The sequence below is a fragment of the Pseudomonas sp. No.21 genome (genome assembly GCF_054558415.1).
Window position 1 is genome coordinate 226,375 of sequence record NZ_BAAJNO010000008.1, and the last position, 54,707, is coordinate 281,081.

At 65.8% G+C, this 54,707-nt stretch carries 56 protein-coding genes (2 of these 56 only partly in view); 21 read left to right on the top strand and 35 right to left on the bottom strand.

The features are described 5' to 3' along the window. Positions 1-10 carry the 5' portion of an RNA polymerase sigma factor gene (locus ACYJSS_RS18415; protein ID WP_111261821.1) on the bottom strand. It extends 536 nt beyond the left edge of the window, so only the first 10 of its 546 coding nucleotides appear in the window; it begins with the start codon at positions 8-10; its stop codon lies off the left edge, out of view. Continuing rightward, positions 7-726 (bottom strand): STN domain-containing protein, encoded by a 720-nt coding sequence (locus tag ACYJSS_RS18420; RefSeq protein ID WP_236204856.1) that lies wholly within the window; start codon positions 724-726, stop codon positions 7-9. Before ACYJSS_RS18420 ends, ACYJSS_RS18415 begins: the two co-directional genes overlap by 4 nt. Before the next feature lie 173 nt (positions 727-899). Here ACYJSS_RS18420 and ACYJSS_RS18425 point away from each other — a divergent pair, with 173 nt between their 5' ends. The 12 genes from ACYJSS_RS18425 to ACYJSS_RS18480 all read left to right on the top strand — a co-directional run bounded on the left by ACYJSS_RS18425 (position 900) and on the right by ACYJSS_RS18480 (position 10,075). Beyond that, on the top strand, positions 900-1,217 hold the full coding sequence (locus ACYJSS_RS18425; RefSeq protein WP_111261822.1) for a hypothetical protein: 318 nt from the start codon (positions 900-902) through the stop codon (positions 1,215-1,217). A 252-nt stretch (positions 1,218-1,469) separates the two neighbouring features. After that, positions 1,470-2,282 carry an ABC transporter substrate-binding protein gene (locus tag ACYJSS_RS18430; RefSeq protein WP_111261823.1) on the top strand — a complete coding sequence of 271 codons (813 nt, stop codon included), beginning with the start codon at positions 1,470-1,472 and terminating at the stop codon, positions 2,280-2,282. A 135-nt stretch (positions 2,283-2,417) separates the two neighbouring features. Further along, on the top strand, positions 2,418-3,143 hold the full coding sequence (locus ACYJSS_RS18435) for an amino acid ABC transporter permease (protein ID WP_111261824.1): 726 nt from the start codon (positions 2,418-2,420) through the stop codon (positions 3,141-3,143). 1 nt (position 3,144) lies between these two features. Continuing rightward, positions 3,145-3,837: an amino acid ABC transporter permease gene (locus ACYJSS_RS18440; RefSeq protein ID WP_111261825.1), complete on the top strand. Its 693-nt coding sequence runs from the start codon at positions 3,145-3,147 to the stop codon at positions 3,835-3,837. A gap of 126 nt (positions 3,838-3,963) precedes the next feature. Further along, positions 3,964-4,620, top strand: a complete 657-nt coding sequence (locus tag ACYJSS_RS18445) for a YjfI family protein (RefSeq protein ID WP_111261859.1) — start codon at positions 3,964-3,966, stop codon at positions 4,618-4,620. A 26-nt stretch (positions 4,621-4,646) separates the two neighbouring features. Beyond that, positions 4,647-5,351 (top strand): PspA/IM30 family protein, encoded by a 705-nt coding sequence (locus tag ACYJSS_RS18450; RefSeq protein ID WP_111261826.1) that lies wholly within the window; start codon positions 4,647-4,649, stop codon positions 5,349-5,351. Between the two features lie 73 nt (positions 5,352-5,424). Then, entirely contained in the window at positions 5,425-5,982 is a 558-nt protein-coding gene (locus tag ACYJSS_RS18455; RefSeq protein ID WP_111261827.1) for a rhomboid family intramembrane serine protease, read from the top strand. A gap of 43 nt (positions 5,983-6,025) precedes the next feature. Then, positions 6,026-7,051, top strand: a complete 1,026-nt coding sequence (locus ACYJSS_RS18460; protein WP_111261828.1) for an ion channel — start codon at positions 6,026-6,028, stop codon at positions 7,049-7,051. Further along, positions 7,048-7,710 (top strand): DUF2491 family protein, encoded by a 663-nt coding sequence (locus tag ACYJSS_RS18465; RefSeq protein WP_236204855.1) that lies wholly within the window; start codon positions 7,048-7,050, stop codon positions 7,708-7,710. Before ACYJSS_RS18460 ends, ACYJSS_RS18465 begins: the two co-directional genes overlap by 4 nt. A 16-nt stretch (positions 7,711-7,726) precedes the next feature. Next, entirely contained in the window at positions 7,727-8,152 is a 426-nt protein-coding gene (locus ACYJSS_RS18470; protein WP_111261830.1) for a DUF350 domain-containing protein, read from the top strand. A gap of 25 nt (positions 8,153-8,177) precedes the next feature. Then, positions 8,178-8,909, top strand: a complete 732-nt coding sequence (locus tag ACYJSS_RS18475; protein ID WP_111261831.1) for a DUF1190 domain-containing protein — start codon at positions 8,178-8,180, stop codon at positions 8,907-8,909. Between the two features lie 8 nt (positions 8,910-8,917). Continuing rightward, positions 8,918-10,075, top strand: a complete 1,158-nt coding sequence (locus ACYJSS_RS18480; RefSeq protein ID WP_236204854.1) for a glutathionylspermidine synthase family protein — start codon at positions 8,918-8,920, stop codon at positions 10,073-10,075. Positions 10,076-10,323: 248 nt separating this feature from the next. Here ACYJSS_RS18480 and ACYJSS_RS18485 read toward each other — a convergent pair whose 3' ends face one another. The 11 genes from ACYJSS_RS18485 to ACYJSS_RS18535 all read right to left on the bottom strand — a co-directional run bounded on the left by ACYJSS_RS18485 (position 10,324) and on the right by ACYJSS_RS18535 (position 22,778). Then, on the bottom strand, positions 10,324-11,052 hold the full coding sequence (locus tag ACYJSS_RS18485) for a BPL-N domain-containing protein (RefSeq protein WP_236204853.1): 729 nt from the start codon (positions 11,050-11,052) through the stop codon (positions 10,324-10,326). 108 nt (positions 11,053-11,160) lie between these two features. Beyond that, the gene (locus tag ACYJSS_RS18490) at positions 11,161-11,931 is read right to left on the bottom strand and encodes a hypothetical protein (RefSeq protein WP_236204852.1); all 771 of its coding nucleotides are present in this window, start codon (positions 11,929-11,931) and stop codon (positions 11,161-11,163) included. 6 nt (positions 11,932-11,937) lie between these two features. Further along, positions 11,938-12,060, bottom strand: coding sequence for a hypothetical protein (locus ACYJSS_RS18495; RefSeq protein ID WP_275672216.1), 123 nt, complete (start codon positions 12,058-12,060; stop codon positions 11,938-11,940). Positions 12,061-12,171: 111 nt separating this feature from the next. Next, entirely contained in the window at positions 12,172-13,509 is a 1,338-nt protein-coding gene (locus tag ACYJSS_RS18500) for an LLM class flavin-dependent oxidoreductase (protein ID WP_236204851.1), read from the bottom strand. Beyond that, positions 13,496-15,052 carry a DHA2 family efflux MFS transporter permease subunit gene (locus ACYJSS_RS18505; protein WP_236204850.1) on the bottom strand — a complete coding sequence of 519 codons (1,557 nt, stop codon included), beginning with the start codon at positions 15,050-15,052 and terminating at the stop codon, positions 13,496-13,498. The genes ACYJSS_RS18500 and ACYJSS_RS18505 overlap by 14 nt, the downstream gene beginning before the upstream one ends. 281 nt (positions 15,053-15,333) lie before the next feature. Further along, positions 15,334-16,083 (bottom strand): tRNA-dependent cyclodipeptide synthase, encoded by a 750-nt coding sequence (locus ACYJSS_RS18510; protein WP_111261837.1) that lies wholly within the window; start codon positions 16,081-16,083, stop codon positions 15,334-15,336. A 4-nt stretch (positions 16,084-16,087) separates the two neighbouring features. Further along, the gene (locus ACYJSS_RS18515; RefSeq protein ID WP_236204849.1) at positions 16,088-16,864 is read right to left on the bottom strand and encodes a 2OG-Fe(II)-dependent halogenase WelO5 family protein; all 777 of its coding nucleotides are present in this window, start codon (positions 16,862-16,864) and stop codon (positions 16,088-16,090) included. A 279-nt stretch (positions 16,865-17,143) separates the two neighbouring features. Then, positions 17,144-18,079 (bottom strand): aliphatic sulfonate ABC transporter substrate-binding protein, encoded by a 936-nt coding sequence (locus ACYJSS_RS18520; protein WP_236204848.1) that lies wholly within the window; start codon positions 18,077-18,079, stop codon positions 17,144-17,146. A gap of 2 nt (positions 18,080-18,081) precedes the next feature. Further along, complete coding sequence (locus ACYJSS_RS18525) at positions 18,082-20,544, bottom strand: TonB-dependent receptor plug domain-containing protein (RefSeq protein ID WP_111261840.1); 2,463 nt, start codon at positions 20,542-20,544, stop codon at positions 18,082-18,084. 63 nt (positions 20,545-20,607) lie between these two features. After that, positions 20,608-21,102, bottom strand: a complete 495-nt coding sequence (locus ACYJSS_RS18530; protein WP_111261841.1) for a RidA family protein — start codon at positions 21,100-21,102, stop codon at positions 20,608-20,610. Positions 21,103-21,191: 89 nt separating this feature from the next. Further along, positions 21,192-22,778 (bottom strand): flavin monoamine oxidase family protein, encoded by a 1,587-nt coding sequence (locus tag ACYJSS_RS18535; RefSeq protein ID WP_111261842.1) that lies wholly within the window; start codon positions 22,776-22,778, stop codon positions 21,192-21,194. A gap of 603 nt (positions 22,779-23,381) precedes the next feature. Here ACYJSS_RS18535 and ACYJSS_RS18540 point away from each other — a divergent pair. Further along, on the top strand, positions 23,382-23,897 hold the full coding sequence (locus ACYJSS_RS18540; RefSeq protein WP_178082958.1) for a DUF7336 domain-containing protein: 516 nt from the start codon (positions 23,382-23,384) through the stop codon (positions 23,895-23,897). A gap of 464 nt (positions 23,898-24,361) precedes the next feature. Here ACYJSS_RS18540 and ACYJSS_RS18545 read toward each other — a convergent pair whose 3' ends face one another. The 8 genes from ACYJSS_RS18545 to ACYJSS_RS18580 all read right to left on the bottom strand — a co-directional run bounded on the left by ACYJSS_RS18545 (position 24,362) and on the right by ACYJSS_RS18580 (position 32,400). Beyond that, positions 24,362-25,570 (bottom strand): dipeptidase, encoded by a 1,209-nt coding sequence (locus ACYJSS_RS18545; RefSeq protein ID WP_111261843.1) that lies wholly within the window; start codon positions 25,568-25,570, stop codon positions 24,362-24,364. Positions 25,571-25,724: 154 nt separating this feature from the next. Continuing rightward, positions 25,725-26,678, bottom strand: coding sequence for an ABC transporter substrate-binding protein (locus ACYJSS_RS18550; RefSeq protein ID WP_111261844.1), 954 nt, complete (start codon positions 26,676-26,678; stop codon positions 25,725-25,727). A 15-nt stretch (positions 26,679-26,693) separates the two neighbouring features. Next, positions 26,694-27,527 (bottom strand): class II aldolase/adducin family protein, encoded by an 834-nt coding sequence (locus tag ACYJSS_RS18555; RefSeq protein ID WP_074971354.1) that lies wholly within the window; start codon positions 27,525-27,527, stop codon positions 26,694-26,696. A gap of 28 nt (positions 27,528-27,555) precedes the next feature. Next, the gene (locus ACYJSS_RS18560) at positions 27,556-28,500 is read right to left on the bottom strand and encodes a D-isomer specific 2-hydroxyacid dehydrogenase family protein (RefSeq protein WP_111261845.1); all 945 of its coding nucleotides are present in this window, start codon (positions 28,498-28,500) and stop codon (positions 27,556-27,558) included. Next, positions 28,497-29,696 (bottom strand): acyl-CoA dehydrogenase family protein, encoded by a 1,200-nt coding sequence (locus ACYJSS_RS18565; RefSeq protein ID WP_111261846.1) that lies wholly within the window; start codon positions 29,694-29,696, stop codon positions 28,497-28,499. Before ACYJSS_RS18565 ends, ACYJSS_RS18560 begins: the two co-directional genes overlap by 4 nt. Continuing rightward, a complete protein-coding gene (locus ACYJSS_RS18570; protein ID WP_373875102.1) occupies positions 29,693-30,454 on the bottom strand; it encodes an ABC transporter ATP-binding protein in 762 nt (253 codons plus the stop codon). Before ACYJSS_RS18570 ends, ACYJSS_RS18565 begins: the two co-directional genes overlap by 4 nt. A 2-nt stretch (positions 30,455-30,456) precedes the next feature. Further along, positions 30,457-31,293 (bottom strand): ABC transporter permease, encoded by an 837-nt coding sequence (locus tag ACYJSS_RS18575; protein WP_309296182.1) that lies wholly within the window; start codon positions 31,291-31,293, stop codon positions 30,457-30,459. 186 nt (positions 31,294-31,479) lie between these two features. Then, positions 31,480-32,400, bottom strand: coding sequence for a LysR family transcriptional regulator (locus ACYJSS_RS18580; protein WP_021221877.1), 921 nt, complete (start codon positions 32,398-32,400; stop codon positions 31,480-31,482). 107 nt (positions 32,401-32,507) lie between these two features. Here ACYJSS_RS18580 and ACYJSS_RS18585 point away from each other — a divergent pair, with 107 nt between their 5' ends. Together ACYJSS_RS18585 and ACYJSS_RS18590 are read left to right on the top strand one after the other, a co-directional pair. Beyond that, positions 32,508-33,116 carry a cysteine dioxygenase family protein gene (locus ACYJSS_RS18585; RefSeq protein WP_044402870.1) on the top strand — a complete coding sequence of 203 codons (609 nt, stop codon included), beginning with the start codon at positions 32,508-32,510 and terminating at the stop codon, positions 33,114-33,116. Next, a complete protein-coding gene (locus ACYJSS_RS18590) occupies positions 33,113-34,696 on the top strand; it encodes a rhodanese-related sulfurtransferase (RefSeq protein WP_236204847.1) in 1,584 nt (527 codons plus the stop codon). Before ACYJSS_RS18585 ends, ACYJSS_RS18590 begins: the two co-directional genes overlap by 4 nt. 113 nt (positions 34,697-34,809) lie before the next feature. On the opposite strand, the gene ACYJSS_RS18595 is transcribed toward ACYJSS_RS18590, so the two are convergent. From ACYJSS_RS18595 to ACYJSS_RS18620, 6 genes are all read right to left on the bottom strand, one after another. After that, a complete protein-coding gene (locus ACYJSS_RS18595) occupies positions 34,810-35,154 on the bottom strand; it encodes a hypothetical protein (protein ID WP_236204846.1) in 345 nt (114 codons plus the stop codon). Between the two features lie 465 nt (positions 35,155-35,619). Next, positions 35,620-36,576, bottom strand: a complete 957-nt coding sequence (locus ACYJSS_RS18600) for an acyl-CoA desaturase (protein ID WP_236204845.1) — start codon at positions 36,574-36,576, stop codon at positions 35,620-35,622. Further along, positions 36,576-37,139, bottom strand: a complete 564-nt coding sequence (locus ACYJSS_RS18605) for a hypothetical protein (RefSeq protein WP_236204844.1) — start codon at positions 37,137-37,139, stop codon at positions 36,576-36,578. Before ACYJSS_RS18605 ends, ACYJSS_RS18600 begins: the two co-directional genes overlap by 1 nt. A 246-nt stretch (positions 37,140-37,385) precedes the next feature. Next, positions 37,386-38,147: a hypothetical protein gene (locus tag ACYJSS_RS18610; RefSeq protein ID WP_236204843.1), complete on the bottom strand. Its 762-nt coding sequence runs from the start codon at positions 38,145-38,147 to the stop codon at positions 37,386-37,388. Between the two features lie 192 nt (positions 38,148-38,339). Beyond that, on the bottom strand, positions 38,340-39,020 hold the full coding sequence (locus ACYJSS_RS18615) for a putative signal transducing protein (RefSeq protein ID WP_236204842.1): 681 nt from the start codon (positions 39,018-39,020) through the stop codon (positions 38,340-38,342). A 442-nt stretch (positions 39,021-39,462) separates the two neighbouring features. Continuing rightward, a complete protein-coding gene (locus ACYJSS_RS18620) occupies positions 39,463-39,756 on the bottom strand; it encodes a hypothetical protein (RefSeq protein ID WP_236204841.1) in 294 nt (97 codons plus the stop codon). A 577-nt stretch (positions 39,757-40,333) separates the two neighbouring features. On the opposite strand from ACYJSS_RS18620, the gene ACYJSS_RS18625 reads away from it, so the two are divergent. Beyond that, positions 40,334-40,831 carry a BRO-N domain-containing protein gene (locus ACYJSS_RS18625; protein ID WP_236204840.1) on the top strand — a complete coding sequence of 166 codons (498 nt, stop codon included), beginning with the start codon at positions 40,334-40,336 and terminating at the stop codon, positions 40,829-40,831. A 262-nt stretch (positions 40,832-41,093) separates the two neighbouring features. Here ACYJSS_RS18625 and ACYJSS_RS18630 read toward each other — a convergent pair whose 3' ends face one another. The 6 genes from ACYJSS_RS18630 to ACYJSS_RS18655 all read right to left on the bottom strand — a co-directional run bounded on the left by ACYJSS_RS18630 (position 41,094) and on the right by ACYJSS_RS18655 (position 47,334). After that, the gene (locus ACYJSS_RS18630) at positions 41,094-41,981 is read right to left on the bottom strand and encodes a fumarylacetoacetate hydrolase (protein WP_236204839.1); all 888 of its coding nucleotides are present in this window, start codon (positions 41,979-41,981) and stop codon (positions 41,094-41,096) included. A 5-nt stretch (positions 41,982-41,986) separates the two neighbouring features. After that, positions 41,987-43,249 carry an MFS transporter gene (locus tag ACYJSS_RS18635; RefSeq protein WP_236204838.1) on the bottom strand — a complete coding sequence of 421 codons (1,263 nt, stop codon included), beginning with the start codon at positions 43,247-43,249 and terminating at the stop codon, positions 41,987-41,989. A gap of 72 nt (positions 43,250-43,321) precedes the next feature. Continuing rightward, entirely contained in the window at positions 43,322-44,371 is a 1,050-nt protein-coding gene (locus tag ACYJSS_RS18640) for a type III polyketide synthase (RefSeq protein ID WP_236204837.1), read from the bottom strand. A 204-nt stretch (positions 44,372-44,575) separates the two neighbouring features. Next, positions 44,576-45,016: a Zn-ribbon domain-containing OB-fold protein gene (locus tag ACYJSS_RS18645; protein ID WP_044402896.1), complete on the bottom strand. Its 441-nt coding sequence runs from the start codon at positions 45,014-45,016 to the stop codon at positions 44,576-44,578. A gap of 12 nt (positions 45,017-45,028) precedes the next feature. Beyond that, on the bottom strand, positions 45,029-46,225 hold the full coding sequence (locus ACYJSS_RS18650) for a thiolase family protein (protein ID WP_044402899.1): 1,197 nt from the start codon (positions 46,223-46,225) through the stop codon (positions 45,029-45,031). Positions 46,226-46,251: 26 nt separating this feature from the next. After that, a complete protein-coding gene (locus ACYJSS_RS18655) occupies positions 46,252-47,334 on the bottom strand; it encodes a hydroxymethylglutaryl-CoA synthase (protein ID WP_236204836.1) in 1,083 nt (360 codons plus the stop codon). A gap of 527 nt (positions 47,335-47,861) precedes the next feature. Between ACYJSS_RS18655 and ACYJSS_RS18660 the strand changes: the two genes are divergently transcribed. Continuing rightward, positions 47,862-48,464, top strand: a complete 603-nt coding sequence (locus ACYJSS_RS18660; RefSeq protein ID WP_111263608.1) for a TetR/AcrR family transcriptional regulator — start codon at positions 47,862-47,864, stop codon at positions 48,462-48,464. Positions 48,465-48,505: 41 nt separating this feature from the next. On the opposite strand, the gene phlG is transcribed toward ACYJSS_RS18660, so the two are convergent. Next, complete coding sequence (gene phlG / locus ACYJSS_RS18665) at positions 48,506-49,390, bottom strand: 2,4-diacetylphloroglucinol hydrolase (RefSeq protein WP_236204835.1); 885 nt, start codon at positions 49,388-49,390, stop codon at positions 48,506-48,508. 153 nt (positions 49,391-49,543) lie between these two features. Between phlG and ACYJSS_RS18670 the strand changes: the two genes are divergently transcribed. Next, entirely contained in the window at positions 49,544-50,212 is a 669-nt protein-coding gene (locus ACYJSS_RS18670) for a TetR/AcrR family transcriptional regulator (RefSeq protein ID WP_111263607.1), read from the top strand. Positions 50,213-50,297: 85 nt separating this feature from the next. Here ACYJSS_RS18670 and ACYJSS_RS18675 read toward each other — a convergent pair whose 3' ends face one another. After that, positions 50,298-50,735 (bottom strand): phosphotransferase system, HPr-related protein, encoded by a 438-nt coding sequence (locus tag ACYJSS_RS18675; RefSeq protein WP_111263606.1) that lies wholly within the window; start codon positions 50,733-50,735, stop codon positions 50,298-50,300. A 581-nt stretch (positions 50,736-51,316) separates the two neighbouring features. On the opposite strand from ACYJSS_RS18675, the gene egtB reads away from it, so the two are divergent. The 3 genes from egtB to ACYJSS_RS18690 all read left to right on the top strand — a co-directional run. Continuing rightward, the gene (egtB, locus tag ACYJSS_RS18680) at positions 51,317-53,431 is read left to right on the top strand and encodes an ergothioneine biosynthesis protein EgtB (protein WP_236204834.1); all 2,115 of its coding nucleotides are present in this window, start codon (positions 51,317-51,319) and stop codon (positions 53,429-53,431) included. Positions 53,432-53,835: 404 nt separating this feature from the next. Further along, positions 53,836-54,294, top strand: a complete 459-nt coding sequence (locus ACYJSS_RS18685; protein WP_236204833.1) for a hypothetical protein — start codon at positions 53,836-53,838, stop codon at positions 54,292-54,294. After that, positions 54,291-54,707, top strand: the beginning of a protein-coding gene (locus ACYJSS_RS18690) for a hypothetical protein (RefSeq protein WP_236204832.1). It continues 573 nt past the right edge of the window; 417 of the gene's 990 nt are visible here — the first part of the coding sequence; the start codon lies at positions 54,291-54,293; its stop codon lies beyond the right edge, outside the window. The genes ACYJSS_RS18685 and ACYJSS_RS18690 overlap by 4 nt, the downstream gene beginning before the upstream one ends.

The following is a 54,707-nucleotide window of genomic DNA, read 5'->3' on the forward strand; positions in this document are numbered from 1 at the left end:
TGTCATTCATGCCCCCGCAGCTCCTTCCCACTTGTTGCATTCCATGCTGGCGGCCGCCTCCGGCACCACCAGCACGGTGACCGGCTGGGGCAGGGAGGACGGTGGCGCCCTGTCGATCGTCAGGCCCCGCAGGCTTTCCACCAGCGCCGCATCGCGCTGCAGATCACCGGTCGGCCCCAGCAGGCGGCTGTGTTCCACCATGCCAACCGGGCCGATCCACAGCTGCAGCGCGGCGCGATAAGCGCCGGGCCGGGTCAGTGGGGAACGGCACAAGGCCTTGCCCAATGCACCTTGCAGGGCCGCCGCGAAGCTGCCCTGTTCCCAGCGCGTCGTGGCGCCGTGGTTGCGCCCCGCAGGCGCGTTCGAAACCCTTGCCGGCAGCACGGTGAACGCACGGCCCTCGCTGTGCTGGGCCATGAGCCCGGTGCCCGTCAGCAGCCTCGCCAGCGCCTCGCGTGGGGCCAGCCGGCCGATGACCGAAGCCGAGCGCCGCCCGCGAGTGAGTTCGCGGTCCACCAGGATGGCCATGCCGCTGGTTTCGCTGAAGCGCTCCAGTGCCTTGGAAAGGTCCTGCGCCGGCAACTGGAACTCCAGCGGACCCTCTTCGGCCCGCCCCTCGCCCGCTTGCGCCGTGCATGGCCAAGCGGCCAGGCAGCAGGCTGCGATGAGGAGAACGATCAGCACCGCTGGCGCGAGGCAGTCCCTCGCCACGGCTTCCATTGACATAGGCGGATTCCGACCCGTACTGCGTGTCGATGTATCGCTGGCTTGACTCAGGAAGGCCATCCTGAGGTCTGATCATGTCGATTGTGTGACGGGCGTTGCAAAAAAGACTTCGCAGCGATGACGGTGCTTTTACCGTAGATTTCCCGGCAATGATCCAGCACATGGAGGCAATCATGTCCGCTCGCATCACCCTCGCCGGCCTCGCTCTCGCCCTCGCGCCCCTCCTGGCCATCGCCGATGAGGGCACCGCGCAAGGCAGTTGCATCAGCGCCGAGGTGAACGGTTACAAGGCCCTGTCCTATGACTGCCTCACCCAGCGCCTGGCCAACCCGCAAGGCGCCGAGGCGGCCCGGCGCAACCGGGCCGCGATGCAGGTGCCGATCGAGCGCCGCCCGGCCAACCAGCTGGGCCTCGCCACCCCTGCCGCGACCGGCATGCGCATGGGCGCCAACTTCGGCCATTCGCTTCAACCGCAGCGTCCCGCCCCCTGACGCGGCGCCAGGAACCGCTCTAGCACGCCACATCCAGCACAAGCCACGGCGGCTCCGCTTATTCCTGTATCGAATTTAAAAAGACAAATTAATTCTTTTTTGTCTGCTCCAGCCCCCTGCCAGAATCGCCTCGCCAGCGGGCAACCCCCACCGGCGAACGGCGACGCTTCCCACCCGGAAGCGATCGCCCCCCCGACAGATGAGCGGAGCCCGGCCATGCGCGCCAGGGCCCGCCGAAGGAGCTGGATATTCATGAAGAAGCTGACTGCCCTCACCGCCCTCGCACTCGCCCTTTCCACCCTCTCCGGCCTTGCCCAGGCCGACCGCCTCGACGATATCCGCAAGGCCGGCGTCCTGCGTGTCGCGGCCTTCGACAGCAACCCGCCGTTCGGCTTCGTCGACGGGAAGACCCAGCAGCTCGCCGGCCTGGACGTGGACTACGCCCGCGCCATCGCCGACAAGCTCGGGGTCAAGCTGCAGCTGCAACCCACCAACCCGGCCAACCGCGTGCCGCTGCTGGTGGCCAACAAGGTCGACCTGGTGCTGGCCAACTTCACCATCACCCCGGAGCGCGCCGAGCAGGTCAACTTCAGCATCCCGTACTTCTCCTCGGGGCAGCAGTTCATCGTCAAGAAAGGCACCCTGAAGAACACCGACGACCTGAACAGATGGCGCGTGGGCGTCGACAAGGGCACGGTCAACGAAGGCGTGCTGCGGGAGAAATTCCCCGGCGCCAAGGTGGTCGCCTATGACGACACGCCCTTCGCCTTCACCGCCCTGCGCAACGGCCAGGTCCAGGCCATCACCCAGGACGGTCCCAAGCTGATCGGCCTGCTGGCCAACGTGCCGGACAAGGACAAGTACGAAGTGCCGCCCTTCACCATCTCCAGCGACCTGATCGGCGTCGGCATCCCCAAGGGTGAAACCGCGCTGACCGAATACGTCAACCAGACCCTGCAGGAGCTGGAAGACCAGGGCCGCGCCCAGGCCATCTACGACACCTGGTTCGGCCCGGACACCAAGACCCCGCTGGCGCGCCTGTACAAGATCGGCACGGTGCACTGACCGCACTGTTCACCATCCCCCGCCTTCGCGGGGGACGGTGATGGGAGGGTCGTGCAGGCCCCGTCATCCCCGCGAACGCGGGGACCTACCTACGTCCCCGCGCTTGCGGGGATCGCGCATTGAAAGACCTCGACCATGTTCGGCGACCCCCTCGCTCCCCGTTACCTGCACTGGCTGCTGGACGGCTTCCTGCTGACCCTCGGCACCTCGCTGGTGGTCTGTGTCATCGGCACCCTGCTCGGCGCGCTGGTCGCCGTGGGTCGCCAGTTGCCCGGCCGCCTGTCCTGGCCCGCGCGCGGCTACCTTTCGCTGCTGCGCAACACCCCGCTGCTGGTGCAGCTGTTCTTCTGGTACTTCGGCGTGCCCGCGCTGCTGCCCGAGGGCCTGGTGTTCTGGCTCAACCTGCCCCATGAGCTGGCGCTGGGCCCGTTCACGCTGGCCTGGCCGTCCTTCGAGTTCCTCGCCGCCGTGCTGGGCCTGTCGCTCTACACCAGCGCCTTCATCGCCGAGGAGCTGCGCGCCGGCATCGCCTCGGTGCGCCCGCAACAGCGCGAAGCGGGCATGGCCCTGGGCCTGCGACCGGCCCAGGTGTGGCGCTGCATCATCCTGCCCCAGGCACTGCACACGGCCTTGCCGCCGCTGTTCGGCCAGTACATGAACGCCCTGAAGAACAGCTCCCTGGCCATGGCCATCGGCCTCGCCGAGCTGTCCTATGCCTCGCGCCAGGTGGAGACGGAAACCTTCAAGACCTTCCAGGCGTTCGGCATCGCCACCCTGCTCTACCTGGGCGCGGCGATCGCCATCGAAGTGGCGGGCACGCTGCTCCACCAGCACCGCCGGCACAAGCGCGGGGAGGCCTGAGATGGATTTCTCGGTGATCCTCGACAACCTCGATTACTTCCTGCTCGGCGCCTGGCCCGATGGCCCGCTGGGCGGCGCGGCGCTGACCCTGCTGCTGTCGGCGCTCTCGGGCATCGCCTCGGCGCTGCTGGGCCTGGTCCTGGGCATCGCCCTGGCGGTGCTCGAAGGCCGGCCACGCCTGGTGCTGCTGGCGGTGCTGGGGTTCTTCCGCGCCATCCCGGTGCTGATGCTGATCTTCTGGAGCTACTTTCTGCTGCCGGTGCTGTTCCGCATCGAGGTGCCGGCACTGGCGACCGTGGTCTGCGCGCTGTCGCTGATCGGCGGCGCCTACCTCGCCCACTCGGTGTGCGCCGGCATCCAGAGCCTGCCGCCGGGCCAATGGGACGCCGGCCGCGCCCTGGGCCTGCGGCCCTGGCAGGTGCTGCGGCTGATCATCCTGCCGCAGGCGCTGCCGATCATGCTGCCGTCGTTCCTCAACCAGTGGGTCTCGCTGATCAAGGACAGCTCCCTGGGCTACGTCATCGGCGTCGGCGAACTGTCCTTCGTCGCCACCCAGGTGAGCAACCGGGTGATGGTGCACCCGACGGAGGTCTTCCTCTTCGTGGCGCTGCTGTACTTCCTGATGTGCGCGGGGCTCGACCTGCTTGCGCAGTGGGTGATGCGATTCAATGCAGCGCCTCGCTCGCGGGGGTGATGGGTTAACGTGCCGACGAGTCGATATTTCCCTTACATGAAAGATAAAAAAATCTTTCATGTAAGGAATTGCGCGCCAGCGAAAATCGCAGTAATTTGCACGCCACACCCTTGAGGAGGAATGCAGATGCCTCGCAAGACCACTCCGGACAAAGCAGGCAGGAAGGCGGCCGGAAGCACCGGTAAGTCTTCGGCCGACTACGTCCGAGACATGCGCAACCGGCTCCGCGAAGCGGGACTGGTGAAACGTGAGTTCTGGATCCTTCCCGAGAACGTGAACGCCCTGAAGGGTATCGAGAGAGCTTTACGGCAGCCCTTCCTGGGCGACCGAGTCAAACTGGAGGACTACATGACCGAGAACAGCAACTGGACCCTCAGCTCGCTTCACAACGCCCTGGCCGAACTGGCCCTGGTGGCGTCTGGCGAGATTCTGCTGAGCGTCGTCGACGGCGAGCAGGCCGGGATCAGGCTGACCATGACCGAGTACGGCGACCTGCCGATCTACATGGCGGTCGAAGGGGACCACATCATGGTCGACGCCACCCTGGTGCCGCTCGACCTGGTGAAGGATGCAAACGAATTCAACGCGCTGGTGCTGCGTACCCGCGACCTGTTCCCGCTGTCCTCGGTCGGCGTCGAGGTCATCGACGGCCAGGAGGTGTACTCCATGTTCGGCGCCCTCAGCGCCGCCTCGTCGCTCACCGTGATCATCCAGGAGGTCTACACCCTGGCTGAAAACGTGATCCGCGCCGTCGAAGCCTTCGAAGACCACTTCAAGGCCTGACCGAATCCATTCAAGGAGAAGTTTTCATGAGTATCTGGAAGAAAATCATCACCGCCGTGCGTGGCGGCGCCTCCGAAGTCGGCGAAGCCATCGTCGACGCCAACGCCATCCGCATCCTCGAGCAGGAAATGCGTGACGCCGACCGCGCCGTGCTGCAAGCCAAGAACGGCCTGGTGGATATCAAGGCCAAGCAGAAGCTGTCGCAGCAACGCCTGGAGAGCCTCAACGCCGATGTCGCCAACTGGGAGTCCAAGGCCACCGCCGCGCTCAACAAGGGCGAGGAAAGCCTGGCCCTGGAATGCGCCAACCGCATCGCCGAGATCGAGGCCCAGCGTGACCAGGAGCGCAACCAGTCCGAGCAGTTCGGCAAGCAGGCCGACCTCCTCCACGCCCAGGTCAACAAGGCCGAAGGCCAGCTCAAGAGCCTGAAGCAGCAGATCGAGATGGCCAAGGCTCGCGAGGTGGTGCAGAAGGCACGCGTCGCGACCGCCGAAGCCACCGGTGGCGCCAACGGCAAGGTCGAGTCCGCCCTGGACAGCCTCAGCCGCCTGCGCCAGCGCCAGGACGAGCAGGACGCGCGCCTGGCCGCCGCCGAAGAGCTGCAGACCGCCGCCAACGGCGGCGACCTGGAGCGTCGCCTGCAGGAAGCCGGCATCGGCGCCCAAAGCGGCAGCGGAGCCGATGTACTGGCCCGTTTGAAAGCCAAGCAAAGCCAGGACGGATCGCAGTAGAATCCGCCCCCGGCAGGCGACCCTGGTCGCCTGCCCATCACCTCTACCCGCAAATGGAGTTCGGGAAACGCAGATGGATACCGGCAAGCGACTCAGGGTCATCCTGGCACTGGCGGCGATCATGGCCGTGGTCCAGGTGATCAACACCCTCACCGCCAACAGCCTGGTCCATCACGGCATCCTTCCGCGCACCCTGGGCGGGCTGCAGGGGCTGATCTTCGCGCCCTTCCTGCACGGCTCCTTCGCTCACCTGCTGAGCAACCTGCCCCCCTTCATCATCCTCAGCTGGCTGGTGTCAACCGAGGGGCTCGGCCGTTACATCCGCGTCGCGCTGCTGATCAGCCTCCTCGGCGGTGGCATGGTCTGGCTGCTTGCCCGCTACAGCATGCACATCGGCGCCAGCGGCCTGATCTTCGGGCTCTGGACCTACCTGCTGGCGCGTGCCTGGTACCAGCGCAGCTTCGCCAGCCTGGTGGTCGCCCTGGTGGCCCTCGCCGGCTACAGCGGCCTGGTCTTCGGCTTCATCCCCACCCCGGGGATATCCGTGGAATCGCATATCGCCGGTGCCGTCGCCGGTTGCATCATCGCCTGGTTGATGCACTCGAAGTCGCTGCTCGAAAGCGCTCACTGACCCCACCCCGAACCACTCTCGAAGGATCAATGGAGTTGATTCCATGTCGCTGATCTTGCTGTTGCGGCACCAAACCTCGGTCTTCTTCCAACGCTTCGGCTGGGCCGGCATCGGCTCGCTCCTGGCCGTCCACTATCTGGTCTCCTACCTGCTGCTGTCGCTGGCCGGGGAGCAGCACCTGCTGCAAGGGCAGGACTTCACCTATTTCTACTTCACCACCGCGACGACCGTGGGCTACGGCGACCTCTCCCCCAAGAGCGACTTCGGCAAACTCGTCACGGCGCTGTGGATCATGCTGGGCGGCATCGCCCTGCTGACCGCGGTCATCGGCAAGGCATCGACTTCGGTCGGCGAACTCTGGAGAAAGAACATGAAAGGCCTGGGCGACTACTCCAACCTCAAGGGCCACACCATCCTCATCGGCTGGGAAGGCGAAGCCAGCGAGCGCATCGTCGAACTGCTCTATCAGGACGAGGCCACGCAGGACGACAGCCTGGTGATCTGCGACGCACTGCTGGAAGAGAACCCCCTGCCCGGGCGCGCCTCCTTCGTACGCGGTGACTCGCTGGACAACCCCGTGCTGCTGCGCCGCGCCGGCATCGAGCGCGCCGAGCGCATCCTCGTGCACACCCGCTCCGACAGCCTCACCCTGGCCATCGTGCTCACCATCAAGGCGATCGGCACCCAGGCCCATGTGGTCGCGCACTTCAACGATTCCGAGCGCGCCGCACTCGCCCGCCGCTATGCGCCCGAACTGGAGTGCACCTCCAACATGGCCATCGAGATGCTGGTGCGTGCCTCGCAGGACCCGGGCTCCAGCACCGTGGTCACCGAACTGCTGTGCGTCGGTGATGGCGCCACCCAGTTCCGCCATGTACTGCCCGAGGGCTTCAGCGGCACCTGCGGCGAGCTGTACATCCGCCTGCGCCAGGACCACGATGCCACCCTCATCGGCTACCGCGCCTCGGGTTCCAGCCGCTTCGAGATCAACCCGGCCAACACGCTGGAAATCCGTGGCGGGGAAATCTTCTACATCGCCAACGAGCGCCTGAAGGAGAACGCACTATGAGCAAGCTCAAGCGCTGGCTGGGCCTGGAGCCACCGCTGCCCTCCAGTGAGGCGCGCCGCCACCCCAGCGACAGCCGCCCCCTGGGGCTGGCCTCGGGGCGGATGCTCTGCCTGGACCGCTCGCTGGCGACACTGCTCGAAGGCCAGTCCCACGTCACCCTCCTCGGCGACGAGAAGATCTGGGCCGTGGGCACCCTGGAGCTCGGCGAGGGCAAGCGGATCAAGCGCTACTACCTGGACGACGAGAACTACTTCCTCCAGGTGATCATGAACGGCCCGCAGGACAGCGACATCGAGGCCGTGATCCTGTTCGGCTACCACCAGGTCACCCCCATCGCCAGCCGCGAGGAGCTGCTGCGCCTGGCCGGGCCCAACGCCCGCATCGGCATGCAGGTCTATGAGCTGGAGGGCGAGGAGTACGGCCGCCAGTGGGGGAGCGAGGACGGCCAGACCGAGCTGGTGCCCTTGCACGAATACGTCGTCAGCCCCGACGCCAGTTACGGTGTCGAGCATCAGAGCATGCTCTACGCCCGCGAGATCGGCTTGCTCAACCGGAGGGAGTTCCTGCTCTTCTCGGTCGAGGAAGACGAAGAAGGTGCCATCGCCCTGACCACCGCTGTGGGCGTGACACTGCAGATCACCGACATCCAAGTTCTCTGACCAAGGAAGATCCACCATGCTCGACGCGCTCCGCATGTCGCTCAACTCCACCGCCGTCATCGGCTTCGTCATCTACATCCTGGTTGCGGCGGCGCTGTTCGCCCTGTTCCAGTTCATCTACACCCGCGTGACCCCGCACCGCGAGTTCGCCCTGATCCGCGAAGGCAACAGCGCCGCCGCCATCGCCCTGGCCGGTTCGCTGATCGGCTTCGCCCTGCCGGCCAGCAACATCATCACCTACAGCGTCAGCGTCCTCGATTTCGTCGTCTGGGTCGTGATCGCCGCGGTCGTCCAGCTGTTGGCGTTCTTCGTCACCAGCCTGGTGCTCAAGGACCTGCCCGGCCGCATTTCCAGGGGCGAGCACGCCGCTGCCATCTACTCCGGCGCCGTGGCCATCAGCATTGGCCTGCTCAACTCCGCCTGCATGACCCCATCGACCTGATCACCGGCAGCGCAAGGAGACCCAGATGAGAAAGCGCAATTCCATCCAGTTGGTGCTTGCCGGCACCCTGCCGCTGACCCTGGCCGGGTGCAACGACCCGCAGGACACGGTGCAGATCACCGCGACCAAGACCTTCGAGAACGTGCAGGCCTGCGTGGACGACAAGTTCCCGGTCGACGTCTGCTCGGACGCGTACATGACGGCCATGGCCGATCACAAGCAGATCGCCCCGACCTATGACAGCCAGGCCGCGTGCGACGCCGACTTCGTGGCCAACTACTGCCTGCCCACCTCCAACGGCCAGTTCATGCCGCGCCTGGGGGGCTTCGAGCTGTCGATGACCAACGAGGTGTCCCGCACTGCCTACGAGCAGGCCGAGCAGCAGGTGGTGCAGAGCACCGGCCACAGCGACAACGGCCTGCTCACCGGCATCCTCATCGGCCAGATGATGGGCAGCGGCGGCAACCACTACTACTCCCAGCCGATCTACCGCTACCGCGACGCCCGGGGCACCTACAGCACCTCCACGCTGTCCCGCCAGATCGAACAGGGCAAGACGTTCAGCCGCTCCAGCCAGGCGCGCAACAGCCCGACATCGACCTACACCCAGCAGACCCTGGGCAAGAGCCTGAGCAGCAAGGCCGGCACCAGTGGCTCGGCGGTGGCGTCCACCATCTCCCGCGGCGGTTTCGGCTCCCAGGCAAACGCCCGCGGTGGCTGGGGTGGCAAGACCGGCGGTTCCGGATTCGGGGGCTGACACCGCTCATGAAGAAGATCAGCATCGAAGAACGTCCGGGCTGGCAGGCACAGGTCGAGCGCGAAGGCTTCCTGTTCCACACCATCGACGGCGAACGCTACTGGGATGAGCGCGGCTACTACCTCTTCACCCGCGAGCAGGTGACCCGTGATATCGAGCAACCCACCCGCGAGTTGCACGAGATGTGCCTCGACGTGGTGCAGCGCGTGGTGGAGAGCGAGGAGCTGCTCACCGGCCTGGCGATACCGCCGGCGTTCTTCGATCTGGTCCGCACGTCCTGGCGCGAGGGGCACCCGCACCTCTACGGCCGCATGGATTTCAGCTACGACGGCAGCGGTCCGGCCAAGCTGCTGGAGATCAACGCCGACACGCCCACCTCGTTGCTCGAATGCGCCTCGGTGCAACTGCTCTGGCTGGAAGACCAGATACGCCGTGGCGTGCTGCCCGGCGACGCCGACCAGTTCAACACCCTGGCCGAGGACCTGATCCGCGCGTTCGGCACCTTCAGCAAGGAAATCCCCTTCCATTTCTCCGCCATCGCAGGCTCGGTGGAAGACCGGGGCACCACCGACTTCCTCGCACAGATGGCGCGCCTGGCCGGCATCGATGCGCGGCACATCGACATCGAGGACATCGGCCTCACCGGCGACGGCCGCTTCGTCGACCTGCAGGGGCAGTGGATTCCCCGGCTGTTCAAGCTGCACGCCTGGGAACACATCTTCAGCGAAGACTTCGGCAAGGCCGTACCGGGGTGCGACACCCAGTTCGTGGAGCCGGCCTGGAAGTCGATCATCAGCAACAAGGGCATCCTGCCATTGTTGTGGAAATTCAACGAAGGCCACCCCAACCTCCTGCCCGCCCGGGTTGACGCCGACCCGCGCACGCCGGTGCCAAGGGGCTGGGTGCGCAAGCCGTTCTTCTCCCGCGAGGGCGCCAACATCGAGATCCGCACCCTGGAGGACCACGTGGTGGTGCAGGACGGCCCGTACACCGATGCGCCCTACATCCTCCAGCAGTTCTCCCCCCTGCCCCGCTTCGGCGACAGCTACACCCTGATCGGCTCCTGGGTGGTTGGCGACACCGCCTCCGGCATGGGCATTCGCGAGGACGACAGCCTGATCACCAAGGACACCAGCCGCTTCCTGCCCCATGTGGTGATGGATTGAGCCGTGCGCGTTTGCGCAGTGCAATGCGCCAGGCGCCCATGGCCTTCCCTCGCAGGATGGCGTTGAGCCAGGCGAGCCCCATCGGCAACGACGGCGGCCGAGCTCGACCCATCCTTCAGGGCCGTGCATAGGGCGGGCTGATACACGGCCCGCCACCCTCGGCGCCAACCCTGGGAGCCGAGCCGGTGGCTTAGGCGGCAGTCATCACCAGGCAGGTGACGCGGCAACTGCAGCCGTGCAGCGCGGGATCATGGCTCGTGCCGCAGTTTCATCTGCGCCAGCATCGCAAGCAGAAGGTCCTGGTGCTGCTTCGCATCGGGCGGTAGTCCGTCGGCTGCGTACCAGGCGCTGTCCGCTTCGTAATGCGGGCCGATGAGACCGACCGTGCCGTTGCCGTAGGGCGAGATTCGCGCGGCGATGCGCCGGGATTTCGTGTAGTACGCCATCGCCTCGGCACCCGCCGGGAGCCGGCTGCCGAAATGCGGCCCGGCCTGGTAGTAGACGTCGCGCTGCTCGTGACCTGCGGGCAGCTGGATGGAGATGAACTGCGCCGCGTTGTCCTTCGGGATTTCCTGGTCGACCTCCGCCAGCTCGACCAGGCCAAAGGCCGGCACGCCTTCCTTCTCGTCGGCATAGCCCCCTGCCAGGTAGCCGCCGGCACAGATGCCCAGGTACTGGCCACCCTGGGCGACGAAGTCGCGGATGGCCTGCACCTGGCTGGCGGACAGCTCCGACAAGGTGTCCATGATGTCGTCCGAACCGCCCGGTTGTACGTAGAGATCGGCGTCCTCGAGCACATCGGCGCTCAGGTGGTCTTCATCCACCAGGCGGACGGTGTAGCGCTCCTTCTTCAACAGCTCGGCGACCGTCTGCGCGCAGCCGTCGCAGGTGCCGGCACCGTCGAATATCACCGCCACTTCGGCCTTGGCCAGCAGCGGAAACACCAGAGCCAGGGCGGCCAGTACAGTCTTGTTCATCACGCACAGTTCCTTTGTGTCAGAGGACGTTCAGGCCCTTTCAGCAGGCCTGCATGGCAATCCGTTGATGGTGGAAAAGGTTCGCCCCCTCCCCCGTCGTCGCCGGCTTCACAGGTGAGCGTCGACCTCGCTGGCAATGCGCCCCAATGCCAGCCACACCGTGTGCTCCCGCTGGAACGGCAGCGCGGGCTCGACGGTGATGTCCAGGGGCGTCAGCCCGCTGAGGATGTCCTTTCGTTCATCCCGGGGCAGGATCGCCACGTGCTGGAATGGCTGCCGAAGGCCCTTCGAGAGCACCAGTATCGGGGCATCGCCAGCGATTCGAATGGGCAGGGATTCAGCTGAGGCGACGGGCTGCGCCAGGACCGAGAACACCGGGTCGATGCTCTTCTCCAGCTCGACGAAGCCCACCAGGACCAGCAGTGCCTGGCGTTGGCTGGGCAATGCCAGCGAAAAGACCGAGCCCACAGGCGCCGTGGTACGGATCTTCCTGGGCTTGGGCGGCGACACCTTCACAGGCTTTTCCGCCGGCTGAGGGGTCGCCAGCCTGGCTTCGAGTGCTTTGAGAGTCTTGCGACGGGCCGGCACATCCCGCGGCGCATCGCGCTCCCACACGAACAGGTCCCCGCCCGCGCGCAGCAGCGACAGCGCCTTGTCCTTGAGCGTCTCGTCCAGCCGGCCGTACTTCCAGGCCGTGTCGGCCAGGGCGACGTACACCAGGCAGGCCACCTCAGGCTCGCCCAGCCGTGCGGCATGGCGGCCCAGGACCTTCTCACAGGCCTCGCCGTGGGAAAACCCGTGCTTCAGGTGCTGGATGTAGTCATCCCGCACATCACAGGTCGTATCATCGGAATACAGCCCCGCACCCCAGGCGCCCATGTCCGGTCACGCCTTCTCGATGCGGAACGCCAGGATCGCCAGGCGCAGCGCGAGGGATGCCGGGCTCGACGTGCTGCCGCCCTTCTCCGTGGGGACATCGGTGGTCGGGGATTGGAAAGGGTTGTCCATGTGCTGCCGCTCCGTGATGAAAGCGGGAAATCTACCGCTCTTCGGCCTCGATCACCACGCCGGAGCGGAACGCCCGGATTGCAGTCCGGGCATTCCGACAGCCTGGCCGCGCTAGGCGAAATGCCGGTTGGCGACGCGCTGCAGGCCGAGGTTCTCGCGCAGGGTGCGACCTTCGTATTCGCGGCGGAACAGCCCCACACGCTGCAGCTCCGGGATCACCAGGTCGACGAAGTCCTCCAGACCGCCCGGCAGGTGGGTGAACAGCAGGTTGAAGCCATCCGCCGCGCGCTCTTCGTACCAGCAGGCCATCTCCTCGACTATCTGGCTCGGCGTGCCCACCAGCAGGCGATGGCCGCCGGCACCGAGCGTGCGCAGCAGCTGTGCGGCGGTGGGTTTCTCGCGGCGGATCAGGTCGATCACCAGTTGCTGGCGGCTCTTGTGGCGTTCGGTGACTGGCAAGGGATCGGGCAATACCACGGGCGCGTCCGGCGGCAGGCGTTCCAGGTCGATGCCGATGTCCACCAGAAAGGACAGCGCCTTGAGCGCCGCCTCCGGGTCCACCAGCGCCTGCAGTTGCTCGTGCTTTTCCTCGGCTTCGCTGGCGGTGCGCCCCACCACCGGGGCCAGGCCGGGGAACACCTTGAGTTCGCCCTCCTCGCGCCCGGCCAACGCCAGGCGCTGGTGGATATCGGCGTGGAAGGCCTTGCCCTCCTCCAGGGTCTGCTGGGCGGTGAACACCAGCTCGGCGGTGCGCGCTGCCAGGGCGCGGCCAGCCTCGGAGGAGCCGGCCTGGGCGATCACCGGCCAGCCTTGCAGCGGCCGGGGCGCATTCAACGGGCCGCGCACGCGGAAGTGCTTGCCTTCGTGGTCGAGCACGCGCATGCGCGCCGGTTCCAGCCAGGTGCCGGAGGCCTTGTCCAGGGGGAAGGCGTCGTCGGCCCAACTGTCCCAGAGCCCGGTGACCACCTCGAAGAACTCCCCGGCGCGCGCGTAGCGGTCGGCATGCTGCAGGTGCTCGGCGCGGTTGTAGTTCTCCCCGCCGATCAGCGCCGTCACCAGGTTCCAGCCGGCACGGCCGCCGGACAGGTGATCCAGCGAGGCGAACTTGCGGGCGATGGTGTAGGGCTCGTTGTAGCTGGTGTTGGCGGTGGCGATCAGGCCGATGTGCCGGGTCGTCACCGCCAGCGCCGGCAGCAGGGTCAAGGGGTCCCAGCGCAGGCTGTAGGCGCTGCTGCGCAGCACGCGCGGGTCCAGCTCGCCCACCGCCACGTTGTCGTTGAGGAACAGCGCATCGAAGCGCCCACGTTCCAGGGTCTGGGCGTAGTGCCGGTAGCGCTCGAAGTTGATCGAGGCGTCGGCGTCCGCCCGGGGGTGGCGCCAGCTGCCGGCATGGGCGCCGGAGCCGGAGAGAAAGGCCCCCAGGCGCAGGCGACCGTCACGCCTTGCCATGGCTGGGCTCCTGCTCGGCAGCCGCCTCGGCAGGCGCGGTTGCCTTGGCCCGCAGCAGCACGGCAACGCTGGCCCAGACCAGCAGCACGCTGGCGGCGAGGAACAGCATCACCGCCTGGTAGCCCTGGAGGAAGGCGCCGTGCACCCAGCCCTGCAGCACCTCGGGGGCCTGCACCAGGTGCTCGCCCAGCAGTGCCACGCCCTGCTCCGGCGCGGCGGCCGCACGGGCCAGCCAGTCGGTATCGGCCGCCACGCCCGTGGAGCCGGCCAGGGCGTGGGCAGCGAATGCGCGGTAGAGGCCCACGCCGACCGCCAGCCCGAGGCCGCCGCCGACGTTGTGCAGGGTCATCAGCGAACCCATGGCCACCGAGCCCACCTGCTGCGGCACCGAGGAGATGCCCAGCACCGTGGACGGCCCGAGGATGCAGGCCCAGCCCAGCCCCATCACCGCGAAGGCGCCCAGCAGGTACGGCAGCGAGGTGCCCTCGGCGAAGCCGGCCTGCAGCAAGGCCGACAGGGCAAAGAACAGCAGCCCGGCCTGGATCAGCAACGCCGGGCCCTTGCGGTCCACCAGCCGCCCCACCACTGGCGACAGCAGCGCCACGCCCAGGGTGGTGGGCAGCAGCAGCAGGCCGCTGGCCTGCACGCTCTCGCCACGGATCAGCGACAGGTACAGCGGCATCACGAAGAAGGCCACGCAGTAGAACAACGCCAGGCCGAAGCTGGCAGTCACCGCAGCGACGAAGCGGCGGTTGGCGAACAGGCGCAGGTCGACGATGGGCGCGCGCACCCGCAGCTCCACCGCGACGAAGGCGACGAAGGCCAGCGCGGCCAGGCCGATCAGGCCCAGGGTGGTGGCCGAGGCCCAACCCCAGGCACCGCCCTGGACGATCACCAGCACCAGGCTCGGCAGGCCCACCAGCAGCAGCGCTGCACCGGCCCAGTCGAGCCGCGCGCCGTCCTGCTCGGCACGGGATTCGTCCGCCGCCAGGGCGATGATCGCCAGGCTGAGCAGCACGAAGGGCACGTTGACCAGGAAGATCCACTGCCAGCCGAAGGCGCTGGTGATCACCCCGCCGAGCACCGGCCCCACGGCGAGGCCGACGCCGTTGACGCCGAACAGCACGCCGAAGGCCTTGCCCTGCTCCTCGCTGGCGAAGGTGGCCGAGACGATGGCGCCGGAGGCCGTGTACAGCACCGCACAGGCCAGCCCCTGGGCCACCCGCGCCGCCACCAGCGCATCGATGCTGGTGGCCAGCCCGGCACCGAGGGAGGCCAGGCCGAATACGGTGAGGCCGATATTCAGCACCCGCCGGCGGCCATGCAGGTCGGCCAGCCGGCCCACCAGCACCATGGTGCTGGAGAGCGCGAGGATGAAGCCGTTGATCACCCATTGCAGGCTTTCCACCGAAGCACCGAGGTCGGCCTGCAGGGCCGGCAGCGCGGTGTTGACGATGGTGAAATCCACGCAGCCGAGAAAACTGGCGATGCTCACACCGAGCAAGGCCCACCATTTGCGTTGCTGTTGCGCAAAAACGCTCATGGGAACTCCTTCCGTCATGACAGGGGGTGGAGGCCGTCGTCCGTGTGGCGTGGGGCCCTCTGGTTGGGGCGAATTCATTCGCCCAGGCAGCCCTTGGGGCTGCTTTTTTCGCGGATGAATCCGCTCCCACAGGTGGTTCATCAACCCTCCGGCTGTGTGCTGGGTGGGTTGGCGATGCGGCGCATCGCTGGGCGAATGAATTCGCCCCTACAGGGAGCGATCGTGCCGTGTGGGAGCGAATTCATTCGCGATGGCGGCGCAAGCCGCCCTTCCTGAAACAGTCAGATCGCAATCGCACTCCCCGCCCAGGCCGGGTGCACGGCGCCCGGCAGGGTGAAGGGGATCGGGATGCCGCGCTTCTTGAACTTCAGCGGCAGCCAGTGCACCCGGTCCGGCGCGTGGGGCTCGATCAGCAGGCGCCGGGCGGTGGCCATGGCATTGGTCATCTGCTGCGGGTAGATCACGTAGTCGTAGCCCTCCTCCGCCCACAGCGGGAGGATGATCGGCACCTCCTCCAGGATGTACTCGCGGCACTGGGCGGCCGCGCGCTCGACGTCGGCGTCCGGGTCGCGCAATCGCAGGCGCTCGATGAACACGCCGATGGTGGCCTCGATGGCGCCGCGCAGGTCCTCGCTCTCGCGGTAGAGCTGGTCCACCTGCTGGCGCAGCTCCGCGTAGCGGTCGGAGGCCAGCTCCTGGTTCCAGCGGCTGATGGTCACCGGCGCCTCCAGGCCGGCCAGGTACTTGCGGTTGCGCGCCAGCCAGGCGTCGCCGTCGCGGATCGAGGCGGAGAGCGCCTCGCCCGGGGATTTGCCGTGCTTGTTGTGGCGCTGCAGGGTGTCGGCCACCACCACCTTCACCCGGCTGAAGCCGGACTTGTTGATCAGGTGCACGGTGGAACTGAGCTTCTGCTCCTCGTGGTACTCCTGGCCCACGCTCACGGCCAGCACGCAGCGCTTGCCGGTGAAGTCCAGTTCTTCGCCACCCTTGTTGAAATAGGCCTTGAGGTTGATCGCTTCCACATCGCTCATGTCTTTAGCTCCAGTAGGCAAGGGGCTGGTCGTCGCCGAAATAGCCGATGAATACGCCGAGGGTGACCCGGGTGGCGGTGGCCGAGGGGCGCACCGCGTGGATCAGCCGGGGGTTGAGGAAGATCAGGTCGCCGGGCTCGGGCTTGACCACCAGGTCCGGCGGCGGCAGCAGGTGGCGCTCGATGCCATAGGCGCGCTCGCCGCGCAGGCGGTCGTACTCGATCTCGTCGGGGTGGATGCCCCAGATCTCCAGCTCGCCGCCGTCCTCGGGTATCTGCAGGTAGATGTTGGTGGAGAGCTGGGTCAGCAGCTTCGGCTCGTGGTCCTGGGGCGCGTTGCGTTCCAGGTTGTCGGTGTGCGGGGTGAGGTCGACGCCGTTGCCCTGGAAGCGGGCGATGCCGACGAAGCACTTCTCGCCGTTCACATCCAGCAGCCGCGCGCCCTTGGGCCAGACCTCGTCGAGCAGCAGGCGCAGCTCGTCGATGGGCGATGCCAACGGGCTGAACACGCTGCGGATCTTGCGGATATTGGTGATGGCCTGGGCGTGGTAGTCGACCCGGCTGGCCTCGTCGCCGATCTCGATATAGGCCTTGCCCAGGCGCACGAATTCGGTCTGCTCGCTGAAGGCGCCGCGCAGCTCGTGGCGGCTCAGGCGGTCGAGCGCCAGGGCCACGGTATCGGCCGAAGCGAAGCCTTTTATGAGAATCCCGTAAGTGCGGGCGTGGATAACATCGTGTATATGCGCTGCGGTCAGTTCTTCGACCGTGGTAATGGTCAGCATGAAGACTCCTTGCGTATCCATAGAAGTTGTCATTCGGATTAACGGCAGGCGTCCCTGCCTGTTATGTGCGCGTGATCGGACGATCACCTGACTTGCATATTCAACAAGTGCCAAGGGCTTGTGAAATATCGATTTTTTCTAGCATCCAAACTTTGTTTCCAATTAATACGGGGTTATTTCAATTCAACTCGAACAACTATTAACGCCTCGCATGAAGATCATGAAAGTTACAGTTAAAAGTTGCGGGAAACAGCAACTTGAAATGCGCTCAAGGCCAACTTACGGGGCACTGTTGAACTGTTGATCCACCTGGGTTTCGGCTTCGAATCCCGGGCCGATCACACCCTCGTCCTGGTACAGCCGGGCGGTGTCGGCGAGGTCCTTGACCAGGGCCTCGTCCACGTCCACGCGCCTGGGTTGCGAATATCGGTTGGAGCGCAGGTGCACCTCCAGCGGCAGGCCGCTCTGGCGCGCCTGGATCGCCGAGAAGGCCTCGACATGGGCATTGGCCCAGTCCCAGGCGCGGCCGACGCGCTGGAGGAAGTCTCGCAGTTGCTCCGGCTTGTCGCGGATCGCCGCCGGGTTGGCCACCAGCAGCATGTTGCCGGCGAACAGCCCTTCCCCGCTGACCACAACCCGCGTGCCGCCTTCCAGCTGCACCATGCTGGTGTACGGGTCCCAGGTGGCCCAGGCATCCGCCCCGCCGTTGGCCAGCAGGCTGCGGGACTCCCCCGGCTGCAGGAACACGAACGTCGCATCGCGCCCGCTGCGGCCCACCGAGCGCAGCGCCGCCAGCGCCAGGTAATGGCCGATGGAGCCGCGCGTGGTGGTGATGCGCGTGCCCACCAGGGACGCGGCATCGGTGAGCGGCGAGCCTTCGGGCACGACGATGGCCACCGCCGTGGGCGTGACCTTCAGGCGCACCACGCCCACCGTCTTCAACCCGGCACCGGCCGAGGCGGCGAAGACGAAGGGCGCGACGCCCAGGGTGCCGACATCCACCGCGCCGGCGCTCAGGGCCTCGGCCGTGGGCGCCGCCGCGCCGAAGGCGGCGAACTCGATGGGGTACGGCACCGACTCCAGCTCGCCGGCGGCCTGCAGCAGCACCTGCAGCGAGTTCTTCTGGCTCGACACGCGCAGCGCCTCGGCGCCCAGCGCGGGGGCAGCCCCCAGCGCCAGGCACAGGAGGCCCGCCAGCAAATGGCCCTTGCCCATCATCAGAACGCCAGGCTCACGCGGCCGTAGTAGTAGCCGCCACCCAGCCCGTACGGGGAGAACATCCCGTACTCGTAGGTGCCGGCCCAGGGCACGATGCCGATGCTGTCCGGGTATTCGTCGAACAGGTTGTTGGCGCCCAGGGCCACGGTGAGGTTCTGGGTGACGTCGTAGGCGACGTCGATGTCGGTGATCCACTTGGCGCTGTAGGTGCGGTCGTTGGCCGGGATGTTCGAGCCCTCGGTGTACTCGCCGTAGCGGGTCAGCGTCAGGTTCAGGGTCCAGTCGTCCACCTTGTAGTTGGTGTTGAGGATCCACTTGTCCTTGGGCGTGGCCTTGGTCAGGTCGGTCTGCTGCTGGCGGTCGAACAGCACGTAGCCGGAACCCAGGCTGGACAGCTCGGACGGCGTCTCGGCCAGGTCGCGGATGGTGGTCTTGTTGCGGTTGTAGGCCAGGCTCCAGCGCACGGTGCCGTATTCGTCCAGCGGCTGGCGGTACTCGGCCACCAGGTCGACGCCCTTGGTGCGGGTGTCGGCGGCGTTGGCGAAGTACTGGCCGGAGAGGTTCGGCGACAGGCCGTTGGCCACCAGGATCGCCGACACCGCCGGGCCGGTGAGCACGCCGGTCTGCAGGATGCGGTCGTCGATGTCGATCAGGTAGAAGTCGGCGGTCAGGCGCAGGCGGTCGGTGGGCTCGGCGGTGAAGCCCAGGCTGTAGTTGCGCGAGGTTTCCGGTTCCAGGGCCTTGGCACCGAGGGCGATGGCTTCCGGCGAGCCGGGGCGCATCTGCTTGGTGCGCGCGGTGGTGGTGGAGCCGCCGGCACCGAAGATAGTGACCGAGCTGGTGGAGGAGAACACGTTCTGCGCCAGGGACGGCGCGCGGAAGCCGTTGCTCACCGCCGCCCGCACCGCGTAGCCCGGGGCGAACTCGTAGCGGGTGGTGAACTTGCCGCTGAGGGTCTCGCCGATGTCCTGGTTGTAGCGCTCGTAGCGCAGGGCGAAGGCGTTGTACCACTGCGGGGTGACGTTGAGGCCGAAGTCCACATAGGCGGCGCCGCTGTGGCGGATCATGTCGCCGGCGTCCTCGGGGGTGGTGCCGTTGACCGAGAACAGGCCCGGGTCGGGTCGGCGCCCGGCCAGGCTGCCGCTGGGAATCACGTAGTTGCCGTAGTTGTAGGAGTTGGGCTCGCCCTCGGTGAGTTCGTACTTCTCCCAGCGGTATTCGATGCCGGCGGAGGTTTCCAGGGGGCTGTCCAGGCCGATGTCCAGCGCGCGGGTCAGGTCCAGGTTGGTGGTCCACTGGTCGAAGATCTCGTCAGTCAGGTGGAAACGCCGCTGGCTGAAATCCGGCCCGTTGGAGAGGTTGAGGTTGTTGTCGGTGTAGAGCTTGGCCTTGTCGCGGCCGTAGCTGGTGGAGAGGTCCCAGTCCCAGTCGGCGGCCAGGCCCTTGAGCCCGGCGAGGAACTGGTAGTCCGTCTCGTTCACCTCGCGGGTGGCCTGGCCGCCCTTGGGGTACGGCTGGTTGGCCAGCCAGTTGGTGGCGGTGATGTCGGTGGGCGCGCGGTGGCCGAGCACCTTCTTGCCGTCGCGGTAGCTGAGGGTGGAGAAGGAGTAGAGCTTGAGGTCCTCGCCCAGGGGCAGCTCCAGGTTGTAGGCGCTGCTGTAGGTGCGGTCACGGCCCAGGCCGTACTCCTCGCCCCAGCCGTGGCGCTGGGTGATGCGCGGGTCCGGCTGGCCGTTCTCCAGGGTGCCGAAGTTGCCGCGCACGGCGCCGGCGCGGTCGTAGGGCTCCTGCACCTTGGCGTCGAAGGAAAGGTTGAAGAAGCCGCCCTCCCCCAGGCCGAAACCGAAGTTGGCGGCCTCGTGGCCGGTGGTGCCGTCGCCGCTGTAGTACTGGCCGAGGGAGCTGTCCGAAGTGATCCCCTCGGCGTCCTTCTTGAGGATGATGTTGATCACCCCGGCGATGGCGTCGGAGCCGTACTGGGCGGCGGCGCCGTCGCGCAGCACCTCGATGCGCTCGATGGCGGCGGTGGGGATCAGGTCCAGGTCCACCGGCACGGCGGCGGTGCCGACCCGGGCGTTGTTGTTGATCATCGCGGTGTTGTGGCGGCGCTTGCCGTTCACCAGGATCAGCACCTGGTCACCGCCCAGGCCGCGCATGCTGATGCCGCGCACCAGGAAGGCGGTGCCGCCGCCGTTGATGGTGGGTGCGTTGAAGGACGGCAGCAGGCGCGTGAGCATGTCCTTGAGGCCGTTCTGGCCGCTGGTCTTCAACTGCTCGCCGGAGATCACGTCCACCGGCGCGGGGCTGTCGGTCACGGTGCGCTGCTGGCTGCCGCGCACGCCGGTCACCACCACGGTGGACAGGGTCGGGTCGCTGGCGGCCAGCGCCTCGCCGCCCAGGGCGAGGAGCAGCGCGGCGCTGAGGGGGGAAAGCGAGAAGGTCTTGCTGAAGGCGTTACGCATCACGGGACTTCCTGTAGGCGACCGCAACCCGGCCGCATCTGGCTCGATCTGTGGGGGATTGGGTCAGCGGGCCTTGGCGGCCATCGCCTCGACTTCGATCAGCGCGCCGGGCAGCACCAGGCCGGCCACCTGCACCGTGGTGCGGGTCGGCTTCAGCGGCTGCTTCTCGCTGCCGAAGAACTGCCGGAAGCCGCGCTGCAGGCCCTCGAAGTCCATGCGCCCGTCCAGTTTCGGGTCGCCCACCAGGTACACCCGCAGTTGCACCACATCGCCCAGGCCGAGGCCGCGCGGGGCCAGGGCGGCCTCCACCTTGCGCAGCACGGCGACGGTCTGCGCCTCGGTGTCGCCGGCGGCGCGCAGGTCATCCTTGGCGGCCTTGGGGTCGGCCGGGTCCGGGAGGATGCCGGAGACGAAGGTCAGCGCCGTGCCCGGCGGCAGGGTCGCCGACTGCAGGATCGGCGAGTTGGGATAGGTCGAGGGCACCCGCTCGATCTCCGCGGCCTGGCCGACGGTGGCGAAAAGGACCCCCAACCCCAGAAGGGCATGTTTGAAAGGCATCGCGAAAGCTCCAAGGTCTGTGTTGGCGCCAGCCTCGGAGGTCCGCTACCTGGCAGGTGGATCTGGTTATGGATGCGGCGCGGCGTGGTTCAGGCCGTTTGCCGGTGTTGCGACGTGCCTTGCGCACGCTCGAAGATGTTCCGCACCACGCGCCGGGCAGCGCCGGCGGCGGCCTCCTGCCAGATGCCCACGCCGCTGTGGGCGAGGCCGTCGCTGGTCAGGTGCACGCGGCCCTGGGCCTGGTTGAGCAGGCCGTAGTCCGGCTCCGCCACCTCGTGGCTGATCCAGGGGCCGAGGCTGTGGGGAATGCGGTTCCAGGCGATAGCCAGTGGCTTGCGCAGGTCTTGCCCGTGGCCGGGGTGCAGCAGCTCCACGGCCTGGCGCGACAGGGCGATCTGCTCGTCGATGGTCTTGTCGCCGAATTTGCGCGCCACCTCGCCGTTGTTGTACGCGGCAATGAGGATGCCCTCGGCCTGGTTGAAGCCACCGCTGGGGTACCAGAGCCCGGAGGCTTCCTGGTTGATGAAGGAAAGCCCGCCGTAGATCTGGTAGTCGGTCTCCCAGAAGCGCCGCGACTGCCAGGCCACCTTGTTGGCGTAGCCGAACTGCACCGCCGAGATCGCCTGGCGCACCGGCGCGGTGAAGTTGCTGTCGACCTTCGCCAGCAGCGGCAGCGGCAGCGCGATCACCGCGTAGTCGCTGGTCACCTGCTGCTCGCGGCCGCTGCGGCGGTCGCGGTAGCCGATCTCCACGCGGTCCTCGTGGTTGCGGATGGAGCGCACCTCCGCACCCAGGCGCAGGGACGGCTGCAGGTGGCGCTGGAAGGCCGCCGGGATGCGGTCCATGCCGCCCACCGGCTGGAACATGGTGGGCGAGAACTCCGGGTATTCGTCGATCATCAGCGCCGTGCCCAGGGCCGGGTTGAGCAGCGTGCGCAGCGGCAGCGGCTCGTTCTTCTGCGCCACCTGGTCGCCGGCACCAGGCCAGACCTTGTAGCCGGAGCGCGCCGAGCCGAGGTAGTCGAGCTTCTCCGACAGGTCACCCCAGGTCTTGAGGAAACCCAGCAGGTTCTGCCGGTCGGCTGCGTTCAGCTCCTGGTCCAGGGCCTGGCGGTTGACCGCCTTGGCCAGCAGCTCGGCGATGTGGCCACGGCTGTCGTTCACCGCCTGGCGGATCTGCATCGGCGGCGCGGACAAGTCCGGGCGCACCAGGGCGTTGCGGCTGGTGTTGACCAGCACCTCCAGCTCCACGCCCAGCTCGCGGCAGTAGCCGAGCATCAGCTGGTGGTGGCTGGGCAGGCGCGCGGGGCCGGCGTTGAAGTAGAAGCCTTCGTCGAACTCGGCGACCTGGGTGGTGCCGTCGGTGTACTCGACGCGATCGCCACGGCGCAGCGTCCAGTTGCGCCCGCCGACCCGCTCGCGGGCCTCCAGCAGGGTCACGGTGAACCCCGCCTTGCGCAGCTCGTAGGCCGCCACCAGCCCGCCGATACCGGCGCCGACCACGGTGACGCTGGCACCCTGCCCCAGGCTGCTGGCCGGTTGCAGCGCCGCGTAGGTCTCCTGGCTGGCACCCGTGGCCGGGCTCATCACCCCGAGCACACCCATGGCCGCCATGGCGGCGCGGTAGCCCCCAACGGCACCGATGCGGGCGATGAGCTGTCGTCTGGTCAAAGGCATTGCAGGCACTCTCCTTGATTCCCTTCCACCAGGCACGGCTCGCCCGATGGCGCCCTTCCCTGGCTGCACCCGGATATCGCATCCGGTTATAGATTCACATCCAAGAGCTTCGAAATCGCTCTATGTGGAGCCATCCTATGGGGCGGAATTTGATAAGAGAAATACATTTTGAGCATATGCAAATATTAAAATGTTTCATTTTTATCAATCTGCATATTGCGCGAAACGCATAATCATCTTGAAACATCATGCCCACGTACCCCAAGGCACGGGCGACGCGGTGTTGGCGCGAGCGAAGGGGGAAATGGGATGGCGATCGTAGGAGCGAGCTCTGCTCGCGAAGGGCATGGCACCACCGTAGGTTGGGCTGAGGCACGAAGCCCAACGTTGCGGTGTCGGCGATCACTGCGTTGGGCCTCGCTACGCTCGGCGCCAACCTACGGTCCGTAGCCCGGACTTCAGTCCGGGGATGCCACAGGCTTCGTTCCCGAGCTGAAGCCCGGGCTACCGTCCACTCCAACCTTGCAGACGCACTGGGCGCACTCCAACCGCAGTGGTTACGATCGCCGTTTCAGCCAATCACCAAAGCTTATGACCAGGACCATGCATATCTATCTGCTCATGCACATCTGTGAATCATCAGACGGGATTCGAGACCATCGAATCATTGGCGCGTATGCCTCTCGAGAGGACGCGGAGCGCTCGGCAGAAACGCTCAAGAAACAACCCGGATTCGTGGAGCATCCCGATGGTTTCACCACCCTCAGCTATGAACTGGGAAAGGATCACTGGGCAGAGGGCATAGTCAGCTGGAGTTCGGAGGAAGCTCTCGAATTCGAGATGGCCTGCTCCGAGTTGGTTACGCACACCGCGCACATGAACACCCTGTCCTATCTGTTTGCCAGGGAAAGCGGTAGATGGTTCCGGCTAAGTGAACTGATTGCCAAGGACGACTGGAGAGGTACGGACGATGGCTACCGGGAGGCTTCGATAATTTGGCTGCCGGCGCCCGAGGGTGATGCGGGCTACGCCCTGGTTCTGATCCGCAGGAATGACACGGGGCATAGTTTTACCGCGACCTACAACATGAACGTGCTGCCAAGGTACGAGGTTCATTGACCCTGCGCCTCACCAGTCTTCCGACGAGCACCCATCTTTTTTAGCCCCGACTTCAATCCGGGGATATCGGGGACATGGAGAACAGATGAAAAGGAAAGTCTCGCTGCGCATAGCAGCCTATGTGACTACTGCGGCCGCAGTGCTGCTACCCGCAATACCTTTCGCAGTCTTCCCAATGGCCCTTCTTGATTACAAGACCCCATCCTTCTGGGTCGGTGCTCTGCACAACCATGTTCTTCCGGCAATGGGCAGCATGAGTCCAGAGAATCCATACAGACGGCTCTGGGCGCAATACATCACCTGGGTATGCGATCAGCATGGCGATCGCTGCAGCACCCAAGACGGACCGCCCTGACAAATAGCGGTGTCGGCGATCACTGCGTTGGGCCTCGCTGCGCTCGGCGCCGTAGCCCGGACTTCAGTCCGGGGATGCCACAGGCTTCGTTCCCAGGTTGAAGCCCGGGCTACTTCGAGGCGGCGTTTGCTTCCGCTGCCGCCAACACCCGCAGCAGGTTGCCGCCCCAGATCGCGGCGAGGTCCTGCTCGCTGTAGCCGGCGGCGAGCAGGCGTTGGCTGATGCGTGGCAGGTCGCTGACGTCGCGCAGGCCTTCCACGCCGCCGCCACCGTCCCAGTCGGCGCCGATGCCGACGTGTTGCGGGCCGACCACGTCGAGGATGTGCAGCAGGTGCGCCATGAAGTCGTCCAGGCGCGTGGGCGGCAACGGGTAGCGGGCATCGGCCTCGCGGATGCGTCGGGCGAGGTCGGCCACCTGTTCCGGGGAGAGGCTGGCGGCCAGGCGGAACTCGCGGTAGAGCGGGCCGAGGACCTTGTCCCGCTCGGGGTTTGGCGGCCGGGGGACCAGGTCGCTGGGGAAGCTGTTGACCTGTATCACGCCGCCCTTTTCCGCGAGCCTGCGCAGCCGCGCGTCGTCGAGGTTGCGCGGGTGCGGGCCGATGGCGCGGGCGCCGGAGTGCGAGGCGATGACCGGGGCGCGGGACAGCGCCAGCACCTGGTCGAACACCGCGTCGGAGGCATGGGACACATCGATGAGAATCCCCAGCCGGTTGGCCTCCCCCACCAGTTCGCGCCCGGCCGGGCTGAGGCCGTGCCATTCCGGCAGCGCGGTGGCCGAGTCGGCGAATGAATTGTTCTGCGCGTGCACCAGGCCGAGCATGCGCAGCCCCAGGCGCCGGTAGGTGGCCAGACGGCCCGGGTCGGCGGCCAGGGGCTCGGCGTTCTCCATGCTGATCAGCACCACGCGGCGGCCGGAGGCGACGATGCCGGGCACCTCCTCCGCCCGCGTGGCCAGGGCGAGCTCATCGGGCCGCGCGGCGACCATGTCGCGGATGCGGGTGATCACCGCCAATCCGTGCTCGCTGGCCAGGGTGTGCCCTTCCGCCGTGCGCGGGCCCTGGGGCGTGAACACGGCGAAGAAGCCGCCATCCAGCCCGCCCTCGCGCATGCGCGGCAGGTCGACCTGGGACAGGTCGTCGGCGTAGCGGTGGCGCTGGCTGATGTCCCAGCCGGGCCGCGCCAGTTGCATGGGGGTGTCGAGGTGGCTGTCGAGCACCAGCAGCCGCTCGTGGAGGGCGCGGATAGCGGGCGGGACGTCGGCAGCCTGGGCGCTGCCGGTGAGCAGTGCCAGGGCGATCAGGGTTGGCTTGAGGTGCATGGGGCCGTGTCCTTGCGGGCAATCGTAGGTCGGGTGAAACCCGGCTTGGTCCAGTAGGCCCCCGCGTTCGCGAGGGTGACGGTTGTGGGGAAGGCCGTACGCACCCCACGCCATCCCCGCACATGCGGATACCCATTGAAAAACAGCGAGCCCATCAGCCCCAGCGGAAGCTCCGATCCCACAACGGCGCCACATCCAGCCGCTGTGGCAGCACACCGGCCTCGAAGAAGGTGTCGGCCACGGCCTGCTGGGAGCGCACGGCGGCGTCGTCCACCGCCTGCAGCACGCGGGGCCCGCTCTGGGCCTTGTACTGGGCGAGGAAGACCTCGCGGGGGATGCCGAGGATCTTCTCGCTCTTGGCCGCCCAGGCCTCCGGGTTGTGCTGCACCCATTGCCAGCTACGGTACTCGCGCTGGACGTAGTCCTCGATGGCGGCGCGCTTGCCCGGGTCGTCGATGGCGCGCTGGTTGGCGGCGATCACGTAGTTGCCGGAGAGATACCCCTGCCCCGTGCGCAGCACCCGCGCGCCGCTGCGCAGTTCGGCGAGCTGGATGAAGTAGCCGAAGGTCACCCAGACATCCAGGTTGCCGTTCTGGAAGGCGGCGAAACCGTCCTGGGGCGTCAGCGCGAAGGGCTGGATGTCGGCCAGGGTCAGACCCTGCTCCTTGAGCGCGCGCAGCAGCATGTAGTGCGAGGAGGTGGAGCGGATGTAGCCCACGCGCTTGCCCGGCAGCTCCGCCAGGGACTGCATGGCCGAGCCCTTGGGCACCACGAAGGCCTGGTTGTTGACGTCGCCGGTGAGCACGGCGATGAGCTTCACCGGCGCCTGGTTCCTGATGCCGAAGATGGGCGGGATCTCGCTCATGGGCGCCAGGTCCAGGGTGCCGCTGATCAGCGCCTCGAAGCCGAGGTTGCCGCCGTTGAACTCGGCGTACTTCACCGTGTAGGGCGGGCGCTCGATGCCCGCCTCGTCGAAGAAGGTGGGCGCCGCGCCCTTGTAGGTGGCCACGTTCAGGCCGATGCCGTTCCAGTCCCGGGCGAAGGCCGTGGGCAACGCGCAGGCGAGCCCGGCCAGGGCGGAATACTGGAGGAAGTGACGGCGGTTCATGGGGGCTCCTTGCAATCAGTCGAGGAAGTCGGGCTCGTCGCGCAACAGGCGGTCCCAGTAGGGCTGGAAGCTGAACCAGCCGCCGAATTCGGTGCCCACCTGGCGCGCGGTGTGTTCGGCCACGGCCGGGGGAATGGGCCGGGGCGTGCCGGCGGCCTCGGCCAGCAGCTGGGCGTGGGCGGCGTTGTCCAGGGCGATGAAGCGCCAGACGGCTGCCTCCACGGTGCGGCCGACGGTGAGCAGGCCGTGGTTCTGCAGGATCAGCGCGACGTTGCTCGGCCCCAGGGTGGCGGCGATGCGTGCGCCCTCGCTGGCTTCCAGCACCACGCCGGTGAAGTTGTCGAACAGCGCGTGCTTGCCGTGGAAGGCGCAGGCGTCCTGGGTCAGCGGGTCGAGCAGGCGCCCGAGGCTGGACCAGGCCTTGCCATAGAGCGAATGGGCGTGGGCGGCGGCGACCACGTCCGGGCGCGCCTCATGCAATGCGGCGTGGATGGCGAAGGCGGCGAGGTTGAGTGCGCCCTGCCCTTCGACGATCTCGCCGTGGGGATTGACCAGCAGCAGGTCGGAGACGCGGATATGGCCGAAGTACACGCCCACCGGGTTGACCCAGAAGTGGTCGGGAAACTCCGGGTCGCGCACGGTGATGTGCCCGGCGCCGCCCATGTCGAAGCCGTGGCGGGCGAACAGGCGGAAGGAGCCGGCCAGGCGCTGCTTGCGCAGCAGGCGCTCGGCCTCGACCGTGGGCTGCTGCGGCGGCTCCTGCCAGCGGAATACGGTGTGGCCGTCGCGGGGCAGCGAGTAGGCCGTGGGTTGCGGGGTGCCGGTGAGGCCGGTCAGCCTGGCGGTCATGCGGTTTCTCCTTGAAGGGCCGGCGGGCTCAGTAGCCACGCGTGGCCTGCACCAGGTTCTCCAGCGGTTGCCCGCTGTGGAAACGTTCGAGGTTGCGCGCCAGCAGCGCGGCGAGGTTGCGGTACACCTGCGGCGTGTTGGCCGAGGTGTGGGGGCTCAGCCGTACACGGGGATGGCTGTAGAACGGGTGCCCGGCCGGCAGCGGCTCGGGGTCGGTGACATCGAGGCTGGCCAGGGCCAGGCGCCCGTCGTCCAGGGCTTGCAGCAGTGCAGCCTGGTCCACCAGGGCGCCGCGCGCGACGTTGATCAGGTGCAGGCCGGGACGCGCCGAGGCCAGGGTCTGGCGGTTCACCACATGGCGCGTCTCGTGGGTGGCCGGCGCGGCCAGCACCAGGTGGTCGGCACGGGCGAAGAGTTCATGGATGTCGCCGGCGCGCTGCACGCCGTCCAGGCCGAAGGGCTGGGGTGAACGGCGCAGGGCGAGCACCTGCATGTCCAGCGCCAGGGCCTTGCGCGCCAGGTCCCGGGCGATGCTGCCGAAACCGTAGAGGCCGAGGGTGCTGCCGGCCAAGGACGCCAGCGGGCGTTGCCGCCAGGCGTCGGCGCTGTCGATCCACAGCCCGGGCAACTGCTTGGCGGCGGCGAAGATGGCCGCCAGGGCGAACTCGGCGATGCTGCTGGCGGTGGCGCCCCGGGCGCTGGCCACCGGCGGGCCGTCGAACAGCCAGGACGGGAAGACATCCAGCCCCGAACTCGCCAGTTGCACGAACCTCAGGCCGAAGGGCCAGCCTGGGGGCGGCTCGGCGGCGTTGCGCCAATCGGCGTAGGGCGCGGCGAGCAGCACCTGTATGTCCGTCGGCAGCGTGCTGGGCACCCCACGAGGCAGGTCCAGCACCTCCACGCCCGGCAGGCGCGCGCGCAGCAGGTCGTTGAAGGTGCCGTCCAGTTGGCTGGCGATGCGCGCCCGGCTCATGCCTGCCCGCCCCGACTGGGCAAGGCGAAGGCGGTGCGGCCGGCGGCGCCGAGGATGGCGTCGTTCTGCGGGGTGTGGATGCGGCTGCAGAGCACATCGCGGTAGTGCCGCTCCAGGGGGTTGCCCCGGGCAAGGGCCGGGTTGCCGATGGCTTCCACGCCCAGCTCCACGGCGGCGATGGCCTGGGTGGTGACCAGGTACTTGACCTGGGTCGCCTCGCTGGCGGGAATGCGGCCTTCGGCGGCGGCGTCGAGCAGCACGCGGTTGGACAGCAGCAGCGCGTCGATGCGCCCCACCAGTTCCTGGAAGCGCGGCAGGCTGGAGAGCGGCGCGCCGAGGTTGGCCGGCGTGCGCTCGGCCAGCCAGCCCACCAGCCAGTCCCGGGCGGCGCGGGCGACGCCGTCGTAGATGCTGGAGAGCAGCACGGCGAGCCAGAGCACGCCGCTGGAGTCCAACTCCGAGGGGCGCGGCTGGCTGGCGGGGAGGATGTCCACGGCGTATTCGTCGGGCACCAGGACGTCGTCGAAGACCACGTCGTGGCTGCAGGTGGCGCGCATGCCCAGGTGGTCCCAGGTTTCCTCGATGCGGATGCCCGGCGTGTCGCGGTGCACCAGCCAGGTGCCGACGCGGGGCTCGGCTTCGTCGCTGCGCGCCCACACAGAAAGCCAGGTGAGCCCGGGAATGCCGGTGGAGTAGATCTTCCGCCCGCTGATGCGCCAGCCCTCGGGCACGCGCCGGGCGATGGTGCCCGGCAGGCCGCCACGGGCGGGGGTGCCCAGGTCCGGCTCCACGCGCAGGGCGTTGATCAGCGCGCCCTCTTCCACCGCCTCGCGGGCCAGGCGCAGGCGCAGGTGCTCGGGCCAGGCCTGGTTGGCCTGCAGGCGCGCGTGCTGCAAGTACTGCATCACCAGCACCAGGGCGGTGGACGGCTCGCCCCGCGCCACGGCGGCGATCACCCGGCGCGCCTGGGCCAGGCTGGCCTCGCTGCCGCCGAGGCGACGCGGCACGGTGAGGGCGATGAGGCCGTGCTCGTGCAGGCGATGCAGGTTGGCATGGGGGAATTCGCCGTGGCGGTCGTAATGGGCGGCGCTGGCGGCGAACTCGTCGCTGAGCTGGGCCAGCAGGTCGGCGAAGGCCGGGGAATCGAGGTCGGGCACGCGGGCCGTCTCCTTGGCGGTTTTCAGGTCGAGGCTCATCGTTGGGCGGTCCGTGCGAGGGTGTGGACGAAGGGGCTGGCCGGCGCTTCGACGCCGAGCAGGGTGAGCAGGTGCTGGCGCAGCTCCTGGAAGCCACGGCTGGCCACCTCCCGTGGACGCGGCAGGCGCACGGGGATCTGCTCGGCGATGCGCCCGGCCTCCAGCACCACCACGCGATCGGCCAGCAGCACGGCCTCGTCGACGTCGTGGGTGACCAGCAGCACCGAGGGCTGGTGGGTGCGCCACAGTTCGATGATCAGCTGGTGCATGCGGATGCGGGTCAGGGCGTCCAGGGCGGCGAAGGGTTCGTCCAGCAGCAGCAACTCCGGCTCGCGCACCAGGGCGCGGGCCAGGGCCACCCGCTGCGCCTCACCACCGGACAGGGTGCCGGGCCAGGCGTCGAGGCGATGGCCCAGCCCCACTTCCTGCAAGGCGGCCAGGGCGCGGGTCTGCGGGTTGGCGCCGCGCAGGCCGAGGGCGACGTTGCGCCAGGCGCGCTTCCAGGGCATCAGCCGGGGCTCCTGGAACACCGCCGCGTGGGCTTCGGGTACTTCCAGCATGCCGCCGTCCACCGCATCCAGCCCGGCCAGGGCGCGCAGCAGCGTGGTCTTGCCCGAGCCGCTGCGCCCCAGCAGGGCGACGAATTCGCCGGCACCCAGCTCCAGGTCGAGGCCGTCGAGCACGGCCTGGCCGACGAAGCGACGGGTCAGCCCGCGCACGCGCACCGGCGGGCGCAGGCGTTGCAGCACAACATCCATGGTCAGTTCCTTATGAAGGTGGGGCGCCAGGCCAGGGCCAGGCGTTCGAGCAGGCGCACCAGAGCGTCGATGGACAGGCCCAGCACGCTGTAGACGATGAGGCAGATGACGATCACGTCGGTGCGCATGAAGTCTCGGGCGTCGTTGACCAGGTAGCCGAGGCCGGCGCTGGCGTTGATCTGCTCCACCACCACCAGGCCCAGCCAACTGATGCCGAAGGCGTAGCGCAGGCCGACGAAGAAGGACGGCAAGGCGCCGGGGAGGATGACGTGGGCCACCAGCTCCAGGCGGCTGAGGCCAAACAGGCGCCCCGCCTCCACCAGCTTGGGGTCGACGCCACGGATGCCGGAGAACAGCGTGAGGTAGACCGGGAAGGTGGTGCCGAGGGCGATCAGGGCGATCTTCGGCGTCTCACCGACGCCGAACCAGAGGATGAACAGCGGCACGATGGCCAGGAACGGCAGCGTGCGCAGCATCTGCACCGGGGAATCGATGATCAGCTCGCCCCGCCGCGACAGGCCGGCCAGCAGGGCCAGCACGGCGCCGAGGGACACACCTATGGCCAGGCCGCTGAGGGCGCGCTTGAGGGACACCCAGAGGTGCCCGGCTAGCTCGCCGCTGGCGATCATCTGCCAGAGGGTGTCGCCGATGGCGCTGGGCGCGGCGATGATGCGCGCCGGCAGCAGGCCCGTGCGGGAGGCCAGCTCCCAGAGCAGGAGCAGCACCAGCGGGCTGACCAGGCGCAGGCCGAGGTTGCTCCAGCCCTTCCAGCGCAGGGGCGCCAGCAGGGCCGTCAGTGCGGTGCCCGGGGGCACCAGGGCGTTGCTTCGCCGGGACATTCCTTCTCCTCGCTCGGGGCCTTTCCAATGGTCGGGGCCGCAGGCGGGAGGTTGGATCGAGCCCGCTGCAGCCTGGCTTGACCCACATGCTATCCATCTAAAAAACCGCAGTGAAATTCGATCTGGTTCTAATCTAATATACAAATTGCGCATCTAACCAATGCAGTTACATGCAAGATGCTTTGGTTATGAGCCTGCCGCGGCCCCCTCCTCCGCCTGGTGCGCCACGCGCTGGGCCACGGTTTCACCGAACAGCGCCACCGGCGCCTGCAGGTTGCCGAGGAAGCGCGGGTGGATCAGCCACAGGTCGATCACCGGCTTGAAGTCGCTCACCGGCACCACCTCCAGGCGCTCGCGGTGACGGCTGTTCTCCAGCAGCGGGCGCGGCACCAGGCCGAAACCCAGGCCATTGGCGATCAGCCCCAGCTGCAGCTCGGTGCCGAAGGTCTCCAGGTTGATGCGCAGCGACAGCCCCTCGTCGCTCAGGGCGCGTTGCAGGCCGGCGCGGAAGCCGCAGCCATCGGGGTTCAGCACCCAGCCGCGCTGGTAGCAGTCGGCGAGCTTGCAGGAGCGCTTGCGCACCTCGCCCTTGGCCGCGACCACCACCAGGTCCATGCGCGCCAGGGAGCGCCCGACGATGCCTTCGGGGAACACCTTGCCCGCCGGGAACAGTGCCGCCACGGCGTCCAGCTCGCCGTTCTCCATCTTGCCCAGCAGGTGGCTGCCCCAGCCGGTGGAGACCTGGGTCTGCAGGTCCGGGTAGAGGGTCTTGAGCTGACTGAGGGCGTCCAGCAGCACCACGTCGCCCACCGTCTGCGGCACGCCCAGGCGCAGCACGCCGCTGGGGGAGGAATCGCTCAGCACCAGTTCGCGCAGGGCGTCCATCTCGCGCAGCACCGAGCGGCATTGCTCGTACACGCGCATGCCCATGGGCGTGGGCTTCAGCGGCTTGGTGTTGCGGTCCAGCAGGCTGACGCCGAGGGCCTCCTCGAAGTTCTGCACGCGCCGGGTGATGGCCGGCTGGGTGAGCTGCAGGGACTCCGCCGCCTGGCTGATCGACTGGCTGCGGATGACGGCCACGAATGCATCGATATCATCTATCTTCATTCTTTATTCGCATAATAAATGGCTGGAAGAATACGCAGGAAGAATAATATCTTTTGCCCCGGCACGGTAGCGGTTACCGCTGCGCACTCACGGACATCGAGGGAACCATGTCTCAAACGCCCAACCTCGGACGGCTACGCGGCTTCATCGTCGACCTCGCCGACCTCCTCGCCCAGGCACCGGACGAGCCACGGATACTCGACCAGGGCGCCGCGCTGCTGCGCGACCTGGTGAGCACCGACGACTGGCTGCCGGACGCCTACGCCCAGCCCAGCCCGGAGCGCTACCAGCAGTACCTGCTGCACGCCGACTCGCGCCAGGCCTTCTCCATCGTCAGCTTCGTCTGGGGGCCCGGCCAATCGACCCCGGTGCACGACCACCGCACCTGGGGGCTGATCGGCATGCTGCGCGGCGCCGAACTCAGCCAGGGCTTCGCCCGCAACGCCGACGGCAGCCTGCGACCCGACGGCGCGGCCGAATCCCTGCAGCCGGGCGACGTGGTCGCCGTGTCGCCCCGGGTGGGCGACATCCACCAGGTGCGCAACGCCTTCGAGAACCGCACCTCCATCAGCATTCACGTGTACGGCGCCAACATCGGCGCGGTGCGTCGCGCCGTCTATGCCGAGGGCGGCGTCGAGAAGCCCTTCATCTCCGGTTATTCCAACCTCCACCTGCCCAATATCTGGGACCTGTCGAAAGAGAGCCTGGCGCCATGAGCCGTATCCCCCTTCGCCGTTTTGCCGACATCCGCTCCGCCCTCCTCGCCCATGAGGAAGTCGCCCTCATCGACCTGCGCGAGGAGGCGCCCTTCGCCGAGGCGCACCCGCTGTTCGCCGCCAATATCCCGCTGTCCAAGCTCGAACTGGAAGTGCTCGACCGCGTGCCCCGCCGCGACACCGCCGTGACCCTCTACGATGACGGCGAAGGCCTGGCCGAGCGCGCCGCCGAGCGTCTGCTGCAACTGGGCTACAGCGACGTGGCCCTGCTGGAGGGCGGCCTCGCCGGCTGGCGCGAGGCCGGCGGCGAGCTGTTCCGCGACGTCAACGTGCCCAGCAAGGCCTTCGGCGAACTGGTGGAAAGCCAGCGCCACACGCCCTCCCTCGCCGCCGAGGAAGTGAAGGCGCTGCTGGACGCCAAGGCCGACGTGGTGGTGCTCGACGCCCGCCGCTTCGACGAGTACCAGACCATGAACATCCCCGGCTCCATCAGCGTGCCTGGCGCCGAACTGGTGCTGCGCGTACGCGAACTGGCGCCGGACCCGAGCACCCGGGTGATCGTCAACTGTGCCGGGCGCACCCGCAGCATCATCGGCACCCAATCCCTGGTGAACGCCGGCATCCCCAACCCGGTGGCCGCCCTGCGCAACGGCACCATCGGCTGGACCCTCGCCGGGCAGACGCTGGAGCACGGCCAGCAGCGCCGCTTCACCGAGGTCAGCATTGAAACCCGCGAGCAGGCCGCGCAGGCAGCCCGCGCCGTAGCCGACAAGGCCGGCGTACAACGCGCCAGCCTCACGCAGCTAAGCGAATGGCGCACCGAGGCCGGCCGCACCACCTACCTGTTCGACGTGCGCACCGAAGAGGAATACCGCACCGGCCACCTGCCCGGCGCCCGCTGGGTCGCCGGCGGCCAACTGGTGCAGGAGACCGACCACTACGCCAGCGTGCGCGGCGCGCGCATCGTCCTGGCCGACGCCGACGGCACCCGCGCCAACATGACCGGCTCCTGGCTGGCGCAACTGGGTTGGGAGGTGCATGTGCTCGATGGGCTCACGGCAGCGGACTTCAGCGAGAGCGGCGCCTGGCGCCCCGCCCTGCCCCCCCTGCCCCAGGTCGAAGCCATCGCCCCACAGACCCTGGCCACCTGGCTGGAGCATGGCGACACGGCGGTGCTGGACTTCACCGCCAGCGCCAACCACGTCAAACGCCACATCCCCGGCGCCCGCTGGGTACTCCGCGCCCAACTGCGCGAAGCCCTCGCCGCTGCCCCCAAGGCCGAGCGCTACGTGCTCACCTGCGGCAGCGGCCTGCTGGCCCGCTTCGCCGTGGACGAAGTGGCCGCCATCACCGGCAAACCCGCCTTCCTGCTCGACGGCGGCAACACCGCCTGGGCCGACGCCGGCCTGCCGGTGGAAGACGGCGAAAACGGCCTGCTGTCACCCCGCATCGACCGCTACCGCCGCCCGTACGAAGGCACCGATAACCCGCGTGAGGCCATGCAGTCCTACCTTGATTGGGAGTTTGGGTTGGTGGCGCAGTTGGGGCGGGATGGGACGCACGGGTTCTTTGTGGTTTGAGGGAGGACGCTGAGTGCCTGCTCTCTGCCAAGAGCAGGCACTCACGTCAGATCGATCTGACGCTAACGATTCAGCTAAGTAGCCGGTAATTGGACTGAGCGCTTTGAACGCGATCAGACAGTGCGCTTTGCTTGCTCGAACGTAACTTCGGGGAGACCAAGCCTCTCCCCACTGGGAAGCTGAATATCCAGAACATATTGCTCCCAGCGGATAACTACCCCGCCAAGAGACATGAACTCAACAAGACACGTATAAGGATTTTTCTTGTCACTGTGCAGCTGCGCCCAAGCATCCTCAGAGAGCTGCGCCCGCTGCAAGGGTGTTTCCATTTCTTTTAGTGGGTCATCTCCAACCCAAAATCCGAACAATCCGATACGTGCTCTTCTCCAAACAATATTCGCGTCAGCAAAACGTGCCGCGGCCTCTCGGATTAGCTTGGATGCATCATCGGTTGTCATGTAGACCCCATCCTTGTGGGCGGCTGCAGCATAGAGTCATTCCCCATTACCCTGACGCGCCCCTTGCCTGCCTATAGCCATCCAGCAACTCTCTCTTGCCTTCCCGAGCAGACTTATCGCTCTGACACCTCGTATGTGTAGTTCTCGGCGATGATTCGGGTTGCAAACCCTACGAGACCTGCAGCACTGAACATCAGGACGAAGATCCAGGGCCATAGGAATCTGTACCAATTGTCATGCTTCAGATTCAACAGAGCCATGACCAGCGAGACTAGAGCAATGAGCCCGTACCCATTGATTGAAATGAAGAAAATGATAATGAAAAGAAAAGATGACTTGTGCCACGGGGTCTCCAGCACAGGATTCTTTGGTTCTTCTTTCATGAGGGCACTTGTATGTGGCGGAATTTGTTCCGCTCTCCTGTTGATTGAATTCTAGTTTTTGTACAGACCTGCCGCCGATCATCTAATCATTGCGGCACATAACCTCCTCCGCCCCCACCTTCAACGCCGTGATCCCCTCCCGAGGCGGCAGGTTGCTGGGCACATTCACATCCCAGGCAAGACCAAGGCGCTGGAGCAACTGGATGAAGTGCCAACCCAGGTCGATCTGGCCGGGGTAAAGCCCATGGCGAGCTGAAGCCGGGAATGCGTGGTGGTTGTTGTGCCAGCTCTCGCCAAAGGTGGGGATGGCGGCGATGGGCACGTCATGGGCCTGCACGCCGGCGCCATCCACCTCCCAGGTCTGGGGGCCCCGGGTGTGGGCGAAGTAGGAGATGAACCAGTGCATGGTGGTGCAGGCCGCCACCCGGACCGACACGCCCCACACCAGCCACGGCATGCCACCGATGAGGTAAAGGGCGATGCCGATGGGGAGCTGCTGGAGCATCCAGGTCTTTTCCAGGAACTGGTAGAAGCGATCGTTGGCGATCTCCGGCCCCGGATTGAAGCCCGGCGGATGATCGAGCACGAACTTGCAGTGCAGGTTGTACCAGGCGTCCTTGAGCAGGCCCTGGCGGTGAGCGAGGTAGTCGTGGCAAGCCGGCTGCCGCTGCGACCAGTCGCGGGTGTCATGGGTGCGGATGGTCCAGAACGGGCCTCCGATACCGACGATGGTGCCCATCCACACGAGGAAACGCTCCGTGGATTTCGAGCATTTGAAGCTGCGGTGAATCAACCGCCGGTGGAACCCCACCGAGTGCCCCGCACACAGGGTTGCGGCGCTGAGCGTGAGGAAGACCAGAAACGCGCCCCAGTTGAAATAGAGCGGTGCCAGCACCAAGGCGCCGGTGAAGATGAAGCTGTTCCAGAGCGACCGCCATGTGTCCCAGACGATGGTGCCCGTCAGCGGGCTGGCCCCATTGTCCAGCACCAGGGAGTTGACCTTGAACGCGCCGGAGGCAGCGCCTGCGTGAGTGGACATCAGAAGATCTCCGATAGGACAAAGGCGATACCCAGCAGCGGCAGCGCAATCACGCTTGCCGAGCAGGCGACCAGGGCCAGGTATTCGAGGTAATGCCGGGGCGTCGCGGCTACGGGAGCGGAAGGCAGTATCTCGGCGCGGACGTCCGCCACCCTCCTCTCGAGCAGCTCCGGATAGGCGTACCCCTGATACAGCGTACGGCTGTGCTTGCCACGCACGAACGCCGAGAAGCTACGCCTGGGCACGATGCAGGTGCCCAGGCTCACCAGTGGCAGGCAAAACAGTGTGCTCAGCGGATTGGGGTAGCGACCTGCGGCGAATTCCCAGGCGGCCATCTCGAATTCACCCGTCGGGCGGAACGGGTAGCCGGTAAGGACGTGGTGAATGTCATGGAGCGGCAGCGCCCGACGGCGCCACTCGAAATTCGGCAGGTAGACCTTGAGGTCGCGGCAACCCACGGGTGACCAGCGCTCGGCGCTGACACCGCCATCGATTGGGAAGCCATGGCGGGTATAGAACTGGGCGACGGCTTCTTTCAGCGAAGCATTCGGATCGACTTCCATATAACCCGACTCCTTTCAGGTTCGCCGTGTCTTGCGGGCTTCGTGGACACGAAGCTTGTGCCGTCGGCTGCGCCATTCTTTACGCGGCGGGCGTATGGATCAACTAGGTAACTGAAGAAATTTCAGCATCGATTTGGACAGCAAGCTGAAGCAAGCACCTGCCTGGTGCCTGCTTCATGGGCCGACTCGATCAATGAGCGCTCTGCGACATGAATCCTTGCCGTATCGCCTGCTCCGCCTGGAGCCTCAAGCCTCTTTCCCATACGGACTGGGCAGATCGTTGCGTTCGAGCAGGTATTCCATCGAGTTGTTGATCGCCCACACCATCAACGCATCCAGCGTCATGTCGAGGGGCTGGCCCTTCAGCAGCGGTTCGAGCCGCTGCACGGTGCCGGGGTAGTCTTCGGTGTGGAAGCGAAACCGCCCGTAGTTTCCATGGCGGTCCACCAGGAGATAGGTGCAGTAGTGGTCATCGTCCGACCAGCGCCCGAAGCAGAAGTAGTTGGCGCTCAGGTGCGCGATCTGTTCTTCCGTCAACTCCTCCCTGGCGAAGTACTCGCCGAAGTTCCAGGCGATCGCCGGGCAGAACGCGTGCAGGCAGGGGTAGGAGGTCGAGGTTGAACGCCCGTAGATCTCGAGAACGCGACGGTCACCCCAGCGGCCGCGATCCGCAATGACGTCGTAGACGGCGAAGCGCTTCCTGAACAGCGCTTTCAGCTCCTCCGGTATCGCGAACGCATGCTGCGTCTCGGCGCTCAGCAGATCCTCGTCGGATACAGCGCCCGACCACTCGAACAGCGTGCCGTCCTGGAAGTACTCGTCGAAGTACAGCTCATAGGTTTCCCCTTCCTCGTCGTAGAACGCATGCAGGCTCCGGCAGAACGACTCGAAACGGTTCAGGGCCTCAGGCCAGGTTTCATCCGCCCCGCCACGGAGATGCTCGCCGTAGCTGTTTTCACCAGCGGGTTTGGGCTGAATGCCGAGGATGCCTTTGAGTTTTTCGAACACGATGGGGCCTTGATGAGGAATCTGGGGGATGCAAGGACATTAGATGAAAAGGCTTTATCTGGATGGGCGTGGTTATCGAAACGCGTGTTGGGTGACAAGAACCTTGCCGTTCCAGGGCATTAGCCTTTCGAGTCAACTGCGATGGAAGAAGCGGCGCTTCGCTGATCGCGAAGACCCACTCCATGTCAATTTCTAGCGGCAGTCCTGCCTATCCATTTCAAACCTATTGAGCAACCGACCACTTTCTGCGGAATAAACATATCGAAGCGTTAACCCCCTGCTCAACGGTGAGTTCTCACCTTTCTGATCAGCACATTGTTGTTCAACCACGGAAGCACGCATTGCGCTGAAATCGATTTCCTTCTCGTAGGTCTCGAAATCAAGGAGTGTCATATCGAGTGCAATCACGTAGTCGTCAGTGAACGTGGCCTTAGTCAGCACGGTGATTTCATCGAGCTGTATTGGCGTCTTCGCGTTGATTTTCTCGACCTCTGCCCTTGCCTGCTCGGCCAGCGATGCTGGCTGATACGGCGCTGGCCCGATGCCCACTATCCATCTTCCTATTGCGCCAACCGCGATGGCGATCAGGATGACATACCGCCATTTGAGAGGCTTCTTTGTGTTCGCGCTGGGTGCTTCATGCTTTTGCTCGCCGACCAGGTCTTCGCTGAAGTCAGTCGCCAGTATGGTGCGGGCCTGTTCAACGCAGGCTTCTGGAACCTGCAGTCGCACGCCGCCCATGGCGTTGGAGTAGAGCCAGTCCGCGGTGATGGTGTGCTCATCGGCGACAAACGCGGGAATGCCTTCGGATTCCAGTTTGGCGCGGGCTACGTGCGCTTCGATGGCTAATGAATAACGAGCGATGGTGATCATTACGTCCCTGTCTTATCGAGGCCGAAAGGCGGTGTTTTCAGTGGGGCGCCCACGCCCCTTTTGCGCTCGGCGCACCGTTGAGGAGCACGTATGCCCCCTGCTTCGCCGCCGCTGCCAACGATGCGTTTTTTCTACCCTTGGACGCAAGTCGTCCGGCATTCGGCTCGGCATTGATCACGCGCGGCGCACAACCATCACCTGACAAAAAGAGGCTGCAATAGCAGCTGTTGCCTTAACTGCCAACGGTGAGGTCTGGAGCGAACCTCCATCTGCAACGCGTCGTCCGCAGGACACTGATCTGTCTTGCTCCGTATGATGGATAGCGACAGCGGAAGGTTGATACGTCCAATTTCCAGTGGGAGAACTGACCGAAAGAAAGTTTCATTCCGTCAAAGTGGCTATTAAGCGTATTGAGGTAAAAACAATCGTACCGCTAGGCGAATCATCCAATCAGCCCACCAATAACAGCCGCCAGCACCAAAGGGGTAATAAATATATTGGCGAAAGTTATTAGCAGGCAGTACATGTGAAAATCATCTATTTTTTCGACTGAAAGATGAAAAATTGCCAGCTGGAAAACAATTAAATGAGCAGACAGTATTAGCGCTACTATTCCACCCCCCAAATTCGCCGACCATGAATTTGAGAGAGCCATCACTGCAAAAATAAGCAGTATCGGGATCAAGGTGTATGGCAAATACCCTTTTTTAAATTTATAAGCAGCTGAAGATTCCATTGTTTTCCCTAACGATTGAACTAATGAGCCAGCCAAGGCGCAACTTTAGCCAGCTTGGCGAGGGGCTAGTTGACCATATCGTCATGTGAGTAACCACCTCAGTGCTTAGAGTTGCGCCATTATTAAGCCAATATAATTTTTCACGTCTCAAAAGCGAAATAAAATTTCTACTGAAAATTGATAACGGCATCACAGTCGACCGGAAAGCATTGTGGCGGTGGCAGTAGTTGCGTAATTGAGGGCAGGCCAGCGTAGAAATCCGCAGCCCTCCTCCTCTTGCCCTAAACCCTCTCCCTCCCTATCCTCCCCCGGCCACGGTCAATCCCGTGGCCGGGTTTAGCGACCCGAAAGACATTGGCGCGATTGCGCCAGCTGGTGCATGCGAGAAACGGCGGATGTTTCTTGCAGGCATTGGCGCGCATGCAGTTTTTCTGCACCGCTCTATGGCGGACCGCGTGGGGAGACCCTCGGGTCTGCCGGATTCCAATGTCTCCGGTTCGCTAACCCCGCGCGGTCTGCCACCCTTTCGTTTAGCGACGTAGGTGGCAGCTCCTTAACCGACATTGGAGCTACACCCATGCATGACGCATCCACCCCCATCACCTTTCAACGCCATTGCCACCAATTGCGCGCGGTGATGATCGACAACCGCCCCTGGTTCGTCGCCATCGATTTCGCGCTGATGATCGCCGCCGCCCGCCCCTATCGGCTGACCAAGCGCCTGTATCCCCACCAGCACCGTTTCGCGATGCTGCGTTTTGCCAGCGGTCGTTGCGAGGAGCTGGAGTTGATCAGCGAGGCCGGGCTTTACCGGGCGCTGTATCGCTTCGGGCATCCGGAGCATTGCGCGTTGAGCCAGTGGCTCAGCGACGAGGTGATCCCCGCGCTGTACGACTATCACCGCGAGGTCGATGCCAGCCCGCGACGCATCCTGATGACCTGGGCGAATCAGCGTGTCGGCGCTCTGCGTTGGCAGGGGGAGCTGTGGGTCGCGCGACGGGATCTGCCGCGTTTCATGGCTGCGCATGATGACCCGGCGCTGAGCGAAGGGCCGAGCTGGAAGCGGTTCTTCTAGGGCCAGGAGCGGGAATGCCGCATGGAGGTGCGGCGTTTTCTTTGTTGTCTGTGCCGGGCAGGAACGGTGGGCTGAACAGGACTGTCGTGATTCACCTTGGACGTAGGGGGTGTTGCGCGCACCTGGAGCTCGCCGGCAGCACCGAGCGGAGGTGCGCACGGCACACCCTACGGCACGCGTTCATCCTGCCGCCTCTTCCACTTGAGCTCGAATGAGAAACGCCGCATGGGAATGCGGCGTTTTTTGTTGGATGCACCCCGCCTCAGGCCGCTCTGCCCTGCCCCGTGCGGCGAAGTGACGAGAGCGGCAGCAGGTGGCGCAGTTCTTCTTCGACAATGCGGTTTTCGAGGCGCATGTCGAGCATGGGGCAGCTCAGTTCCAGGCAGTCGCCGTGCTGCAGGTGGGTGGCGACGATCTCGCTGTCGAGGCGGCTGAAGAGGTAATGGACCATGCCCGGCTGGAGGAATTGCGGGTGCTGTTCCAGCAAGGCTTCGCCGGCTTCTCGCGAGGCGCGCCAGGCCTGCGGGTCGAGGCGCAGGTGGGTTTCGCTGAAGCAGGTGCCGTTGCGTTCGATGCGTTGACGCAGCTGCAGCGGTTCGTCCAGTTCGCCCAGCAGCAGTTCCGAGGCCACGGCGCACTCGAGCAGGTGGGCGCGGGCGGATTGGCCCTGCAGCGGGTCGTGCAGGTCGTGGCCGAGGGTGACGCCGACGTGGAGCAACTGGCCCCGCGAGCCCACCAGGTAGATGGAGACCAGGCAGGCGTCCGCTGCGATGGCCTGGACGTGGTACGGCACTTCCAGGTCGTCGCGGTCGATGCGCAGGACGCGGCCATTGCCCTTGTAGAACCAGCCGGCATCGTCCTGCGCGCCCAGCGGCAGGCCGCTGACGTGGGTGAGCAGCGGGTTGTCGGGCATGGCGGGCGGGCGCAGGCGGGTTTCCTGGCGCAAGGCCGGCAGCGTGTGCGTCGGCCCCGGCAGGTGGCGCAGGTGCGCCAGGTGGTCCTGGTGGCGGAGCGCGCAGTCCTGCAGGGTCTGGTAGAGGCCGCTGCTTTCGCCGTGCACCCGCACCGTGTGCGCGGGGTCGTCGCCCAGCAGGCCGATGCGCGGCCCGCCGCTGTGTTCGATGTCGAGGACTTTCAGGTAGTCGCCCATTTCAATTACTCCCTAATAAGCAGTGCGGCGTTGGCCGGCGGTGTGGCTTCGCGGGGTGCCTGCGCGCGGCCTTCCTTGAGCCCGAGCGCCAGGCACAGGCCGGCGAGGCTGCCGGCCAGGGCCAGGTAGAGGATCGATGGCAACCCGTGGTGGGTGGCGAGGTAGCCGGCGAGGATCGGCGCGAGGCCGCCGCCGAGGATCTCGCCGAAGCCGATGACGATGCCGGTGGCCGCCGTGAGCAGGTGCGGCGCCACCGACTCGCCCGTGAGCGGGCCGACGGTGAGGCAGATGAGGCTGAAGTTGAAGAAGGTGATGAAGAACAGCACCCCGAACAGCAGCCAGGGCTCGGCGGGGGTGACGATCAGCGTGGCGACCAGCGCAGCGCTGGCGCAGAACGAGAGCAGCACCACCGGCTTGCGCCCGAAGCGGTCGGACAGGCCGGGGATGATCAGCTGGCCGACGAAGCCGCCGAAGCCGATCGCCGAGATCACCAGCGCCATCGCCTCCAGCGACAGCCCGAGGTGGTCGGTGAGGTAGCTGGGCAGCAGCGCGCAGAGCACGAACTGGCAGGTGAGGATGCAGAACATGATGCCGATGTTGCGCCGCACGTTGCCGCTGCCGAGGGCCGCGAGCCACAGGCGCCAGGGCCGCTCCTGCCCGGCCTGGCGGGGTGCGGGGACGGGGCGGTAGGTGCGCTGCAGCCACCAGGCGAGGATGAACCCGGGGATGGATACGCTGATGAACACCCAGCGCCAGGAGCCGAGCCAGGCCAGCAGGCCGGCGGCGATCAGCGGCCCGAGGCCGAGCCCGAGGATGGGGAACACGGCCTGCTGCACGCCGATGTTGAAGCCGGTGCGCCGGGGGTGCGAGACCTGGGTGGTGACGCTGATGCTGGTGGGCGTGAAGGCGCCCTCCGAGAAGCCCATGAGGCCGCGCAGGAGGATGAGCCCGAGCACCCCGCCGGCCAGGGCGGAGAGCCCCGAGAGCAGCGAGAAGGCGAGCACGGAGACGACCAGCACGCGCTTGGCGCCGAGCCGTTCCACCAGGCAGCCCATGCCCAGGGCGGAGACGCCCCAGGTGAGCGCCAGGGCCGCGGAGATGTTGCCGAGGTCCTGATAGTCCAGCTGCAGGTCGCGCATGATCAGCGGGAACAGCGGCAGGATGATGAAGCGATCCAGCCCCACCAGGCCGAAGCTCAGCGACAGCAGGATCACCATGCGTGTTTCGTAGCGGGCATCCCAGCCCGTGTCGCTTGCCTGCTCGCGCATGGCCAGCCCTCCTCTTCTAAGGAGCCGAAAAAGGTGGCGCGGGTTACCCCGCGCCACCGTGCCCGAGGGTACTCAGGCTGCCCATTCACCGAGTGCCATTTCGGCGGTGAAGCCCGGCCCAAAGGCGGCGAGCAGGCCTTTGCTGCCGGGTTTGGGGGAGCTGTCGAACTGCCGGCGCAGGACGTCGAAGACCACCACGCTGGCGATGTTGCCGGCCTCGGAGAGGCTGGTGCGCGAGAGCGAGACGCGCTCGGACGGCAGGTCCAGGTGGCGGACCAGTTCGTCGAGGATCTTGCGGCCGCCGGTGTGGAAGATGAAGAAGTCGTTCTGCGCGCAGTTCTGCTGGTAGCCGGCCTGGCTGAGGCGCTCGATCACCGGTGCGACGTCCTTGATGGAGTTCATCACGGCCTTGTCGAGGGTGAAGTGGAAGCCGGTGTCCTTCACGTCGTACTTGATGAAGTGCTCGCTCTTGGGCAGGAAGAACGAGTCGGTGGCCTTGATGCGGAAGCCCTTGGCCTCGTCGTCGGCGCGCAGCACGCAGGCGGAGACGGCATCACCGAACAGCGCCGCGGAGATGAAGGAGTGCAGCTTGGTGTCGTCCGGCTGGTAGCACAGCGAGGAGAACTCCAGGGAGACGATCAGCACGTGGTTGTCGGCCTTCAGGGTGGCGAAGTCGTGGGCGCGGTTGATGGCGGCGGCGCCGGCCACGCAGCCGAGCTGGGCGATGGGCAGCTGGATGGTGGAGTTCGGCAGGCCGAGGTCGTTGATCAGGTGGGCGGTGAGCGACGGCATCATGAAGCCGGTGCAGGAGGTGACGATGACCATGCGCACGTCCTCGGGCTTGAGGCCGGCGTTGTCCAGCGCCTGGCGGGCGGCGGCGGAGGACATCTCGCGGGCGGCACGCTCGTAGACGATGCTGCGGTGGGTGAAGCCGGTGTGGATCGCCAGCTCATCGATGGGCAGCACGAGGTGGCGCTCGTTGACCTCGGTGTTGAGGATCATGCGCTTGGCCAGGGCCATGCGCGGATGGTCACCGTGGAGGTTCTCCAGGTGCTCGATCATCTGCTGCTGGGTGATCTTGTGTTGCGGGAACAGTACGTGGGGTTGGCAAAGAGTCGACATGTTGAATCCTCGTTGATCGTTCAAAATTTGTTCATTCAGTGGGTAAGAACCCGTTCTTCAGGCACAGCCAAGCCCGTCAGCGCTGGCGTGGGCCAGCACTTCCCGGGGGGCAGCGGCAGGAGAAAAGGGCGTAAACCGCACGCCGGAAAATGACGTTCTTGTTTTAGCTGCCACGGAGCCCTTCCGGGCCCCGCGGCAAGAGCCTCAGTGGTCGAGTACGAACTTGTAGGCGTACTGCCAGGCCAGGTTGCTTTCACGCACCTGCTTGCGCACCACCATCCTCACGCGGGCGCCGACCTTGAGCTGGGCCGGGTCGACGACGTCGACGATCTCGGAGGCGATCACCAGGCCGTCGTCCAACCGCACCATGGCGATGTGCCGGGGCACCACTTCGCCGTAGCCCATGGCCGCGAGGATCGGGTTCTCGGCGTTGGCCATGACTTCGATATGGCCGGTGCGCTCGCAACGGTAGGCGCTGACCTTCAGCGAGTTGCAGGCGCCGCAGACGGTGCGCCGGGGGAAGAAGATCTCGTGGCATTCGTCGCAACGGCTGCCTTCGAGCCGGTATTTGCCGCCGTGCTCGCGCCATTCGCGGAGCATGCTGGCGGTGGTCATCCGGTGGATCTGTTCGGGGTAGAGAGACATGGTCGACACTCCTCAGTCGTTGGCCAGGACGATCACCGAGTTGTGGGCGGCGTAACCCCCCAGGTTCTGCGAGACGGCGATACGGGCGCCGGGAACCTGGTTGGTGGACTCGCCGCGCAACTGGCGGAACAGTTCGGTGATGTGCAGGATGCCGTCGGCGCCGGAGGCGTGGCCGCGTCCGATGTTGCCGCCGTCGGTGTTCAACGGCAGTTGGCCGTCCAGGGCGATGCCGCCCTCGCGGACGAAGTCGCCGGCCTGGCCGGGTTTGCACACACCCATGGATTCCATCTGGATGAGCCCGGCGCCGAGCAGGTCGTAGACCTGGGCGACGTCGATGTCCTTGGCGGTGATGCCGGCCTTCTTGTAGGCGATCTCGGCACAGGCGATGGAGTTGGCCGAGACGGCCATGCCGACGTCCTGGGGCAGGCCCGGGTACTTCAGCGTCGGGTTGTGGTAGCGGGTGCCGTAGTAGTGCGACACGCCGGTGTAGGCGCAGCCCCGCACGAACACCGGTTTGTCGGTGTACTTGTGGGCCAGGTGCTCGGCCACGAGGATGGCGCAGCCGCTGGCCTCGCCCCAGGCGAGCATGGAGCCGCAGGCCTCGGTGCGCTTGAGCTCTTCGAGGCTGGGGATGGGGTGGCCGTAGCGGGTGGAGCCGGGGGTGTTGTGGGCGTAGATGCGCATCTGCCGGCCGAAGCTGGCGAGCACGTCGGCCTCGCGACCGGCGTAGCCGTACTTGTGGAAGTACTCGGCGGTGGCCAGGGCGAAGGCGTCGGTGTGGGAGATGCCGAGGAAGTAGTCGTACTCGCACTCGGTGCTGGAGCCGATGTACTCGGCGTAGTTGAAGTGATCGGTCATCTTCTCGAAGCCGCCGCACAGGACGATGTCGTACTCACCGGAGGCCACCATCTGGTGGGCCATCTGGAACGACACCGAGCTGCTGGTGCAGTTGGCGGTGCTCATGAAGGTGGGCGCGGGGCTGATGCCGAGGGCGTCGGACAGGGTCGGGCCGAGGCCGCCGTATTCGGAGATGCCCTCGCCGTGGTAGCCGTAGGCGACGCCCTGGATTTCCCGCGGGTGCATCTTGGCGGCGTGGATGGCCTCGTAGGCGGACTCGACGATCATTTCCTTGAAGGTCTGCCGGACGCGGGAGTTGCCGGGTTTCGGCGTATGGGCGGCCGACACGATTGCAACGCGACGTGCAGTCATGGTTGTGCTCCTTGCAGTACGGGCGGTCAGAGGTAGGCGGTCAGGGCGTAGTCGGCGCGCAAATACTTGAATTCGTATTTGATCGACGTGCCGTAATCCACGTACACCTTGTTCTCCAGCACCTTGCGCAGCGGCTTGGCGCGCTGCTGGTAGGCGAGGATGGCGTCGGTGACCGTCAGCGCGATGGCATCGCTGCCGGCGCCGAACCCGTACGACGAGAGGAGGATCTTCTGCCCCGGGCGTGCCTGGTCGAGCACGTTGATCAGCCCCAGCAGCGGGCTGGCCGAGCCGGTGTCGCCGACGCTGCCAGCGTAGATGCCGGGCTCGATCTGGCCCGGCTCGAAGCCCAGGTGACGGCCCAGCGAGCGGGGGGTGGAGACGAGGTTCTGCTGGAACACCGCGTAGTCGTAGTCATGGCTGGAGGTGCCGAGCTTCCTGAACAGGCCGTGCACGGCGCGAGCGGTCTGCTCTTCCAGGCCGATGCTGTTCTTGTCGGAGCCCAGGCCCATGCCGGAACGGATGTAGCGCTCGCCTTGCGGGCGGATGTTGTCGGCGACGTCGGCGGCGCAGGAGAAGCTGCCGTCGAACTCGGCGATCAGGTTGTCGCGGCCCAGCAGCAGCGCGGCGGCACCGGCGCCGGCGTAGGCTTCGGTGAGGTCGCCCGGGGCGGTGTTGCGGTTGATGGTGTCGGCGCCGATGGCCAGGGCGTTGCGGGCCATGCCGGAGGCGACCAGGGCGTGGCCGATCTGCAGGGCCGAGGTGCCGGACTTGCCGGCGAACTGGACGTCGGCGCAGAACGCGTCGTAGCCGCTGCCGAGCATCTCCAGAATCACCGCCGCCGAGGCGCGGGATTCATAGGGGTTGGTGCAGGTTCCCAGGTACAGGGCGTCGAGCTCGGCGATACCGCCCTGCTCCACCGCTTGCTGGGCCGCGATGGCACCCAGGGTGATCACATCTTCGTCCGGCTGGAGCACGGCACGTTCGGTTATCCCTAACTGATCCCTGACCAGTCTCAGGTCGGCGTTACGCCAGACGCTGAGCACCTCTTCGACTTTCAGGCGGCACACGGGCAGCCCGTAGCCGTAACTGACAATTCCTGTCTTATGCACGGTCGTATTCCTCTTGAGCACATTTTCATTGAGACAAGCCATCCCTTGCCGTCCGGAATGGGCAGCACGCAAATCACATCGAAAAGGAGTTCCTGCTTGTTGTTGTTCTGCTAGGTGGGAACGAAGCGGTGTCCGCTCACCACAGGTATCCGCGACGTCCGCAGGTTGTCACGGGCACCGACCACCGCCACGCAGCGCTAACGCTTGGGCGTGCTGCATTTCTCAGCGCATTGACGCTGCAGATGGGCACTGCGTGAAAATCTATTCGTATTCGTTGCCTCTTATCAGAGATACGAAACGTGCCGTATCGTATTTAGGAAACAATTCAACAGCCGTCACCTAAAGAGAAAGGGAAACCGGTAGCCTTGGTTCTATCTGCCTGTGATATGTGACCGCCGACCCGATCCCCTCATCTCAAGAGGGATTTTGTTACAGAACAACTAACAGAAACGGTCCGTATCGTTTCGTAAAAACGAGCCTATACCTTAGAATTCGTTTGTCAATACATTTTCTATGGGGACTTTGCCTTGAATCGAACCCGCTCCAGGAGCTCCATCGGCTCGCTACGCAGCCCGCATGCGCACAAAGCCATCCTCAAATCGACGACAGAAATTCTGATGGAAAGTGGCTATGCGGGGTTGAGCATCGAATCCGTCGCGCGACGGGCCAGCGCCAGCAAACCGACGATCTATCGCTGGTGGCGGAACAAGGCAGCCCTCATTGCCGAGGTCTACGAGAAGGAAAGCGAGCAGGTCAGGGTTTTTCCGGAATTGGGCTCGTTCCGCGAAGATCTCTCCTTCCTGCTGCACAATCTGTGGAATATCTGGCGGGAGACCATTTGCGGCCTGGCCTTTCGCAGCGTCATCGCGGAAGCCCAGCTGGACCCGGAAACGCTCGAGGAGCTCAAGGACCAGTTCATGGAACGGCGCCGGGAAGTCCCCAAGCGCCTGGTGGAAAATGCGGTGATGCGGGGTGAGCTGCCGAAGGACATCAACCAGGACCTGCTGCTCGACATGATCTTCGGCTTCTGCTGGTACCGGCTGCTCACCGATCAGTTGCGTGCCGAGCAGGACATCGACGATTTCATCAACTTGCTGATCAACGGTGTCTGCGCCTCCCCCACCGCTTGAGACCAGAGCAGGACCCGCAGGGATCGCGGGTCGCTCGAGCGTCAGGCCGGCTGGCCTGAAAACTCGCGGTAGAGTTCCGGCAGGAAACTCGCCAGGTGATTGAACTCGCACAGGTCGTGCACCGCGAACTCGAATGCCAGCTCCTCCAGCCCGGCAGCATCCAGTCCCAGCCCAGCGAGCAAGGCCTCCGCCCGCTCAGCGCCGGGGAACCGCGCCATCGACGGGTGTGCACCGACCCAGTAACGGCTGGTCAGCCACATCCCCTCCTCCGTTTCCTTGAACAGATGGATCATCAGCGACACCGGCACGTCCGGCTTCTGGGCCAGGCTCATCAACGCGCTGACGCTGCCGTCGATCTTCGCCTCGCGGTAGAGCGCCGGGTCCAGCCCCAGCTGCACCGGCTCGTGGAAGTCGATCTTCAGGTCCAACAGCCGTGAGCCCACGTATTCCGTGGCACAGAAGCTGTTGCCGTACAGCCGGTGCCTGAAGCAGCGCTCGGTGTCGCAGAGCTTGTGGGCGTTCAGGCAAGGGTTCTTCACATGGGCATAGGGGAACCAGAGCATGTAGCGCTCAGCCTCCAGCGGGTGCCAGAGGAACCACCACTCGAACATGCGTGCGCTGCAGCCCGGAAAGAACTTGCGGCTCTGGACATAGGCCATCGGCCCGCTCAACAGTGCGTACCCGGCCTCCGCGCTGGGGTAGTCGGGGTCGAGCAGCCGATTGATATCCTCGACCGAGGGGCTCAGCGTCCGCTCCTGGGGTAAAGGCCCCTGCTGCAGCAAACGCATGGCCGATAGCGGGACGCGCATCTCGCCACTGAAAAAGCGCGCATAGGGCTTGCCGCGGATCGCTTCGCGATTGCGCAGGAACTGCTTCTGCATCGGCAGGGAAAAATAACTGAATGGCACCATCACGCGTGTTTGCATTGAAGTAACCTGCATCGTTGGCTCGATGGGATCAGGTGCGGACGGATCACATATCTCACCTTCCTGCGGGAAGGTGTCGGCCCCTGAGACGCTAGGACAGACTAAAAGCAAAGTCAAATTTGAATTTAAACTAAGACGGAAAGAGTCGGTTCCATGACAACTACCGAGCAGCAGGCCCCCAGCCGGGCGCCTCGCCAGGATGGGCGGGCCACACGCCAGCAGATTCTCGAGATCGCCGGGCAAGTTTTCGCCGAGCGCGGCTTCGCCAATGCCACCAGCAAGGAGATCTGTGCGCGCTCGCAGGCCAACGTCGCCGCCGTGAATTACCACTTCGAGGGCAAGGACGGCCTCTACACCGCCGTCCTGCTGGAAGCCCACCAGCGCATCATGACCCTGGAGACGCTGGAAGCGCTGACGGCCAGCGAGCTCACCGGCGAGGAAAAACTGCGCCGGCTGATCACGGAGCTGCTGGCGAGTCTCGGCAGCCCTCGCCTGGCCTGGCCCGCCAAGGTGCTGGCGCGGGAACTGCTGTCACCCTCCCCGCTGCTGCCGGCCGTGCTGAAGAAAGAGTCCTTCCCCAAGGCCCTCGCCACCCGCCGCATCATCGGCGAGCTCTTGGGCCTCCCGGAGGATGATCCGGCCGTGCTGCGCAGTGCCCTGAATATCTTTTCGCCCTGCCTGTTCCTGTTGATCGCCCACGACACCCTCAGCACGACCGTGCTCCCGGGCCTGGATACGGAACCTCAACCGCTGCTGGAGCACATGCTGACGTACGCCCTGGGCGGGCTTGCGGCGATTGGTGAACAGCGTCGCACCGTATAAGCCCGGGCTACGTCTCGTTGCCGGCACCGAATGGGTGTCGCGTGGCTCTACCCATCCTGCGTAGAGCCTTCCCGGAGGCTGCGGGCTACTGCGCCTCGCCATCCCAGGGCTTGCCGTGCAGCGGTCGGGTGCGTGCTTCCTCGGCCTCATCCAGGCCATCGCCAGCGGCGATCTCGTCGCGCCCCACCACGGACAGGTCCTTGTCCGCCGGCACTACGCCACCCGGGTCGCGACCGACACGGGTCTCGTTCTCGTCGATCAAGGTCTCGGGGCTGAGGTCATCGGCGGAGACGCCGTCCTCATGCAGGCTGCGCCCCAGCGTCTCGCCGCCCGACATGCCGGCCTCACGCACGCGACGGTCAGGGAACTCACGCTCCACCTCTTGCTCCGGACGCAGGTCGCCCACGCGCCCCTGGCGCTCGTCCTTGCGGTCACTGAAATCCAGCTGCTCCATGGAACCCATGCGGTCCTCGATGTCGTCGATCTCGCGAGGGGTATAGGGCTTTCGTTCACTGCTGCTCATGGCGGCTCTCCTGCTTGGCGTGTTCAAGGTGGACCGGCCAACACCTGCAAAGATTCAGGCTGATCGATGCCTGCATGCCCGCCACAAGCCCATGCCCAGGCAAAACCTAGAATTCACTTAAAGTTTTATAAATCCAACTATATCAACTGGTTATGAGTCATTCATAAAGTCGAAAGTTAGGAAACCTGTCGCCAGCCCCCCCCTCAGCACCAGGGCGACAGGCCCAATCAGCAAGGTGTGACGCGCATTGCCTAGCGAGCGCCCATGGTTAGCTTGAAATGAAAAATATTTTGAGATTTAAAGTCTATTTATCAACAGGTTATGAGCCATATCTAAAGATAGAATTAACATCTGCGCTCGTGCAGCGTGGCGGTGCGTGACCCTCTGCATCGAAGCGCCCCGACCCCGGAGCATGCAGCCGCCGCCCCACTCCGGACAGGCGAAAACCACACGAACTTTCCTGGAACCCAAGGCATCAGACCCTATGACCCCCAATGTCGGGATCTGCCGCCCTGCCTGCCGTTCGGGCATGCCATCACGCGCATCCAACAGTCCTGCCAACAGCACTGAGAGAGAGGCCGATGAACCGCACCACGCTGCTCGACCGATACCTGCAAGTCCGTAGCCATAGCGAATCCCTGGTGGCGCCCCTGAGCGAAGAGGACATGGTGGTGCAGTCCATGCCCGATACAAGCCCGGCCAAATGGCACCTCGCCCACACCACCTGGTTCTTCGAGACGTTCCTGCTGGCGCCCAACCTGGCGGACTACAAGGTCTTCGACGCAGGTTTCGCCTACCTCTTCAACTCCTACTACGAGGCCCTCGGCCCACGCCAGCCACGCCCCCAGCGCGGGCTGCTGACACGACCACCGGTGTCGCAGGTCATGGCCTACCGCCGCTACATCGATGAACACATGCACGCACTGCTGCAGGACGGCATCACCGACGAGTTGGGCGCCCTCGTGGAACTTGGCCTGGCCCATGAGCAGCAGCATCAGGAACTGCTGCTCATGGACCTGCTGCACCTGTTCAGCCGCTCGCCCCTGAACCCGGCCTATGACACCCGCTGGCGCGAGCCGGGTGGCGACCGGCCGGCGCGCTTCATCGCCCTCGCTGGCGGCCTGGTCGAGATCGGCCATGACGGCCAGGGCTTCGCCTTCGACAACGAGGGCCCGCGCCATCAGGTATTCCTGCCCCCGTTCCAGATCGCCGACCGCCTGGTGAGCAACGCCCAATGGCTGGCGTTCATCGAGGCAGGTGGCTACTCCCGCGCCGACCTCTGGCTCTCCGAAGGCTGGGCGAAGGTGCAGGAAGAGGACTGGCAAGCGCCCCTGTACTGGCGACAGGGTGATACGGGCTGGATGGAGATGGGCCTCGGCGGCCTGCGCCCGCTGCAGCCGACATCACCGGTGACCCACATCAGCTACTACGAAGCCTGCGCCTACGCGACCTGGGCGGACGCCCGCCTGCCCAGCGAAGCGGAATGGGAAGTCGCCGCGCGTGCCGGGCTGCTTGGCCAGGTGGAGGATTGCGCCTGGCAATGGACCGGCAGCGCATACCTGCCCTACCCCGGCTTCCACCCTTCCGCCGGCGCGGTAGGCGAGTACAACGGCAAGTTCATGGTCAGCCAGATGGTCCTGCGCGGCGGCGCCAGCGTCACCCCAGCCGGCCATGCACGGCCCAGCTACCGCAACTTCTTCTACCCGGGCCAGCGCTGGATGTTCTCCGGCCTGCGACTGGCCCGCGACGCCAGCAGCGGCGAGCAGGCCAGCGAGCATGAAGGCTTCGCCGAGGACGTGCGCAGCGGGCTCGGGGCGCCGAACAAGAGCCTGCCGCCCAAGTACTTCTACGACGCTGCCGGCTCCGAGCTGTTCGAAGCCATCTGCCGCACCCGCGAGTACTACCCCACGCGCATGGAAACGGCGCTGCTGGGCGATATCGCCAAGGAGCTTTCGGCGGTCATTCCCCGTGGCGCGGCGCTGGTGGAGTTCGGCAGCGGTGCCAGCCTGAAGACCCGCCTGCTGCTGGACGCGGCGCCCCAGATCGGGCTCTACCTGCCCATCGACATCAGCGAGTCGGCCCTGCGCAAGGCCACCGCCATGTTGCAGGGCGCCTATCCGGAACTGTGCGTACTGCCCCAGGTGGGTGACTTCACCCACTTGCCGCACCTGCCACAGGCGGCCGCCTCCCGGGCACGCGTGGCCTTCTTCCCCGGCTCGACCCTGGGCAACTTCAGCCCGGCGCAGGCGCTGCGCTTCCTGCGCTCGGTGCGCCGCTTCCTCGGTCGCGACTCACGCCTGATCCTCGGCCTGGACATGCAGAAGGATGTCGCCACCCTGGAAGCCGCCTACGACGACGCCGACGGCATCACCGCACAGTTCAACAAGAACCTGCTCGCCCGCATCAACCGCGAGCTGGGTGGCGACTTCGACCTCGACGCCTTCGCCCACCTGGCGCGCTGGAACGCGCAGGACCGCTGCATGGAGATGTTCCTGGTCAGCCTCCACGAACAGGAAGTCCGCGCCGCCGGCCGGCGCTTCCACTTCACCGCCGGGGAGCGCCTGCACACCGAGTGCTCGCACAAGTACAGCCTGGAAGGCATCGCCGAGATGGCCGCCGAATCCGGCTGGCGCCTCGCCCGCCACTGGCTGAGCCCGGAACCGCAGGTGGGGATATTCGTATTGGAGAGTGACTGAGGCTGCCGAAGGGCACCTGAAGCTCGGTACTGTCTCTAGGGCGAGCCCTTGCCGGCAGGCGCTCGGCTCAGCCTCATACATCCAACGCCGCCTTCGCACATGAGCGCCTGCTTGGGCGATCGCATCGCCACGACGCCTGCCATTGCCAGCCTGGCCGTGCCTACCGACAGCGGCATGACCACCCCCGTCATTGCGCCTATCACCCTGAAGGAACAGGCCTGAGCCCGATGCGCCTGCGGGGCAATCTGCCGGTCAGATTTCTTTACCCATTTCCCGCGCCCCCTTGCCATACAAGCACCTGCTCTAAAACTGCGGCAAAAACCACTGACGCCGCGCCGGATGGTGATCTACGGGGTCGCCCTAGCATCTGCGCTCGCCCTTCTACAGACACAAGGATGAAGCCGATGCCACCCCTCAAAACCACGCTCCACGCTCCCCAGCTAATGCTGCTGGCCATGCTTGGCGCCCATGCTTCCAACTCGCTGGCCGACACCCCCAAGCTGCCGCCGGGTAGCACCATTACTGCCGAATCCCATTTTGCGCCACCCGCCGTCCTGCGGCAGGTGCCATTACCCGGCAACCTCCCCACCACTCTCCCGGTCCCATCAGTACCGGAGCAGGAGGCGCCTGATCCAGCCGCTCCAGTGCCCAAGGCTCCCGTGAGCGGAAGCAACAGCCTGCAAGCACGCAGCAACGCCTACACCCCGCTTTGCACATCGCTTTCAATCAACCAGCTGTACACCCTTTCCGGCGTGCAACGAGGGGCAGCTACTGCTACCACTTCGAAATCGGCCAGCATTCCAAGACCGAAGCCGTTGTCACAGAGCAGAGCCCAGGCACTGACTTCGAACTATTCCTTTTGAGAGACGACGGTAATGGCAACCTTCAGTTGGTTGGGCATTCCAGCCAACCCGGCAATGCGGACGAATCGATCCTTGCCGTCACGCCACCCGGTCATTACTACTGGCTGATGAACGCCCTTGCCTCTGACGGCTCGCCCGTCGGCTTCGGCGCACTGGTCGCCGCCCCGATCGATGCCTATGAACCCAACGACAGCCCCGAGTCAGCCACCATCCTGCCCGACACCCTGAACGTCATCACGGGTAACTCGGACAGTGCCTGGGATTACGACTATTACGAGTTCACCAGTGTTCGTGGGCAGACCCTGCGGCTCATGCTGACGGGGGAGGATTCAGGGACGAGCAATCGCTGGTTGCTGGAGGTCTACAACAACGGTGTCTGGCAGCAGGAGACCAAGGACATGCGACTGAATATC

Excerpts from the sequence above, each read along its gene's own strand:
- ACYJSS_RS18420 (WP_236204856.1), bottom strand. The coding sequence starts at position 726 with ATGTCAATGGAAGCCGTGGCGAGGGACTGCCTCGCGCCAGCGGTGCTG.
- ACYJSS_RS18460 (WP_111261828.1), top strand. The coding sequence starts at position 6,026 with ATGTCGCTGATCTTGCTGTTGCGGCACCAAACCTCGGTCTTCTTCCAA.
- ACYJSS_RS18645 (WP_044402896.1), bottom strand. The coding sequence starts at position 45,016 with ATGTCTCTCTACCCCGAACAGATCCACCGGATGACCACCGCCAGCATG.
- egtB (WP_236204834.1), top strand. The coding sequence starts at position 51,317 with ATGAACCGCACCACGCTGCTCGACCGATACCTGCAAGTCCGTAGCCAT.
- ACYJSS_RS18545 (WP_111261843.1), bottom strand. The coding sequence starts at position 25,570 with ATGCACCTCAAGCCAACCCTGATCGCCCTGGCACTGCTCACCGGCAGC.
- ACYJSS_RS18515 (WP_236204849.1), bottom strand. The coding sequence starts at position 16,864 with ATGCTGACCATTACCACGGTCGAAGAACTGACCGCAGCGCATATACAC.
- ACYJSS_RS18620 (WP_236204841.1), bottom strand. The coding sequence starts at position 39,756 with ATGGAATCTTCAGCTGCTTATAAATTTAAAAAAGGGTATTTGCCATAC.
- ACYJSS_RS18475 (WP_111261831.1), top strand. The coding sequence starts at position 8,178 with ATGAGAAAGCGCAATTCCATCCAGTTGGTGCTTGCCGGCACCCTGCCG.
- ACYJSS_RS18615 (WP_236204842.1), bottom strand. The coding sequence starts at position 39,020 with ATGATCACCATCGCTCGTTATTCATTAGCCATCGAAGCGCACGTAGCC.
- ACYJSS_RS18500 (WP_236204851.1), bottom strand. The coding sequence starts at position 13,509 with ATGGCAAGGCGTGACGGTCGCCTGCGCCTGGGGGCCTTTCTCTCCGGC.
- ACYJSS_RS18590 (WP_236204847.1), top strand. The coding sequence starts at position 33,113 with ATGAGCCGTATCCCCCTTCGCCGTTTTGCCGACATCCGCTCCGCCCTC.
- ACYJSS_RS18555 (WP_074971354.1), bottom strand. The coding sequence starts at position 27,527 with ATGACCGCCAGGCTGACCGGCCTCACCGGCACCCCGCAACCCACGGCC.
- ACYJSS_RS18570 (WP_373875102.1), bottom strand. The coding sequence starts at position 30,454 with ATGGATGTTGTGCTGCAACGCCTGCGCCCGCCGGTGCGCGTGCGCGGG.
- ACYJSS_RS18650 (WP_044402899.1), bottom strand. The coding sequence starts at position 46,225 with ATGACTGCACGTCGCGTTGCAATCGTGTCGGCCGCCCATACGCCGAAA.
- ACYJSS_RS18445 (WP_111261859.1), top strand. The coding sequence starts at position 3,964 with ATGCCTCGCAAGACCACTCCGGACAAAGCAGGCAGGAAGGCGGCCGGA.
- ACYJSS_RS18505 (WP_236204850.1), bottom strand. The coding sequence starts at position 15,052 with ATGAGCGTTTTTGCGCAACAGCAACGCAAATGGTGGGCCTTGCTCGGT.
- ACYJSS_RS18635 (WP_236204838.1), bottom strand. The coding sequence starts at position 43,249 with ATGCGCGAGCAGGCAAGCGACACGGGCTGGGATGCCCGCTACGAAACA.
- ACYJSS_RS18625 (WP_236204840.1), top strand. The coding sequence starts at position 40,334 with ATGCATGACGCATCCACCCCCATCACCTTTCAACGCCATTGCCACCAA.
- ACYJSS_RS18670 (WP_111263607.1), top strand. The coding sequence starts at position 49,544 with ATGACAACTACCGAGCAGCAGGCCCCCAGCCGGGCGCCTCGCCAGGAT.
- ACYJSS_RS18540 (WP_178082958.1), top strand. The coding sequence starts at position 23,382 with ATGCATATCTATCTGCTCATGCACATCTGTGAATCATCAGACGGGATT.
- ACYJSS_RS18600 (WP_236204845.1), bottom strand. The coding sequence starts at position 36,576 with ATGTCCACTCACGCAGGCGCTGCCTCCGGCGCGTTCAAGGTCAACTCC.
- ACYJSS_RS18640 (WP_236204837.1), bottom strand. The coding sequence starts at position 44,371 with ATGTCGACTCTTTGCCAACCCCACGTACTGTTCCCGCAACACAAGATC.
- ACYJSS_RS18435 (WP_111261824.1), top strand. The coding sequence starts at position 2,418 with ATGTTCGGCGACCCCCTCGCTCCCCGTTACCTGCACTGGCTGCTGGAC.
- phlG (WP_236204835.1), bottom strand. The coding sequence starts at position 49,390 with ATGCAAACACGCGTGATGGTGCCATTCAGTTATTTTTCCCTGCCGATG.
- ACYJSS_RS18575 (WP_309296182.1), bottom strand. The coding sequence starts at position 31,293 with ATGTCCCGGCGAAGCAACGCCCTGGTGCCCCCGGGCACCGCACTGACG.
- ACYJSS_RS18465 (WP_236204855.1), top strand. The coding sequence starts at position 7,048 with ATGAGCAAGCTCAAGCGCTGGCTGGGCCTGGAGCCACCGCTGCCCTCC.
- ACYJSS_RS18520 (WP_236204848.1), bottom strand. The coding sequence starts at position 18,079 with ATGGGCAAGGGCCATTTGCTGGCGGGCCTCCTGTGCCTGGCGCTGGGG.
- ACYJSS_RS18480 (WP_236204854.1), top strand. The coding sequence starts at position 8,918 with ATGAAGAAGATCAGCATCGAAGAACGTCCGGGCTGGCAGGCACAGGTC.
- ACYJSS_RS18490 (WP_236204852.1), bottom strand. The coding sequence starts at position 11,931 with ATGGGCGCCTGGGGTGCGGGGCTGTATTCCGATGATACGACCTGTGAT.
- ACYJSS_RS18510 (WP_111261837.1), bottom strand. The coding sequence starts at position 16,083 with ATGAGCGATGTGGAAGCGATCAACCTCAAGGCCTATTTCAACAAGGGT.
- ACYJSS_RS18495 (WP_275672216.1), bottom strand. The coding sequence starts at position 12,060 with ATGGACAACCCTTTCCAATCCCCGACCACCGATGTCCCCACGGAGAAG.
- ACYJSS_RS18535 (WP_111261842.1), bottom strand. The coding sequence starts at position 22,778 with ATGCCTTTGACCAGACGACAGCTCATCGCCCGCATCGGTGCCGTTGGG.
- ACYJSS_RS18560 (WP_111261845.1), bottom strand. The coding sequence starts at position 28,500 with ATGAGCCGGGCGCGCATCGCCAGCCAACTGGACGGCACCTTCAACGAC.
- ACYJSS_RS18580 (WP_021221877.1), bottom strand. The coding sequence starts at position 32,400 with ATGAAGATAGATGATATCGATGCATTCGTGGCCGTCATCCGCAGCCAG.
- ACYJSS_RS18440 (WP_111261825.1), top strand. The coding sequence starts at position 3,145 with ATGGATTTCTCGGTGATCCTCGACAACCTCGATTACTTCCTGCTCGGC.
- ACYJSS_RS18530 (WP_111261841.1), bottom strand. The coding sequence starts at position 21,102 with ATGCCTTTCAAACATGCCCTTCTGGGGTTGGGGGTCCTTTTCGCCACC.
- ACYJSS_RS18430 (WP_111261823.1), top strand. The coding sequence starts at position 1,470 with ATGAAGAAGCTGACTGCCCTCACCGCCCTCGCACTCGCCCTTTCCACC.
- ACYJSS_RS18605 (WP_236204844.1), bottom strand. The coding sequence starts at position 37,139 with ATGGAAGTCGATCCGAATGCTTCGCTGAAAGAAGCCGTCGCCCAGTTC.
- ACYJSS_RS18595 (WP_236204846.1), bottom strand. The coding sequence starts at position 35,154 with ATGACAACCGATGATGCATCCAAGCTAATCCGAGAGGCCGCGGCACGT.
- ACYJSS_RS18565 (WP_111261846.1), bottom strand. The coding sequence starts at position 29,696 with ATGAGCCTCGACCTGAAAACCGCCAAGGAGACGGCCCGCGTGCCCGAC.
- ACYJSS_RS18630 (WP_236204839.1), bottom strand. The coding sequence starts at position 41,981 with ATGGGCGACTACCTGAAAGTCCTCGACATCGAACACAGCGGCGGGCCG.
- ACYJSS_RS18550 (WP_111261844.1), bottom strand. The coding sequence starts at position 26,678 with ATGAACCGCCGTCACTTCCTCCAGTATTCCGCCCTGGCCGGGCTCGCC.
- ACYJSS_RS18470 (WP_111261830.1), top strand. The coding sequence starts at position 7,727 with ATGCTCGACGCGCTCCGCATGTCGCTCAACTCCACCGCCGTCATCGGC.
- ACYJSS_RS18585 (WP_044402870.1), top strand. The coding sequence starts at position 32,508 with ATGTCTCAAACGCCCAACCTCGGACGGCTACGCGGCTTCATCGTCGAC.
- ACYJSS_RS18685 (WP_236204833.1), top strand. The coding sequence starts at position 53,836 with ATGCCACCCCTCAAAACCACGCTCCACGCTCCCCAGCTAATGCTGCTG.
- ACYJSS_RS18525 (WP_111261840.1), bottom strand. The coding sequence starts at position 20,544 with ATGCGTAACGCCTTCAGCAAGACCTTCTCGCTTTCCCCCCTCAGCGCC.
- ACYJSS_RS18450 (WP_111261826.1), top strand. The coding sequence starts at position 4,647 with ATGAGTATCTGGAAGAAAATCATCACCGCCGTGCGTGGCGGCGCCTCC.
- ACYJSS_RS18455 (WP_111261827.1), top strand. The coding sequence starts at position 5,425 with ATGGATACCGGCAAGCGACTCAGGGTCATCCTGGCACTGGCGGCGATC.
- ACYJSS_RS18675 (WP_111263606.1), bottom strand. The coding sequence starts at position 50,735 with ATGAGCAGCAGTGAACGAAAGCCCTATACCCCTCGCGAGATCGACGAC.
- ACYJSS_RS18425 (WP_111261822.1), top strand. The coding sequence starts at position 900 with ATGTCCGCTCGCATCACCCTCGCCGGCCTCGCTCTCGCCCTCGCGCCC.
- ACYJSS_RS18485 (WP_236204853.1), bottom strand. The coding sequence starts at position 11,052 with ATGAACAAGACTGTACTGGCCGCCCTGGCTCTGGTGTTTCCGCTGCTG.